We start from the raw sequence: 52443 nt of genomic DNA on the forward strand, positions 1-52443 counted from the left end.
TTGCTCAGTAGCGTCCGAAGCCCGTCGGTCGGGTACGTCATATCGAAGAACTGCGTCGCATCCCGATAGACAGGAGCGGCGTCGTCCGGCGAATGTGCGACAGTTGCCAGGCTTGCGGCGAACTGGTCCTCCTGTAGCGTGCCGTCGAGGACGTCTCCCCGGGGAGTACATGCTTCAAACAGACTCGGATAGTCTGAGCTACTCATGAATCAACCCCCTGTTGCCCCGGTTTGGAGACGATGATGAACTCCCCACGATCGCTATTGTTGATGAGTGCGTGAGCGATTTCTTTCGACTCAGCGATGTCGATCTTGATTGGCTCGCCCACCTCTGCATCGAACTTATCGAGTTCAGGTCCGGACAGATTCACTCGTCCAGACCTCCCCGTGTTTTTCCCTATTTGTTTACGAGTCATCCGGATGTTTTGTCTGGCTTACCGAAACAACATAACCTTTACTTAGACTAAGTCGGCTGAGTGACCCTATTGGACATCGACGGATAGGTGTTCAGGGCGCAAATTGGAGGGTAAACTTCCTTGGACTGGAACCTGCTGCGCAGAGATTCAACTGACTAGCAGATGAGTAAGAATAACCAAAATGGAAGGTAGCAGATGTTTACATCGTTCTTTTCGACAACTAGTGACCCGTTTTCTCGCACCTCTTTCGGGAGGCTATCCGTGATGATGAAGCGGTATGGTGCTTCGTAATCGAGGTCACGGAGATCCTCACTATCGTCCTCAGTATGCTGCCCGACACCGGGGTCAAACTCCGTCGCGATTTGTTCTGCCGACTCAGTATGTGGATGGTAAGAGAGAATGAACGGCAGCACTTTCCCCTCTCGATGGAGAACATAATCAACTAATCCGGCGTCAGTTGGACAGTACTCGACTTCGTATGCTTTCACCGCGAACGACAGACGCATCGCGTGGTCGAACGCCACAGTTCGAGCCAATTTGTACTCGAAGTCGAAATTGAGATCGTTCTGCTGACTGTATTCCTCGAATCCGAAGTGTTCCTGGCGCTGTGAGAGTAGCACAACGTGTCGAGGATTGCGAAGATAGAGTCGCGTTCGTCGGTGGCGTCGCAACGAATAGTCGTGAGACTCAGTTACTGCGATTCCATCGTCGAGGATGCCGAGGTAGCTATCGACCGTTCGTCTATCGACGCCGATTCGGTTGCTTATCTCCGTGTATTGGAGCTCCTCACCCCCCTGACTAGCAGCAATCGAACTCAGCCGATGAAGGTTCTCGGGGTTCTGAATAGAGCCGTATTTTGCTAGTCCCTTGTAGAGGTATAGGAGAAAGTGCGAACGGACAATCTCGTTTCTGATGGAGGAGTCGTCAGTCTGGTGTAACGTACCACCTTTTCTCAGGTAATCACGCGCAGCGTCATGGAAATCGTCGCGTTCGGATGGATTGAAGAACTCGAAATATAGCGAATTGAGGGAGTCGATCGCGGAATCAATGCTAGTGTCGGATGATTTCAGGTTGAGTCCCCTCCGAACATCTTTGATTGGATGCGGGCCAGCAATCCGATCAGACCGGAGGGATTCAAGCTCTTCCCTAAACTCGTGGTTGAAATCAACGCTCAGCCCTCCCTCTTCTTCTGGATGCCCGATGGTGTCAACAAATTTCATCGGGAGTACTCCCCAGGGTCTTTCGACGTGATCAATCTTATCGGCCTTCGTTAGTTCACGGAGGTTGACCTGCTCCTTGACGATTCCTGTCAGGAATAGATAGGTGTCCTCATTTACGAACTCTAAGAGGGTCTCTTTCTCATTCTCGTCAAGGTTCAGAATATCGACATCGTCTATGAGAATGTACTTCGTTCCATGTCGAGGAGCAATATGAGAGTAGAAGTAGTCAATTACCTGCTTCAATCGTTCAATTCCCTCACCCGGGCGTTCTAAATGGTATTGGGATGCCTCAAGGGGGAGGTAGAGTATCTGACGTGGTGAGATAGATGAGACTATGTCGAATTCAGGGTCTTTTGGAGGAAATTCGGTAGTCCCTATTAACGCCGCCACGAGTTGATACAGGAGCGTTGTCTTGCCAATCCCTGTCGACCCATAGATTGGATAAACTAAGTTGTCAGTCCCTTTTTCATCGTGCTTGTGTACCGCTTCCAGAATCTTATGGAAATCTGAACGGGGTGTGAGATCTACAGCCTCCTCCAAATCTTGACCTACTCCCTCGCTCCACCATTCGTTATGACGCTCGGCGTCGGCGATGAAATCCTCAGCTCGGGATTCCTCAGTCATGTTGTCTATGATTATTCGGCCAATCATAAGTATTACTCCATCTTGATGTCGCTATCTGAGAGAGTACTCTCGTTCGCTCACGGCATATTAGGTGAGTAGAATAGATGGGGACAAGGTGGCTGATATTGATTACAAGTCCAAATATCTCCCAATATGCCTGCGTGGGCCTGCTTGAGGGAATAATCACCTCCAATATCTCGTTTCACCTATTTCAAAAATAGCGTATTCCGACTTACGCTAGTGGAAAGATATTTGTCGACGGTTGCCCATGTCGTTGGTAGATGCCGACGCAGGCCGACATCGAGGATGGGAAAAGAATCGACATCACGGTCCAGGTGGTGGCTGAACTGGACCGGCCAACGAGTAAAATGGCCAAGCGGCTCAAAGTCCGCGACACTGCGGGTAACGAGTTCCCGCTCGCAATCTGGAACAATAACACGCTGAGCGACTTCGCTTGGGAGTCGGGGCGCTGGTACGAACTTGAGCACGCAAAAGGAAACGAGTTCCGGGGTGAGAAGAGTCTGAACGGGTCTTCACGACTACGCGCTGAAGTCGTCGGATCACCCTTGGATGACACCGACAACAGCAGCGCGTCAGAGAAGAGGTCCGGGGATCAGCTATTCGACACGCTTCAGGATAATCTTCCGTACCTCTCGCTGTTCCCCTTCGATCGCCACTTCGAGACGCTATCTGTCTACGAGTACCGCATCGAAGCCGACGACGCGTTCGAGGACAGTCCGATGGACGCGACGTACAATCTCGCAGCGTATCTCCGCTCGTCCAGTAACGCGGCCGTCACGCACGCGGGCGTGATGTCGCTCATATCTACCGAGCCGCTGGAGGCGTACCTGCCTGACCCGTTTACACTCACGGGTGAAACTCGGGTCACCCTCCGAGCTGACGACACGGCTGACAACGAGACGATGGTTCGTCTCCTCCAGCAGCTGATGAAGAAGAGCATCAGAACCGACGAGTACGAGACGGGGCGGGTGGATCGTATCCGCACGAAGGAACCCGTTATCAGTGGGCCAGAGGGACTCTTCGAGGCGTGTCTCGCATATCGGCTTAGTATTGAGGTGCTTCCCTCCGGTGACGCCTACGTCGGGGTTGAGGCTAGCCACCACGCCCGCAGCCAGGCGACCGTCGACGAGTACATGAACCGAGTGAGCGCGACGGTCGACGAACTCGTCGACACGCACGTCGAACACGACCCAGAAACCTACTCGACGCCCGGGAGCGGGCGACTCAAGGGCGTCTCAGACAAGCGGTTCACAGACCCGATTCCGGACTTCGGAAACCAGTCGCTCGCGGACTGGTACGAGCGAAAGGACCGCGTCTCGGACGAGATGCTGGAACAACTTCGTTCGGAGAACCCGCGGCTCGTCGAAGTGCAATACAACCCCAACAGCGACGAGACGAGTGTCCACGTCCCGCAACTTCTCCGCGTCTCCCCGCGCAAAGAAGTCGTCAAGCAGTTGGCTCCGCGTTTCCATCGGGAGTGGGATCGTCGCGCGAAGATGCTCCCTGAAGAGCGATTCCAGAAGGCGACGCAGTTCATTACAGGCCTGGATGAACTCCCGGCAGTCGAGACAAGCATCGACCCGACGCCCGTCGGGCCGAGTATTTCGTTCATGTCCACGGAGGTCGACCGCGCGGACAATCTCCGGTTCGGTAACGACCGCACCGCTGACCTCCCCGGCTCCGGGCTGAGTCGATACGGCGTCTACCGTCGTCCGTCCTCGTTCAAACTCCACTACCTCGTCCCGGAACGGTATGCAGACGACTTCGTCGAGTTCCGAGGTCGGATCGAGAAGCAACTCGAGGACATCAACTGCTCGCCGGACGAAACGTCCTACAGCGAGTACGTGTTGGGTCGTGAAATCGAGTACAGTAACGCAGCCGCTGCCATCAGCGATGTCGACGCTGTTCTCGCTGCTGTCCCATCGCCGACGAACGACTTCATTCAGGACGGTACCATCGACGACCCGTACGGGGAGTTCAAGAAGGCGCTCGGCAAGCAGACGATTCCGTCGCAGATGGTCCGAGTGGACAACCTCGACAACAAATGGGTCGTCCGCAACACCGCGCTCGGTATCGTTGCTGGCGCTGGCGGTGTCCCTTGGCGTGTCGACCAGATGCCCGGTGATGCCGACTGCTTCGTCGGCCTCGACGCGACCCGTGACCCGGATACCGGACAGTTCCTCGGCGCGAGCGCGAACGTCGTGCTCGCAGACGGGACCGTGTTTGTCTCGAAGACGCAATCTCTCCAGTCCGGAGAGACGTTCGACGAGGACGCCGTTGTCGACGTACTCAAAGATGTTCACAGAGAGTTCGTCCGGGCCGAGGGCGAAGCACCCAACAGTATCGTCGTTCACCGCGACGGTCGACTGTTCGAAGATGTCGACGCCATCCTGGCCCCGTTCGACGGGACGGGAATCGACATCGACATCCTCGACATCCGGAAGAGCGGGGCGCCCCGTGCGGCGTTCCGACGTAACGAACAGTTCCGCGTCGACCACAAGGGGCGCATCTTCATCGCGCAGAACGACGACTACGGCTTCCTCACGACCACGGGCCGACCCGAATTCGACGATAGCGATGGACTCGGAACCCCGCGAACGCTCCGCATCGTCCGGCGAGCGGGTGAGACACCGATGCAGACGCTAATGGAACAAGTATACTGGCTCAGCGAGAGCCACGTCGGGAGCGCCCAGCGGAGCACACGGCTTCCGATAACGACCTACTACGCGGACCGGTGTGCCGAGGCTGCACGGAAGGGGTACCTCGTCAACGGCGAGATCATCAGAGGAGTACCGTACATCTGACCGCGTCCAGACGAGCAACCAACACGACAACAGGGGAGTCAATTCAAATGGGGAACTTCGACGAACATCTCAACGCGGGGAAGGCCGCCGGACTACTTGCTGCCGTAGTCGTTGGCTTCCTCGTTCTTGACCGCGGTGGAGGCATCGGAGAAACAATCATCGTCGCCGCCGGCGTCGGCGGCGTCCTCGTGGTAGGATCGCTACTACCGGACATCGATCATCAGGCGTCAAAACCACGGCAAGCTGCTGGCAGTCTGGGGGCACTCACGGTCGTCGGGGGCGTTATCGGACTCGTCGTGTTCGCACCAGATAGCGTCGCGCTACTCGGTGGACTCGTGAACACACTGGGTGTCGGTGGGAGTCCGTCTACTCTGGGTATCGGTGTTCTCGTGATCGGTGCGGTCGTCCTCCTCGCCACCGGTGGTGACACGTTCGATTCACTGACCACGCATCGTGGGTTCACGCATTCCCTGGCGTTTGTCGCCCTCGTTGGCGTCACGGCTCTGGTCGCTACCCAACAGCTCGCCAGTCTTGGTGGCGTCCTTGGTGTCTTCGAGGGACAGAACGGTGTATTAGTAGCCGGTGCAGCTGCTGCCGGAGTTCTCGTTCATCTCGCGGTGGACAGCTAGTGGCACCACCGTGACTGATACCGCGTCACCAGAAATCAAGGACCAAACCAAATGAAATTCGATATACCACTCAACACGGACGAATCGGACGCCAGCCACGTGGAGATATTCAAGAGCTGGCGGTCGTTCTCCGACGTCTTCGAGGGTGCAAAGCGGATGCGCGTGGTCACCTACTGTGATTCGCCCGAGTTCATCCTCGACCTCTTCGAGGATCTGGAGAACTTAGAACGGCTGGAGGTCGTTGTCGGAGACGTCGACGACTATCGCGAGCGACTCATCGATAAGCCAGACCTCGCGGACCGACTGGAACAGCTGCGCCGAGACGACAAACTGGTCATCTACCTCTGTGAGAACAAGGAGGTTCACTCGAAACTCTACTTGATCGAATACCCGGAGGAGGACCACGCAGGCGAGGAAGCCGATGAGGACGACCAGATGACACTCGGTGGAGAAGCGACCACAGAATCGGACTCGTCAGCGGAGGCCAGTGCAGCACCGGCGAAGGTCGTCATCGGGTCACCGAACCTATCCCGCAATGCCTGGTCGAACCAGACGAACGTCGGGGTCGTGTACGACACGACGGTAGAGAGCGACCTCTACGCACAGTTCGAAGACCTGTATCAGGATCACAGAGACTCCTATAACAAGGGGGGTCCTTTCCTCGAGGACCTCTCCGAACAGCTTGAGCAGTCGAATGACGACCGCGAAGAGGTAATCAAACTGTACACGGAGGGGCGCGTTGGGACACAAGACGAACTCGGAGAGGTCCATGGCCGCCTCGCTGACCACATCGATGCTGAAGTTGAGACGGTAGATCTCGCGCTCGATGGCGGAACAAGCTCCGAAGACGAACGCAGTCAATCAGCGGATGACGCCGCGGGAACCGATGAGTCAGCAGGGGACGGTGATCCCGACATGGCTGATGCGCCACAGGATCGTATCACGCTGTCACTCAGGGGGTACGACGAGTCGACGGTGAGTACACTGTCTCAGATGACCGATTTCGACGCGACGGTGTCGAACGATACGCTGACCACAACCCCAGACGCTTTCCAGCGGTACGCCCAGCAGGTCTTCGACGTGCCGACGATGCACCTGAACGAAGACAGGGATCAGCTCAAGTTCCACTACGACGGCACGGTCTACCGCGTCACGCAACCACCGAAGAGTCCGGAGAAGGTAGACGAGGCGCTTGAAGAGATTGAGAACTACTTCGCGACCGTCGACGACTACGGGAATTCCAATAATTCTACGGCGGTCAAGGCGCACATGTACGAAGCGCTCCTCTGGTTCTTCTGGGCGCCCTTCGCGAACCGACAAGCAGTCTTCTACCGACAGCACGGCATCAACCTCGACAAAGCGCTCCCCTACCTCTACATCTTCGGAGAATCGAACGGTGGGAAAGGCACCTTCTGCCGCTTCGCCCTGTCACTAATCAGTGGAAACCGCGTGGAGGCTCCGGTCGACGCTGACGAGATTGGCAAACGGAAAGTCCGGAATCTCAGATCGGCACACACTTCGTTCCCGGTCGTTGTCGACGACATCACCAAGCAGAAAGTGAACTCGTTAGATACGCTCCGGAACTACTGGAGCGGGTGGACCGGGGAAACGTCCTTCCCGATGTTCGCGTTCATATCCAACGACAAGCGGCCAGGAGAGTGGTTCCGGAACCGAGCCAAGATACTCCGATTCGACGTCAACTTCATGACCTCCCATCAGGGTGAGGCAGAAGTGAATCGCCTCATCGACACGGAGAATCCAATCTACCAGTGGTTCGGACATAAATACCTGAACCGTGACCTCGTACTGGGAGAAGACTCAGATGCACTCCGTGAAGTCAGAGCCGCGATGCTGGATCTCTACGAATTTGCTGACCGCCCCGTACCGGACTACTTCCCGACCGAACCGGCCGAGCAAGCGTACGATACCGGTCGGGAGCGCTGGCGTAACCTCATCGACCGCGAGGATGTCGAGATTAGCAAAGACGGGGATACACTTCAGGTGACGTTTCCGGAGTCGATGAGCTTCGAGCTACATGAGTACAAACGCGACCCACCGATGACGGTTCGAATTGAGAAGCGAGGCCTCGATTTGATCATCAAGACGCCGGACGAATTTTTCGACTGGCTTGGTGAGACGACTGCCGACGATCCTAGGGAAGGATTCCTATCTCGAGCCCGAAACCTATTGAAGAGATAACAAGAAATTCGCATAGATTAGCGCACTGTACATGAGGCGCTCCTGTAGCTCAGTGCTGTTGGGTACTTGGATTAATTGTCGTTCGGCTATGTAGCCGGAGATTCTCGTCCAAGGGGGGAATAGGATAGCCACGATCGAAATGTGATTTCAATAGAGAGGGCCAATTTCTATTTTAGCGTGTTCGGAATGGCTCTAGTCCAAATTCTTAAACCCTTCCAGAACAGACGTTATCGCATGGGAACTGAAGACCAAGGGGAGGAGAACCGGACGTACCCGATCCACATAGGGAATACGACGATTCGGTTCGACGACCCCGTTCAGACCGCAGAGACGATTATGATCGAAGCAGGAACCGACGGGGATAAAACTGACCAGAAGTGGCTCTACGCTCTGGAAGGAAAAAACAAGCCCAAAGACACTCAGTTCGAGGACTCCGATAATGTCGACCTCAGTGACGAGAATCGGAAGTTCTTCCGAATTGTCCCGAAGGGGAGCGGTCGGTCGTGAGTGAGGACGAAACTTCCACCGGCGAGATGGTTAGACCTTCCCCGCCAGCCAAACTCGCAGAAGAGAACCTGAAGCCTTCGTTTCAGAAGGCGCTTTCGGCCCTCCGAGAAAGACACACACCAGCAGTCCCGGTCGGAAGACACGAAGGAGAAATTGCGGTCTGGCTTGGAGAGTTTGACTTCACCGTATATCAACACTCCTACACGCCAGAGCAAGCGGAGGTGTACATTTTCCTCCCTGAGAATTTCGTCAACAGTGATCCTCACTGGGTTGTGACCGTTCCGCCAGTCGAACGTGCCAATCGAGAGGGGTGGGAAGACAATAATCCTGACCGTCGTGACCAAGACAAGTATCTTCAGAACGACTTGGGAGTCGATCAGGGAGTCACCTTCAGTCTCCGGTGGTCACATTTGAATTTTAAGCCAGAAAAGCCGGAGCACGCTGTGCGTGCAATCGAAGTGATCGACGCAGGCTTCGAAACGGGATAGCATGTCAGGAGCGTACCGTGCCCGTGCAGTTGGTGACAGGTCGTCACCCAGTCAGGCGGCAGAATTCCAGTTTGCGCTCAGTGAAGAGACATGGGAGACACTTGATGGATTCCTGAAGCCGCCAGAAGGTCACCACCTGCATGGTTTACCCGAGCGAGGAGCAATCGGAATCATCACCCCGAGCACGGGAGACAGAAGGACGACGTACCTGTTACAGAAGGTCGTCGAACCGAGCCGGGGAGACGTCTACTTCGACGGCCAGCTAAAGTTCCACCCAGACTATACGCTACGGGCAATTAACGAGGCTGCAGAAGTGCCAGGAGCGGGCCTGATCTTCATCCATACCCATCCAGGAAGCGGTGCGACTCCGTCTGGCCCCGACAAAATAGCTGACAAAGAAGAACTGTACGACATCGGTCTGAATCTCGGCTCGGAGGTCCCACTCGCAGCGGGTATCGTGGCAGATCGTCCTAACCCCGAGACTGGCCAACGTGAATGGTCAGTTCGAGCCTATGAGTTCGTCTATCCAAACTCATCAACAGCAAAAGGGGCAAGCCGTACTGGAGAGGAAACAGGTGAATTCACGCACACAACAGCGGTCCGCGTTGTAGGCGAACGAATCAGAAAGCTCCCAACGATCAGGGATGCTACGGGGCCGGCTGGAACGGGCGGAGCGATCGACTCAGAGGCTCAGGATTCGACGGTAGAGCTCTGGGGAGAACGCGGCCAACAGACGCTTGCAGGCTTCCGCGTTGGAGTCGTGGGCCTCGGCGGTGTCGGTTCACTCCTCGCCGAACAATTAGCACGACTCGGCGTAGGAGAAACGGTCTTCGTCGACTTTGACTACCTCGAACGTGCGAACCTCAATCGATCTTACGGCGCTACATCTGATGATGTCGGTAAGCCGAAAGTCGAGGTGGCAAAGGAGATCGCAGAGCGGTCGGCAACGAACCCACAATTCACCGCACAGGCAGAATACGGAAGTGCAGTAGAGGAAGACGAGGAGCACGCCTGCCTTCCGCAACTGCTCGACTGCGATATCATCATCAACGCCGCCGACACGCATTGGGTTCGGTATCTTCTCGATGAGGTTTCGTATGCTCATCTTATCCCCGTTCTTGACGGAGGTACCGAGCTCATCCCGAATGATGATAAAGATGAACTCGATATCGGGTCTAGATCGCTTATCTCTGCTACTGGACCAGGGCATCCATGTCTTGAGTGCACTGGCCACTGGTTCCACGGATATCAGGAAGAGGGCGTGATTCACGATAGAGAGCCAGATGCCGCCCGTGGAGCTGGATACGTTCAAGGCATGGATGGCGGTGAAGAACTGGCAGATGATGGCGAAGGTGATGAGCGGGCGCCCTCCGTAGCCACGAACAACGGGCTCGTGGCATCACTCTTGGCCCTCCGTTTCCAAGCGCTTGCAGTCGGCATCACCTCACGAGCACTTGTTGGCAGTCAGGAGTATGATGCTCTCTTTGGTACGGTTGACTGGCAAGAAGATAGCAATAATCAAAAACGGATCTCATGCAAGGAGGACTGCGATCGGAAAGAAGCACTCGCACGGGGAGATCACTATGAGTTGCCGACTGAGCCCGATCCGACGTTCCACAAGATTCTTGAAGAACACAGGGAGGGCAATCAGCAACAAAAGACCACCCCAGATGCTAAGGAGAAAGCCGAGAGAAGCGTATTTCAGCGCATTACCGTATATATCGCTCGTCTTGTGAACCGAGGTCCGAAGGGTCGGACTCAGTAAATCTTCTTTTGAATTCGTCTAAGTCGGAGATAAGAACATCTCGGAGTGGCTAGTCAGAAGGTATAAGCCAGAGGGTTCCAATACTGAGTGTATGACCAGCACGCGAGACGAGGGAAACCCTACCTATAGCCAACCCGGACAGGGAACAATCACCCACTGAGACATGGCGGGCGACCTTGGAGTACGTCTGCTTGTTCTCCGGTGCGACGCGCTAGTCGACGCTACGACGATAGCCATCGAGGACCTCGTCGATTACTTCGATGCGGATCTCATCTACATTGTCGAAGAAAAGCTGGACATGCGAACGGTGAGCACTGTCGAACGGACTGCTTCATGTCCGGTAATTCACACACGGCGTAGCGCTGTTCACACCGAGACTGTTGACGGGATCACCGTGTCTATCGTCAACTCGCTCGACTTCATTGGTGGGGCCTCCACCGCCAGCGGACAAGAAATCCCAGAGGATGTCGACTACGTCATCTGTGATGAGATCCAGACGAGCGCCGACTCGGTCACATTGGACGTCTCACTCGATGGTCTCGAGCATATCGCCCGTTTCCAGCACCGAACCGACCGAGAAGTAACGTTCCTCACCGGGACCATGGAGGCCAGTTACGATTTCGTGTGGAAGGCTGACGTCGAAGACGAGAGCGTTCGCCTTCCCGTCCGTGGCGTTGCTCCAACCCGTCGGCAAGGGGCACCCGAACTCGCCTGTATTTCGCTTGATGCGGGCGGCCGCATCGCTGTGTCTACGACCCCAGCAGATAAATTCGGCCTCCGAGCGCTCTCGGGTGTGGGTAAGGGAACCGCCCCGAAGCTCTCTCGGAATGGGTATGAGACGCGTGACGACGTCGCAGCCGCGACGGAACGCAATCTTCGTGAGGTTCGAGGTATCGGTGAGTCGAAAGCGCAGAGCATTCGCCAGAGCGCCCACGCGTTATCCGAAGGATGCGTCATCCGTCTCACAGACGAGGCCGTCCCCGCAGCAGACTACAGTCCGCTGTTCATTGATATCGAGACTGACGGCCTCAACCCGAGTATCATCTGGCTCGTCGGAGTCTACGACCCTGAAACAGACGAGTACGTGGACTTCATCGATACAGAACCGTCGCGAGACAATCCAGGGAAAGCCACCCGAGAGTTTGTTGCGTGGCTAGCCAGCGAGTACGATCGCACGTCCCTCATCGCGTGGAACGGTCACAACTTCGACTTCAAACATCTCAGCCGATTCATCCGAGGACACGCACCGGAGTACGCAGACTACTGGTCGGACTCCGTGTTCGAATACGACCTGTTCGACTGGGCCGTGCGAAAAGACAACGCCATCCTCCCCGGTCGGACGAACCGGGTCGAAGACGTTGCTGAGGCTCTCGGACATGGGCGCGACTCGGCTGCTGCTGCCGTGGATGGAAAATCACTGGCGAAGAGCATTCAGCGGCTTCTCGTATCGCCAGAGCGCGGTCGTGACGTAGACTGGGACACTGCTCGAGCTTACTGTGAGGCAGACGTCCGTGAGTTGGCTGCAGTCTACGAATCCATCGCTGAGGCAACGCCCGGCCACAAGCTTGCTAGTGCTCCTGCTGATGAAAAAACCACACAAACCGGACTCATGGACTTCTAACAATGCACGACGACCACGATACCGACCACAGCCAAACAGACCTCACAACCAGCCCGAAGGACCACACCAACAACGGTGACATCGATTTAGAGACGGATATCCTCCAACTCACCGGCGAGGAGCTCGAGAGTACCTATCCAAATAACCGCTACTTCGGCCAAGTTCACGAGAAATTCAAGATTCCCGCTCGTGAGGAACAGACTGTTCCAGCAGGGGACGTGCTTCCGCCCCAGATTGCTCGAAGCCTTGAATTCGACCCGTGGTGCCACCAAGCAGGTGCTCTCCAGGCGCTCGACCGCGGAGACAACGTGTGCGTCGCGACTAGTACATCCTCGGGGAAAACGCTGGTTTACGGGCTTCATATTGCTCGTCAGTACCTTGAGAATCCGGAGACACGGTCGCTTATCGTATATCCGACGAAGGCTCTCAGTCGCGACCAGGAGAAAGAACTCAACGACTTCCTTCGAAACACGCTTTCACTGGATATCAGTGTCGGTGTCTACGATGGTGACACGAAGAGCGAGGAAAAGTCTCGCATCCGCGAGGAGTGCAACGTCGTAATCACGAACTTCGTTGGCCTGAACCAGTATCTGGAGAGTCACCACCTGTGGGCAGACTTCCATTCGAACTGCTCGCTAGTTGTTATCGACGAAGCTCATATGTGGACCGGCCTCGGCGGAATGCACGTCGCGTGGATACTCCGACGCGCCCAACGAATCATCGACTACTACGGCGGCGATCCGCAGTATGTCCTCACGACGGCGACTATCGGAAACCCCGCAGAACACGCTCTCGCACTCACCGGTGAGCCTGCAGTGGTTGTTGATGAGGATGGATCACCGAGAGGTGTCCGTCACCTCGTCTTTTGGGACCCGCCGATGAGTGGTGACGACGGTCTGAGTGACGACATCGACTCCCCGGCGCTGTCGAAGCGACCGGCGACCGTCGAGGCTCCGGAAGTATGGGCTCATATGTGCCAAAGCAACGTCCAGTCGCTCTTGTTCTGTGATTCGCGGAAGCTCACCGAACTGTCTGTCAACCGTGCGAAGCGGTTCATCAGTGACCGAGAGAATCGATATCAAGCTAGGCCGGACCTCGCGTCGTACCACGCCGGACACGGAAAACAGTCGCGTCGGGGGACGGAGTATCAACTCAAAGAAGGTCACCTCGACGGCGTCTCGACGACAAGCGCCTTGGAGGTCGGTATCAATATTGGCGGCGTCGATGGGACCGTCCTTATGGGATATCCGGGGTCGCGGCAGTCGTTCTGGCAACGAATAGGTCGATCAGGCAGAGGAACGCGAGATGCGCTTTCTGTGTTCGTCCCGAGCCACTCCACGCTCGACCAGTACATTCTCCAGCACCCAGAGTACGTCCTCGAAGAGGACCACGAGAGCGCCGTCGTCGACCTCGACAACAACCCCGTGTACCTCCAGCAACTCAACTGCGCCGCGCAGGAACTCCCCCTCACACGCGATGACGCGAAGGATTTCGGAGGCGAGGAACGACTGGAACGTGCTGTCGAGTACGGCCGACGTAAGGGCGACCTCGAAGGATCACTTGACAGCGGCGTGATGTACGCCCATCGCGACCGCCCGCAGGACGCAATCAGCCTGTACTCCTCCGGGGGAAACACCTTCGACATCCGACTAGCTGGCGATGGATCGATTGATCACCAACCGATCGGCCGTGACCGGGCCTACAGAGACTACCACGAAGGTGCAACTGTTCTCCACCAGGGCGAGCAGTACCAGGTTGTCGAACTCCGAGAGGACATCCCACAGCCGTACATCTCGCTCGAAAAAGCGAATGTGAGCTATTACACTCAGTCTCAAGGCCAGGTCAATATCTACGACACGGTCGTCGAGGACTCGCGCGAGGTCGGGCCGTTCACGCTCAACTGGGGGTATGGAACGGTATCTGTCCACTATAGCACGTACCTCAAGCGAGAAATCGGAAGTGGAGATGTACTAGAAATTGGCAATGAAACCGGTGTCCCGCCTCTAGAGATGCGAACTCAGCTGTGTTGGGCTGAAACTCCCAACGATATTGAACGCGCGATGCTGAACAAACACTCGGAGTACCACAACCCGGAGTGTATTAATCTCCCACCTAGGCTTCATGGGTACCTCGGTGGCATCCACGCCGTCGAGCACGCTATGATCGCCGTCGCACCACTGGAGCTGAAAGTTGATGGCGGCGATATCGGGGGTTTAGCGACGAACCGGCTCCCCGGCAATCCAGAAAAGAGTGGCTGGTTCATCTACGACGGAATCGAAGGTGGTCTCGGGTTCTCGCGATCGATTTACGAACACTTTGAAAACGTCGCCCAGCGTGCGCACGATCTTATCGTTGACTGCTCATGTGGCCGCGACGAAGGATGCCCGGCCTGCACCATGGACGACCGCTGCGGGAACGACAACCGTCCGCTGTACTCTCCTGCAGCTACAGACATCCTCGAACATCTGCTCGGTAATCGGGAAGAGAACGATCTCAACGATCATCTTCCGGAGGTAGATAGCGACGTGACTCTCGTCGACGAACAGCGGCCACCTGCCTCAATCTCGTGATTACCGTTACCTCACCCTGAATAACACCATCATGTCCAGCTACGATCCCGACAACTCCACGCCGCCACGAATCGACAGCCAAAGTACGGGTCAGCCGCCAATAGCCGAACAACATCGTCGGATCATTACCCCTGCCCGAATTGGGGAGTATATCGGATTTGAGCAGTGCCCACGATATTTCAAGCATACTGTTCAAGACATCAAATCCTCTCTCCATCATGATGGTGACGAGTTCGAAGAGGCCTTCCAACCGCTGAATATACTGCTAACAAAGGCTGGAGAGGAGTTTGAAGAGCGGGTTCGCGATGAGATATTGTCTTCAGAGGATGCTTTGACTGACTTATCTAGAGATGCTGAGCACTTTGCCCCAGATGATGATGCAATCATTGAAGCTCTCAAATCTGCTTGCGATAGCCCTGCGGCACCAACCGAACCAACGATATTGTACCAAGCCAGCTTCGTTGACCGTATCGGGGGATGGCAAGTTGCTGGTGATGCCGACCTCATTCTCATCTGGTCAACTGACCACGGGGCAAAAGCCCGAGTTATTGACGTTAAGAGCGCACAGGAAGAGAAATCGTATCATCAAATCCAGGCGGCCACCTATGTTGATCTACTAAGACGCTTAGTTGAGAGTTCTGGCATACTTGAGAGCGATCGAATTGAATGTAGTGGTGGAATTATTACCCGCGAATCCGCGTATATACCACCTTCCCCAGAAGTTGTCCCGAGCTTTGATGTAGATCCTCGAATCACTGACGTCAGACGGTTATTGGCCTCGGATGGAGACCTTGCCTCCATCGCAGAAGAACCATTTGAGGATGTACCTTACCAGCTGAATGATAAGTGTGCCAATTGTGCGTACAACGAGAGCTGTCTGACCGACGCTTATGAAGACGGTCACCTTAGACTGCTGGGGTTATCGCCTGCACAGCAGGCTACCCTCCGGGAAGACTACGGGATCGAGACAGTCGACGAACTCGCCAATCTTGCTAAACCCCCGGAGCCAGAGGATTGGTATCCGACGGAGTATAGCGGTGTTTCCTGGGAAAAGGAGACCTATCACCAATTGAAGAGTACGCCTGGAATCGGGGAGCAATTACCCACACTACTGTATCGGGCGAAGGCGATGGCGGATTATCTGGACCCTGAAGGAGGCGAGATAATTGACCGCCCCGTTCCGTGGGTTCCGGGTACGGGGCGCTGCCCAATACCAGAGGACGAACCTCCTGAGGGTACGAATATCTCCCACGACTGGCTTCACGGATCGATGGTTCGGGTCTACCTGAATGTCCAGGTGGATCACCTCCGGGACCGTTTGCTTCAGTTGAGCGCACGAGTCTCTGCGACAGCTAGTGAGGCGGAGTCTCAGCGTATCTCTGTTGTCTCAGAGGGTGCCCCGGATGCGACACAGGAAGCCCATTCTGTTGAACGGAATCTGCTTGAGACTTTCATAACCCGTCTTTACAAAGCGATTAGGAAGGTCGGGGGAGAGATTGAGTTCTCAGGAGTTGAGCAGACTGACCCTCCTCTTCACTTTTACCTCTATACTGGAATGGAACGGACCGCGTTAGATGACGCATTCGACCGCCATACAACCCCCATCGTCAATTCGTTCCAGTCCGTAGTTGAAGGACCTCCCGGCCACGACCGGCCGATGGTGTCGCGCCTTCGTCCTACCGTAGCAACTCATACTGCAGTTCCGACTCCCTCTCCTGGGATCCTCCCTGCGTACGATCATCTGTTCCCTGTTCGGGATGATGTTTACCGAAAGTCGAAAAGCAGCGAGGAATGGTCATACACACCGGTGGGCGCAGATGAAGACGGCCCCATACACCTGCGATCTGTATTCAGTTATCGGCTATTTGATTATCGAGTAACCGGTGACGCGCGATCGAGTTCAGGAATCGCACTCAATCCACGGGAGCGTGACTTCATCGACGGTATCCCCACCAGGGTTCGGTACGGGGCAGAGATTCCGCTCGGATACCTCTGGTCTGCTGTAGGCCGTATCGATGATGAATGGGTGGAGGAAGTAAAATCTCGATATGACGCTCCCGAGCAAGAACTGGATCGGTTCCGGTATCACGATGTTAATACCAAGACGAGGGAAATCGATACGGAGGATATTCTAGCTCTTGGGCGACACTTCTGCGATGTGCTTGAACACGTTGAGCGCTCTCTGAACAGCCGAGATGCCGTGCTCAATAAGGAACCGTATTCGATGGACCGATTACCCACGGATGCATATTCTGCTCCGTCCCTTGCGACAGCTTGCAGACGGTATTTGTGGATTGAGCATACGGCCCAGCGGAAAGAGGAATACGACCACTACCGGAAGCTCCCGACTCAGCGAATGCTCTCTGGGAAGTCGATTCCTGTTACGATCAACAATGTAGAGGAGAAAAACAGCCGCACTCTCCATGTTGAGGGAGTGATTCGGTTTGACCAGCCCTTCCGCCTGAACGAGGAAGAAATCCGCCGAGCTTGTCGTCAAAAGGGGAGCGATGGGTCATCCAGTGGGTCATGGATGGTTGCAAACCCCTATGATTTCGGTCGACTAGGGACCGAGACAATACAGCCATACGAGATTGAGTCTGGTGTCCAAGTCACTCTCGACACTCTGGATTTGGATAGCAGATCTATCTCTTTCGACGCACACAACTTCTATGGTGTTTCCGACGAGTTCGGACGAAGCCATGATAAATGGACTACTGAGGAACGTTATGACACTCCAGATAGCACCTCTACCCACCTTGAGAGTGGCGAGCAGGTCATCTTAGACCCTCAGACGGATGACATCACAGCTGGGCGGGCAAAGACGGCCTTAGACTATGCTGACACAAACGAACTCCACAGGGTGCTTGAACAAATTCGGTTCGGTGACAAGGTATCTCCGAAGGCCAGTAGCATTTCTCAATCTGGAATTGATGAGTTTGTGAATTGGCTTTCTGATTCCTTTGGCCCAGATTCACTTCCAAGCGATGAACAACGGGCGTTCATCACGGAAGCAGAATCACAAATTGTTGGCTTACAGGGCCCCCCCGGCACAGGAAAGACTGCCGGTGCGTTCGCACCAGGGCTGTGCGCTCGAATGTATGCTGCGGCAGCCGATGACGCTTATTTCGCTGGGCTGGTCACGGCTCCTTCAAACACGGCGATTGATGAGTTGCTGGAGGATGTGGCAGAGACGCTCGCGGCAGCAAGCGGTGATTCTAGTGAAACGCCCTCTAAAATATCGACTAATCTGGAGAACGCTCACTTGATTCGCATCGCTGATGATGCACCTGAAGATGCCCCAGACAACGTCACCTACATAGACTACAATGACTCAGATGACGACCACCAGTTGGAGCAGCTTCGAACGTGGATCACGGCTGGGGGGAGCACCTCTAATGAAACTGGTTCTGGAGGTCAGGCAACTTTGGGCAGCTTTGGAGCTTCCATAGAGGACAGTGGTGACACCGACAACCCCGTACAAACGCTTGTATTCGCTACACCGGCGCGTGCATGGCGTCTGGTGAGTAAGCTGTGTCCTGGTTCTGAGGATGAAGATACTGCCGATCAAGAGTATTGGGACGTGATCGCTGCTGATGAGGCATCCATGTTGACACTTCCTAACTTCCTCTTAGCGGGGAGTGCGCTTGCACCGGGAGGACAGGTGTTGGTCGGGGGTGATCATCGTCAACTCCCGCCTGTACAGAAACACGATTGGCCTGAAGAGGCCAGAAGAGATATTCGAGCAACTGTCCCATACCTCTCAGCTCTTGATTATGTCCGTCTCCTACGTGGCGAGGACGATGTATTAGAACAAGAGCGACAAGATGAGTGGGTACACGAACACAACGCCACACCAGATTCGACTGATATCCCGTTCTACCGATTATCCCGAACCTATCGGTTTGGGACAGTGACAGCCGATCTGGCCCGCCAGACAGTATACCGTGCTGATGGTATAGAATACCAATCTGGACGTGAGTCAGCACCCAGTGCTGTCGTTGATGGTGATTTACCGGCTCCAGTGAGTGCTGTTTTATCGGATGCAGCGGTGACACTGGTCACGTACAATAGCGACGAGGATTACCAACAGTGGAATCCGATTGAGGCTTCACTGGCATCGCGATTCGTCGAAGCTCGAAGCAAAAACGCTTCGGCTGGAGTTGTGACACCTCATAACGCACAACGAAGTAGGGTAACTGCCCTTCTTGAAAGTGAAGTTTCTGAAGGTGAAGACCCATCAGGGGTCACAGTAGAGACAGTCAACCGTTTCCAAGGAGGGGAGCAGGATTTGATGGTGGTGAGTGCCACTGTTTCTGATTCTCAGTACATCTCTAAAGAGAGCGACTTTCTGTTGAGTGAAAACCGAGTCAATGTCTCGTTGACTCGCCATCGGGAGAAGCTGGTCATCATCGCTCCTGAATCTCTCCTCGGGTACATCCCAGCTGATCCAAGCCTCTATGACGAGACCTTGATTTGGAAAGAAATCGCCCGAGGGAGTGGTGAAGCACCCACCGGCTTTACGAAACATCCTGTCTGGGAGGGGGACCTCAGTGAGATACTCGATGGAGAACTGCCAGCCTCTATCGGTGATGATCCTGTTGTCCGAGTTTTCAATTATGAACCTGCAGAGCAATCGGTTCAGAGCGAAAACTCCAATTCATGAATGTGGATTTTCGCCACTCAGCGGTCGAAATAAGATGAGACTACTTCTCCCAATGCACGAGTGCTGGCGTGACTCGTTTGGTTGACTCAGTTTTCGTAGACCTCGTCGATCGCTTTGACGAACTCACCGACGTGTTGTGTCCCGACGAGCACGGACTGGGCGTTCGCCCGCTCGATCCAGACGCCCTGATTCCCACTGACGTTGTAGGCGATCTTTCCCGGTACCCAGCGAATGCCCCAGCCCCCGAACTCGCGAAGTGGATCGTACTGTCTCGACTCGTATCGGTTGATCTCCGTCCACGAGATTCGGCGAAAAGAGCGGTGAAGTGGCCACAACCTGAGGTAGAGTCCGTCAGCTCTGACTTCGGTCTCGAGGCGCAGACTGTAAAGGAACAACGCAATAACGCCGACAATTATGAGTCCGATCCAAGAGACTGGCCCGAGAACAAGCATGAGCAGTGCGATTCCGCTGAGAGGTGCCCAGAGCCACCGCTGGCGAAACCGTTGTACTTCTCGGTACGTCGGCTCTCGATCCATCTTGTCCTCTGATGTTGGTGCTGCTCACCGATGGACCTATCGACGACGTGGACCAGCCACGCCCGCTCGTCCGCCCCTCGGGGCGTGACCGGTCACAGTAGTTGAGACTGCTTCTCTCGATGCATACAGTTCTCGGACCGCCTCGCTGCCTTGGGCAAGCCGCCTCCTTCAGTATTTACGTAGGTTTCACTCCTAACACTCTTTACAGCGGATGGCGTACCTCCATTCAACGATGTCTATCGACCGAGACACCTTCGAGAACACGAGCGAGGAAGAACTCGCTGACCTCTCCGTCCCTGACCAGGTTCTCGGGTTTCTCGATGCTAACGAGGATCGGGCGTTCAAGGCTCGTGAAATCGCATCCCAGGTCGGCGTTGATGAGGGAGCAGTCAGCACCGCGCTCTCACGGTTGAAAGACCGTGGTCTGGTCGAACACAAGGCGACATATTGGGCGATAACCGACGATACCGAGCGACTCGAAGGATACAGCGGCTACAAGCGAGCGACTGCCCTGTTCAACGAACAACTCGGCAAGGAGAATACGGAATCCTGGCGCGAGCACGCTCCCGGTGAGCCACATCCGAGCGTGGAGAACAAGCAGTGACTGACGATGAAACCAGACCGATATTCGAGCGAGGCGACGTCATCTACGGTGCTGACCCGTTCAAAGGTGACGATGACGCTCGCCCCTGGCTCATTCTCTCGAATCACGAAGGACGGCCGTTTCACGGCGAGCAGTACATCGCGCTGACCCTGACGTCGAAATCATGGATAGACGGCCTCATCGAGATTCCTGAGGAAAGTTGGCTCCGTGGCGGGACGCCAGACGAGAGCCGGATCGTCCCTTGGGGTGTGCAATCGATCGGCCACGAGGACATCGATTTCTGGCAGGGCCGTCTGGCGGAAGATCTCGTCGCTGGTGCGACCTCCGCGTTCGTCGACGAACTAAGGTAGCCACATTCGAGCACTCACACTTCACGCGGTACGGCTTCTCCTGACCGGAGTCTCAACTTCCAAACTGCTTACAGAAGTTGAGACTGGCCGTCTCAATGCATACCGTCGTCGCAGTCCAGTTCAAGATGCGTTGGAATCGTTAGTTCGGCTAAAATCGTGTGTTTTGGGTCCTATAACCCGTGTAACCGAAACATCACCTAGGAGTATCGATAAGAAACAACTAAATGAAGTCGACCACATCGGGAATCGATTCCCTCTTTTGGAGCTCACAGATGAATATAGGAGTGACGCATACGTTGATAGTGGTTCACACCGTTATACTCTAGCAGACCTGCTGAACAGCCTTGGCTTCGCGAAAGGTAAATCATCAATTCAGCGTACCCATGCCAGTCGATCCCGTCTGTGGGATGGAAATCCCACCCGAATCTGCCGAAGCGACGACCGAGTACGAAGGCGAGTCGTTCCACTTCTGCTCGAACGACTGCCAAGCGTTGTTCGATAGCGCTCCCGAGAAGTACGTCGAGACGCCTCACCCTCACCTCATCGAGACAGGCGGTGCCATCATCCCTCGTCTGCCATACGGCCGTGCGAAAGGTGAATTCGACATCGACATCGCAGACCCCACGTCGCTACAGGAGGGCGACAGCGTCAGTTTCTCGAAGGAGATTACGGACGAGGACGTCCGAAAGTTCGCCGAGGCGACCAGCGACACGAACGCCCTCCACCTCAACGACGCGTTCGCGGAGAAGACACGGTTCGGCCACCGGATCGTCCACGGGACACTCGTCTCGGGACTGATTAGCGCGGCCTTGGCGTGCTTTCCCGGGCTCACAATCTATATCTCGCAGAATCTTGAGTTTCAACAGCCTGTGGACATCGGCGAGACACTGACGGCTCGATGTAAAATCGTCGATGATCTCGACGATGCCCGGTATCGCCTCACGACTCGAATCGAGAACGACGCCGACGAAATCGTGTTGGACGGAACAGCGACGGTTCTGATCGATCCGATCCCGGAGTGATACCAGCACGTTCGACACCAGTGATGGCCATGCACCCATTTACAGCTCCTCTCGAATTGCAGCGTCGAACGCTCGAACGAAGCGCAGATGCCGTCGAGACGATACGTTTCCTTCCGGAACGACTCGACGACCTCGCCTCTGTCGAGGTCGGGCAGACGCCAAGTGAGGTCATCTATTCGGAGAACAAACTCGACCTTTTGCACTACGAACCCCTGACTGACGACCGGCACGACGCGCCCCTACTCGTCGTCTACGCGCTGATCAATCGCCCCTATATCCTCGATCTCCAGCCCGACAAGAGCGTCGTGCGACGCTTCCTCGAGGATGGCTTCGACGTCTATCTCATCGATTGGGGGGAACCGTCCCGACTCGACGCGTCGCTAACGCTGGGCGACTACGTGAATCGATACATCGACAACTGCGTCGACATCGTCCGAGAGCGAACTGGAACTGACGAGATCAACGTCCTCGGCTACTGCATGGGCGGGACACTGAGCACGATATACGCGGCGCTCCATCCCGAGAAGGTTAGCAATCTCGGCCTCATGGCGACGGGGCTGTGTTTCGACGATACAGGTGGTATTCTCGAACAGTGGGGGAGCGAGGAGTACTTCGACCCGGGAGCGATCACCGAGACCTACGGGAACGTGCCGGCGGAGTTTCTCGCGGCTGGTTTCGCCCAGATGAATCCCGTCGATACCTACTTCGGGAAGTACACGATCCTGTTCGACAATCTCGACGACAAGACGGCCGTCGAGAACTTCGGCCGGATGGAACGCTGGGTGCGTGACGGGGTCGACGTCGCGGGCGAGGCCTACCGCCAGTTCATCGAGGACATCTACCAGGCGAATGCTCTCTACCGGAACGAACTGGTACTGGATGGCGACCCCGTCGACATCGAGAACCTCACGATACCGGTCTTACAGATCATCGGCTCGTTCGATCACCTCATCCCACCGGGGGCCAGCAAACCATTCACGGACGTGATCCCGAGCGAGGACACCGACATCTACGAGTTCCCGACTGGGCACGTCGGAATGGCCGTCTCGGGCAAGGCCCACGCGGAACTGTGGCCCCGCGTGGCGACGTGGTTCCGGGAACGGTCGGTGACTTCGACCCACGGATCAGATACGACCGGCGCGAGCGATGTTCCAGAGAGACCCGACCAGGAACAGTCGTTACAGAAACTCGATGGCATCGGACCGGCGTACGAGGAGCGTCTCCACGACGCCGGAATTTCTACGGTGAGTATGCTCGCAGGCTCGGATCCGGCCGCGCTCGCCGAGCGACTGGGTATCAGTGGTTCAAGAGTGTCGTCGTGGGTCGAGCAAGCCCAACAGCTCTCCAGCTAGTTCGCTCATCGCGCTGTTTCCCGGACAGTTACCTCGGTGATATCTCCGACGGATCCCTATGTGACGATGATTCCACCGTCGATTTCCATGTATGGGTGTCCGTAGCCACAGTAGGTCAGACAACTCAGCGTGTAATCGCCCCGTTGCGTCGCTCCTAGCTGACGAACGATGGGTCTGGTGGCATTTTGCGGAAGTGCAACTGGGTGCATCATCATTCCGCCACCCATGTGGACCTGTCCGGAGGGCATAATCGCGAGGCTATGATCTGGGTACTGCTCGTTCGCTTCTTCCAGCAGTTCGTGGAAGTCGCCGTCTGACGGGGCTGGGATGCGCTCCTCGTTTCGCTCTTCGAGTGCCTCGTGGTCAGGGACAGCTTCACGGATCGATGCTGGAAGGGACTGGACGGCTTCACTCGCGAGCGTGTTGAACGAAACGACACGGAGAACGTCGTTCCGTTGCAGGCTGATGCGGTCCTGTTCCTCGCCGGAGTCGTCGACGATGATGAATCCCCAGTGATACGCGCCGACGTAGATCGTTCGATCGACGCCTCCGCTGCTTCCCGGGAGATTGCCGACGCAGCCCGCGAGACCTGCGAGCCCGGCTCCGAGCGTAGTGAGGAACTCGCGTCGCTGTACTGTCGGGGACATGATCGTGACTTACTGCGACTCCTCGCGGGTGAGTTTCGCACGCCGTTCTTCGAACTCCTCGTCTGAGAGATCGCCGCGTGCGTACGCTACTCGGAGCTCTTCGAGTGCCCTGTCAGTGGTCAACGACGACCCGATACCACCGACGAGGCCGCGATAGAGGAGATAGCCGATGCCGACGAGGACGACGAGCCAGACGAGCATCATCCCGATGCCCCACAGCGGCGAGAGGCCACCGGCCGTGCCGCCACCCCACCACCAGCCCATCATCCCCATCATCGGGGCGGCGAAGACCATCATCAGCATCGGAAACAGGACGATCACAGCGAGGACGATCAGGACAATCCGGAGCAGGCCGTCGGAAGAGCGCTCTGTCGACATGGTGTACCACTAGAGACCTTCGTCAACGACGGGGATAAAATTGGTCGGCTGGCAGTACTGCGCCGGGAAATGCCTGAAGATGGGAGACAGACACGATGTTGATCCGTGTCTTTATCCAGGCGAATCCACTCAACAGCAGTCGTTTTTGTCGGGTGACCACTCGCACGCGTCGCCCGTCGTCAGGTCGTGGTCGTCGATGTACACGGAGAGGCACGCGTAGTTACAGAAGTATGCGGGAGAGCCGCAGTCGTCGGTGCAATCGCGAACACAGATCGGATCGTGATCGAAGATGCGCGACCCGCAGTAGGCACACGTCTCGTCATCTTCGGGACGTTCGACAGTCGTCGCCATCGCACAATTAGAATTCGATCGCCCCGATCATCGGCTCACCCACACACTTCGGGCAGACGTCGGTGTCGTATTCCACCATACAGTGCCGATGGCAGGTAATTCCACAGTGCTCGCAGACGAACACCTCGTCGTCGCTGGCACACTGTGACTCACAGATGTAGCACCGAACCATGGTTGCTAGAACGTACGGTGGCAGCCGCCATAAATCGCCGTGCTCACCGCTCTCTTCTGATTATACGTGCTCAGTCTGGCTGATCCTCTCCTAACCGCTCTTGTCGTCGCTGAAACTCATCGTCGTCGATATCGCCGCGTGCGTATCGTCGCTGGAGGGTTTACATCGCGGAATCATCTCCCTGTGAAGACACGTCCCTCCGACCCAGGGCCCAGTAGAGGAGCCCACCGACTAGCCCCAGCATTCCGAGTGCCCCGCCGACGAACGGCAGCCCGCCACCCCAGCCGTCGTTCCGCCCGTTCATCATTCCGGGCCCACGACCCATTCCTGGACCCATCATTCCATCACCAGGAGTCCCATTACTGCCCGCGCTCGACCCGTACGCGACAGCGCCTCGCTCGACGATCGTGTCGCTGTCCGGCACGTCGCCGTCTGGAATCGGGCTCTCTTCGGCCGGACCGCCAGGGCTGCCAACGACGATGCGACCGACCATCCCTATCGACTTGTGCGGGATGCAGTAGTAGTCGTACGTGCCCGGTTCCTCGAAGGTGTGCTCGAATCCCCCAGACGAAATGACCCCACTATCGAATGCAGTGGCGGCATCAGGAATCCGGCTCCCGTAGGCCGTCGCTGAGTGTGCTCCGGCCGCAATCTCGAACCTGACGGTCGTGCCGGGCTCGACGTGGAGTCCAATCGGGTCGAAGTAGTTGTTCCCCATCCTGACGACGGGCTGCTCCTGGGCAGTGGCTGTCCGGGTGAGTCCCGCTGTCGCGACCGTGCCGGCCCCGAGCGCTCCCAGAAACTGGCGTCTACTGTAATTCGTCATCTGTGTCATTTGGTTTTCGTCATCCGCGTATGATGCTGGCCAGCCGTTCCGTGAGTCCGGCCGATTGCTGGTCTGCGTCTTCGATAGCCGCCTCCAGCTCGTCTCGCTCGACGATGCCGATGAACTCGGCGGTCCGGTCCCCGTCCGCGTACACCAGCGTCGTCGGCGTCTTTCGAACGCCGTACTCCTCGGCCGTCTCCAGATCGGTCTGGATATCGACCTCCCGGAAGTCGACGTCCGGGTACGCCGCCTCGATACCCTCGTTTTTCTCCCGTTGCGTTGCGCACGCCCCGCAGGTTTCCTGCGTGAAGAGGATTACTTCGGTCATAGTGGTTAGTATGGTTTTGTTCTTTTAGCACATTTCTATTAATCATCGAAAGCTGTGTCCGTCTTGGATTTCAGATTCGAAGGATGGGTACGTGGGTGACCAGGCGTTGGTGGTCGCCCCGACTACTCCGAGCGTTCGAGCCTGTCTCGACGCGCCTCGAACTCTTCGTCGGTCAGGTCGCCGCGTGCGTACGCCATCCGCAGTTCTTCCATTGCGGGATTCTGAGCTGACTGCGAGTCCGTCACGCGGCGGAAGACGAGGTATCCCCCGCCCAGAATGACGAGGAGGAAGACCAGCTGGACGAGCATTCCGACGAGCGGCCACCAGCCACTGGTCGTCCCGTATCCGCCCATCATTCCGCCGTAGCCCATCATCCCACCGAAGCCCATCCCCATCGTGAGGAGGGGCAGGATGATGATCGCCCCGAGGATGAGGAGGACGATGGTCGTCGTGTCGAGCTTGTTCGACGAGGACATCGGCTCTCAGGCCTCCGACGGTGATTCGAGGTCTTCGGCGATGCTCGCGAGGACGCGCTCGAATCTGTCGTGAACCTCGGTCGCAATCGAGTCGAGCGCCTCGTTGTCGGCCATCCCGACGAGCTGTTGGGGGTCGACGGCGCTCACCATGATTTCGCCATCGTCGGTTTCGTAGACGATGACGTTACATGGCAGGAGCGCACCGAGTTCGATCTCCTCGGTCAATCCCTCGTGCGCGAGGGGTGGGTTGCATGCCCCCAGGATGCGGTATTGTCGGAACTCCTCGCCGAGTTTCTCCTCGAGCGTCGCCTGCACGTCGATGTCGCAGAGCACGCCGAAGCCTTCGTCTTTGAGCGCGTCGATGGTCGTCTCGACGACGTCGTCGAACTCGGCGGACACTGCCGTTTGTATTGTGTACGTCATGCAATAGGGTACTCCGTTTGTGGACTTAGTAGTGGGGTTCCGATTCGGTCATCGCAGGGTGGTTCACCATGCCGGAACCGATACCGCATGGCTCACCCAGCACGTTCTAACTGTTCGCGCCGCCGTTCGAACTCGTCGTCCGAGAGTTCGCCACGCGCGTAGCGCTCTCGAAGGACGGACAGCGGTCGTTCGTCGGATCGGTCACCGTCACGTCCCGTGAGCGCGAACACGAGGTAGAGCGGGACGGCGATGAGCAATCCCATCCAGAGGAGCCCCCAGAGACCCATCGCGCCACCGAAGAGCCCCCAGCCGCCGCCCATCATGCCACCACCGTAGCTCCCGCCGCCGTGGGCCGCAGCGGATCCGGTCGTCGCGACCAGTAGCGGGACGGCGAGTATCGCGAGTCGCCGAGCAGTGCGTCCGAGGTTAGTGATGAATTGCGTCATGATCGTGGGTTGGGTGGTGTGTTTCAGTGTTTATTCGATGCGTTCGGGACGGTCAGGGGCCGTCAGCAGTGGCCCTGCCCGTACATTCCGCCGTCGTAGTCGTCGTCGGCCATGTCCTGGGCCATCTCGTCGACGGTCACACCCATGTGCGACTCCATCCACTCGACGCTACCGGGGCCCATGTGGTCGGTCATGTGCGCCTCCATCCAGGCCGCCCAGTCGTCGGCGGTCCCATCGTACGGGGGCGCGTCGTCAGCGGTCGTGTCGGTTCCGTGTGCGCTGACCACGGGCGCGACGAACGCGAGTCCGACGATAGCGAGCACCACGAGCAGCCAGCCGCCGAGTTTGTAGTTGGTCATTGTCTTTCTCCTCGGTTACTCGTAGGACCGGTCGGGAGTTATCACGATGGGTGTGAATCCGCGCAGGAGAACGTTCGAGAACGTGTATAGGGCGTTCTAATCGTTTTTCAGGAATGGAATCGTTCATACCCGCTGAAATCGGTGGGGTGGACTATCCCTCCGTACGCTCAGGTGGCGACCGAAGGGTCGAGAAGGCTGAGACGACGCGCTTTGGAATGTTAACCACAACTGCAGAAAAGGTCCCTCCCCAACTAGGTCGTGTAACGATTCATCGAATCGCGGCAGCAGCGTACAGCTTCGAATTATCGCAGCAATCTCGTCAACTATGCTATTTCAGGGACTCCTCACACAACTCGAACACGCGCTCGCACCGGTTCGCCACGTCATGAAACCGATCCTTTCGGATCCACTCGTGATGGGTATCTGGGCACTCTTCGTGCTCGGGTCCGTCGGTACCCTCTGGTGGGACATCCGAGAGCGCAATCAGGCGCTGCCGTCGCTGATGAAAGGGGTGTGGACGCTCGTCGTCCTTTACTCCGGGCCGTTCGGGCTGGCCGTCTACTGGTACTCCGGGCGGACCCAGATCAGCAACGACTCGCTGTGGTGGCGGGGATTCCGCTCGACCGCCCACTGCTACTCCGGCTGTGGTGCCGGTGAAGTCCTCGGATTCGTCCTCCTCGCGGGGCTCCTCGCACTCGGGAGTTCGCTCGTCATCACGGCAGGAACGTTCGCGCTCGCATATCTGTTCGGGTACGCGCTCACCGTTGGGCCACTGATGCAAGAGGGGGTCAGCTTCGGGGAGGCGATGCTCGACGCCCTCTACAGCGAGACGCCGAGCATCACCATCATGGAGATCGCGGCTATCGGGACGGATCTGCTTATCGCCAGTCAGGCCCACATCTCCGACCTGCTATTCTGGGGTGCACTGGTGTTCTCGCTCTCGGTCGGGTTCGTGTTCGCGTACCCGGTCAACGCCACACTCGTCTACTTTGGCGTCAAGGAGGGCATGAAGAACTCCGCCGAGATGGGGCAGAGTCAGTCGAGCGGACAGGTACAGGCCGCCGATTAGTGACGTTAGGACCGCTCGGCGTCCACATCTAGCCCCCGATACGCCTGTCTCAGCTCCGTGCGTGGCGCCGATAGGCGTCGTACACAGCTGGGAGACCAAGCGGGAACGCGAGGAGCCCGAACGTCGCGAGCGTGTGTTTCGCGTATGATGACTCTCGATACGCGAGGTACGTAGCACCCACGCCGACGACTGCCACCGCGTATGCAAGGTTGCTCCAGAGCGGGTCGTACGTCGAGCAGTAGCCCCAGCAGACGAGTGTGTACGAAGGGGCGTTCCACGTCGGCGGCTGGAGCTTGGGCCAGAAGAACCGACAGTAGGTGGTAAAGGCGAGCATCACCGTCACGGGCAGCGCTGTGAGCCACGTACTCGGCCGAACCGAGAGTCGTGACTCGTATCGGTGGTAGCCGTGCAACAGCACCAGCGGGAGTGTGAAGACGACCAGCCATAGGCCGACAGTGTAGGTGACCGGCCAGTGTTCGATCCGGGGTTGCGTGTAGGCGACTCTGAACGAGTCGGGGAGTGTCGCCCACGGAAAGGACGGATCGGGAACCGGATTCGTGAAAAAGGACAGTCCCATTAGGAGGACGCCGGCGAGGAGTGCGTACGCACCGATCGCCGTTATTCGTGCGAGTGAGGCGGGCAACGGCTGGTGGCCCGAATCTCCACTGTCACTGTCATCGAATGGATCGGGATGGAGGGCATCCGCTCTCATACACTGAGTTACGTTGGAATGATTGATTGCAGTTGTTCTTTCAAATCAGAAGCGCTGGCTCTGAGCGGTTAGATTCCCTAACCCAGACATCCCTCTCGACTACGAATGAGGTCGGCTTTGTCAGGTCTGGAGTTATCGAGCGAGGCGACTTCTGAGAGTTGCCAGCAATCCGGGCTGCGCTCTCGTCGTCTGTTCACCATCACGGGACTCGGATTCTTCGGTCCTCTCCTCCTCTTCGTCGAGCCTCGCCGCTTCGTAGTCCGCAATTATGTGAGCGACGTGGCGATTGCACATGAGCGTTGATACGACGTCTAGCTACAAAACTGTTCGACAGGCGCTCGCAGGTGCTAACTCTGCGTCTGTTTCAGGTCGTCACTCGGGTAGATCCGGTAGGTCCGTCCCTGGCGCTCACGGTATAGTAAGCCGCGTTTCTCGAGGGCGCTGACCGTCTGGCTCACCTTGCTCTTCGAGAAGTCCGATCGGTCCCTGAGTTCGATCTGCGTGATGCCTGGCGAGGAGAGAACCGGTTCGAGGATACGCCGTTCGTCGTCGGGTAAGAGGTCCAGCACGCGGGGCCGAGGCTGGGTTTCTGGATTGATGGTGTCGTTCGAATGGGCGGTGTTGATCGACGGTTCGGAGTCGGACCCGGAGCTAGGGCTCCCCTGGTCGACATCCTCTGATGCACTACTCCGTTGCCGATCGACTGCCTCCGTGCTGGTGACGTCGTCGCGAATCAGCAGATACCCTCCACCGAGAACAGCCGACACGAGGATGGTCCCGAGGACGTACCAGAGCGGATTCGTGCCGTGAACTGCTCCCATCGACGTCCCCATCATCGACCCCATCTGCTCGAACGCCTGCTGTTGCTGGTATGCTTGCCAGCTGAGCACCCCACCGATGACAACGACAGCAGCGACAAGGAGCCCGACGACTGCATCGGCTCGCCGTCGATTCATCCATCCCACCTCGATTTCCTGTGATATTCGTTCATGCCGGTGAATTGGCCGGATGGTACTGTACCAGTTGTGATTGGACTCGAAGGACCCCAGACGCCGCGCACGCTCTTCGGAGTCGAGACGCGGTGCTCAGTGATGCTCATGGCTCTGTGAAGACCCCGTCCCTCCAACCTCTGGATGCTGGTGGGCGAACTCGTTGGGATGGTTCTCGAACGAGCGCTCGCACCGCTTCGAGCAGAAGAAGTACGTTTCACCGTCGTGGGTGAGACTCGGCCCGCTATCGTCAGTTCGCATTCCGCAGACCGGGTCCCGGTACTGACCAGGCGCACCGAGTCCGCGTCGGTAGACGTAGAGAAGGAACCCAGAGAGGGCGAACGCGATGATGTTGAGGTAGAACGTGTAGTTGAGTTCGAAGTACGTCTGTTCGGACGCCGTCTGCCCGCCGGCGAGGTTCGGAACGATGCCGAGGGCGTTGAACAGTTCCTCCATGAGGAAGCCCGTGAACGCCATTGTCACGAAGAAGACGCCGAGGATGTACAGCATCACGGTCCAGCCGTAGTACTTCCGGTAGACGTTCAGGACGGGGATGGTGATGAGGTCGGCGTAGACGAACGCGATGACGCCGGCGAAGCTGATGCCGCCACCCCACAGGGCGACGGCGAACGGGACGTTGCCCATGCTCCCGACGAAGCTGATGACGGCGATCGCGACGCCCATGATGGCGTTCTCGGCGCTCACCAGGAGTCCCTCTCCCTGGAGGAAGAGTGCGTTCCACACCCACTGCGGGACAAACACGATGACGAACCCCGAGATCAGAAAGCCCGCGATCACGTCCTTCCAGATCATCGACCACTCCTTGCGGTACTGATTGCCCACTTTGTACCAGCCGCCCCACGAGAGGAGTTCGTCACGCCAGCCGCCGCTGCTGGCGGCCTCCTGTTCGTAGGTTTCCATACACCCGGCCGAACAGAACTTCAGCGTCTCGCCACCATCGGTCGTCAGCGAGTACTCGTCTTTCCCTTCCATTCCACAGGTCGGGTCCTCGGTGACACCGTGTTCTTGATCACGTTGATTCAGCTCCTGTCGAACTTCGTCGAAGAGGTTCTCAGGGAGAGTCAAGTGGACAAGCAGCGCCATCACCGCGATGAGGATAACGCCACCGAGGAGTTCCGCGACGAGGAACTCCCAGCCCAGCAGAATGAGGATCATCAGGCCGAGTTCGACGATGAGGTTCGTCGAGGCGAACATGAACGCGAGGACGTTCACCGCGTGCGCCCCCTTCTTGAACAGGCCCTTCCCGATGGCGACCGCGCCGAAGCTACAGCCGCTACTCGCCGCACCGAACACTGTTGCTTTCGTCAGACCGCTCAGGTTCTCCTCTCCGAGGACCTGCGCCATCCGCTCTTTCGAGACGTAGACCTGGACGAGACTCGTGATCATCAGCCCCATGATGATTGCCCAGGCTGCCGTCCAGAGGAAGCCGACACCGATCCGCAACGACTCGAGGATTCCATCAAGCAGGGCGGCTTGCATACGTACTCAATCGTAAGCATCTATCTTGTTATTTTTTCTTAAGAATATGGTGCCGTGGCAACTCGAAAACTTACATTCGAAAGTAGAATAAGAAGGGAGTTTTGGGTGCCCGCTCTAGTATGGGAGTTCAAGAATCCTAGACCGCGCGCTTTGGTCCTCTGTTCGAAGATCGCTGCGCTCTCCATGGATGATCAGAGTTACGGACAGAGCTCCCATCTCCGACTTTTATCATACGGAAATCCGGTGAGGCTCCGACTGAAGTGCTACTCTTTCGAATTGTAAGAGAAAGTCGATTGAATGAGTCAAGCGTATCTCTACATATGAGCACGACTACCACCTCCCAAGACGCGTACAGTACGGAAGCCCCGGCTAAAGCGATGCAGCTTGACGCGCTGGCACTCGCGGGCGCTGCCGCAGTTGTCTCCGCTGTCGTCATGCTCTTGCTCGGCGTGTTCGGTGCGATCGGTGTCTACGAGGGCGCGGTGACGATGATGGAACAGTGGCACCTGTTCTTCGAGCCAACGGTCGTCGGGACCGTGGCCGGCATGGTCGAAGCCGCCGTGGTCAGCTTCGTCATCGCGTACCCCTTCGCGTGGCTGTACAACGTCTTCGCGCGATAATACGAGGAGACAATCCATGTACGTCACCGACAAAGCCGAAATCATCATCGACGCCAACCCCGAGGAGATCTGGGAGTACGTGACCGACCCGGTTCACTGGACGGCGTCGAATCCCGAAGAACACTACGGACTCGAATACGACACGCCCGACAACCGCCCCCGTGAAGGGGCGACGTTCCATCAGGCCGAAGAGGTCGCCGGGATGTTCGCCGACCTCCACGGCCGATTCCAGTACATCGACCACCCCAACGTGGCGGTCTGGACGGGAACGGCGTACTATCCGCTCCTCCGCGGACTCGTCACCGTTCGGATCCCCGAGGGCGGTACGATACGACTCGTAGAGACGGACGACGGAACCCGGATGTCGCACGCCGTCTGGATGGACTTCTCGAACAACCGCCGCGGCCGGCTGCTGAAGTGGTTGTTCACGACCGCTCTCGATGGAAAGGCCAAGCTCTACGACCACACCAACAAGGAGCTCGTCTTCTTCAAAGACCGCATCGAGTCAGCCGTTCGGGAATCGTCCAAACCGACGGGGGAACGTCCCTAGCACAATCAATCGGCCTTACCACTACAACCATGTACACCGACATCCTCATCCCAACCGGTGGAAGTGATCACGTCAAGCCCGCAATTCGGTACGGCCTGAGTCTCGCTCGACGATACGATGCGACTGTCCACGCCCTCCACGTCATCGATAGTTCCCCCATCGAACGAAAGCTCGAACTGACCGCCATCGAGACGGATCTGGAGACACTCACGGACACGTGGTACGATGCCGGCGATGCCGCTACCCAGGAAATCGCCACTCAAGCCTCAGAACAGGGACTGGACGCGGTAACGGAAATTCGGCGTGGCATTCCAGCACGGGAGATTGCGTCCTATATCACTGATGCTGGCATCGACCTCGTCTGCATGGGAACTCGAGGACATACAGGACTCGACCGATTCCTGTTGGGGAGCGTCACGGCCAGAGTCGTCCGTACTGTTGACGTGCCCGTCCTCAGCGTCAAATCGAGGCCGACTGAAGAGATGTCGGATTCCGAGCTTCTAGAAGACTTCGAGAATATCCTCGTTCCGACCGATGGGAGCAAACAAGCACAGGAAGCGGTCAAGCATGCGCTCGATTTAGCTCGGACGTATGAGGCAACACTCCATGTGCTCTATGTCGTCGATAGAGGTGCGTACGCGTCTCGTCCGGGGTGGACGTGGGACGAACTACAGCAGGTGCTGGAGCAAAGCGGAGAGAAAATACTCGAAAACGTCCGGTCCCAGGCCGATGCCGACGGAGTTTCAACGGTCACCGAGATTCACCACGGCGTTCCTCATCAATCAATACTGGACTACTGCGAACAGCACTCCATCGACTTCGTCGTTTTGGGAACGCACGGTCGATCCGGCCTTTCACGACAGCTGGTTGGGAGTGTGACTGAACGGGTTCTCCGGAGTTCGGATGTGCCGGTTTTGACCGTTCGAGGAGCGTAGACACGTCCGAGCTACCGGCGGAGAGATATGAGTAGAACCAGAAAGCCGAGCCCGATAGCGACCGATTCGATGATGTGGACGACGGCGAGATCGAGGCCTCCGAACTCGAAAAGCACTCCCTCGATGAATACACCGATAGTGATGATACCGAATCCAATTGCGGCATTTCGCATATAGTCCGTCCCCGTTCGTCGGTAGGCCTCGAAACTGTAGTACGTGATCAGGACGCCGAGGCCGAGGACGATCAAGCGGACGGCGAGCAGGATTGCCGTTGTCGTATCAACCATCTATTCACTCCCCCACCCTCTGTGAATCACGACCGTACAATGCATACAGGATGGTGAGCATGCCGATCGCGACGATCGCTGTCGCCACTGTCCCTGCATTGTGGAACGTCAGCCCGACCACGTCGAATAAGATACCCTCGATGATCGCTCCGAAACTGATGATGGCGAAGCCGATCGCGAGATACAGCATCGATTGACTGTTGCTTCGACGGTACCCTCTGTAGGCCTGAAACGCGATGATGAACCCGAGCGCCATCGTGACGAGCTTTGCGATGACGAGGCCGATGTGCATGGTTAGTCGTTCCTCATTGTGTCCCAGAGACGGGCGAACCGGTCAGGCGCATCTTCTCTGAGTTCGATACGGACGTCGAACCCTGATTCCAAGAGTTCGACCTCGACGCGGTCCAGCTGAGCTTCGTATTCACTGTAGTGGTGACCATCGGGATCGATGTGTGTTCGCTCGACGAGTAGATCGTACTCCAGTAGCGTATTGACGCGCCTGGAGACTGTCGAAACGGACATGTCGCATTCGTCGCTGAGTTCCTTGGCTGACATCTGGTTTCGGCGAGTCGCCTCGAGGATCGCGCGTGCATAGTCGTCGTCGAGGATGGCGAGGATCCCCGAGACATCTCGCTCCTCACTCACAGTCGACGTTTCTTCGGAACAGTATATAAAGAAACGGCGATTTGCTGACCCAGCAAATCTGCTTGCCGGACTATATCTTCCGGGTGTGTAGGTCCACTTGCAAGGTGACCGATGCTATGACCGACTCACTCACGCGACGACGGATGCTCCAGTTGACTGGCGGCGCGGCGGTCGTGGGGCTCGCCGGATGTACCGGAACGCAGAACGGCGACGGTGGAGGAGCGAATGCAACGCCGACTGAGGCTCCTCACGATGATGCCGGCACCGAGTCGGGACACAGCGACGAAGAAAGCGGTCACGACGAAGCAGTCGGTGCACCAAGCGACGCCGCCGACGTTCGGATGATCACCGAAGACGGTGGGTACCACTTCGAACCGCACGTCGTGCGCGTCAACGTCGGCGGGACTGTCACCTGGACGAACGAGAGCGGCAGTCACTCGACGACCGCCTACCACCCGGACAACGACCAACCCCAACTCGTCCCGGACGGGGCGACGGCTTGGGACAGCGGCATCGTCTCGGACGAGGGCGCGACGTTCGAACACACCTTCGAGACTGAGGGCGTCTACCACTACTACTGCACGCCCCACGAATCGCTTGGAATGATCGGCACCGTCATCGTCGGTGAACCGGACCCCCACGAACAGGTCGCCCTTGAGGAACCACCCGCCGACAAGCCCGAGCGCGTCCGCGAGAAGCTCACCGAACTGAACGAGATGGTACGGACGGCCCTCGGCGACGACCACTAACGACCCCATCGGTCAGTTGCCGGGCTGTCTGTCACTGTCCGAAATTTGGGCTGACTAATCCCGGTCGTGATTCTACTCCTCGGGTCAGGCAAATACGTTGTACCCGACGTGTGCGAGGGAGAGGACCAGATATCCGAGTATCAGTAGTGCCCCCGTTCGTCGAGAGAGCGACGGGAATCCAATTGCCGCGGTTCCGTGAATCCGTTCTCCGAGCGCGTAGACGAATCGTCCGGCGAGGAGTGCGAACGGGAGGTGCACAAACACCAACGGCAGGAACAGCGAATCGAATCTGACAGTCGTCTCCAATTGTGTCAAGTACTCGAGTTTGAGCAGTATCTCCAGTCCGGCGACAGTGAGTCCTGACGCGATAGTGGCGAACAATCCTTCAGTCTTCGAGAGGAGTCGTCCTCGCCAGTAACTCCAGGCGTAGAACGTGAGAATCAACGGGAGGAATCGAATGAACGCCTCCTCCACGAACCCAACCAGTAGTGTCCACGTCGTACTCGTCGTTGCCGGAAGAAGAGCGAGTTCGGCCAGAAAGGCGAGCCAGACGCCTAGCCCCGTCACGACGGCACTTAACACGGAGATGCCAACGAGTGATGGATAGTGACGCGTCATAGCTCACTCGGGGACATACCTGATACTTAGAGGCAATCGGGATAGACGTACCCGTTTCGACGCGGGGCCACACCCGGAGAGCATTTATTGCTGTGTGCCTGGTAGTCAGTAGCACGAAGCTGGATCGTCCCAGTTCGACACAGTACCATGGCTTCCAACGACCGCACCGCGACTGGTCTCCCGTCCGATAGGGAGAGCGATGTCGTCGGTCGTATCGAGGACGAACTCCTGTCACGGCGAGGATTCCTGACTGGACTCGGTATCGGAAGTGTCGGAGGCGCTGGTGCTATTCTTGGCCTCACACGTTCCCGCAGAGGGGTTCAATCGCTGGCGACACTCGCAGGTGGTGCGACGCTTCCTGCGGAGGTACAGTATTATCTCCCGGCAGTCGATCCGTCTCACGGCGGTCTCATTATTCCTGTCACGTTTTCGTTTTCGACTGGGGATGGAGAGTTGTTCGTCGACCTCGAGAATCTCGAGGTTCGTCACGACCTCCAGCTCGCGCTCCGTGAGGCAGCCGAAACGGCGACCAGAGTCACAGAGGGGAGCCTCGCAGACACAGCTGTCCATGTGACGTTCGAGACGCCGTCCAGCGACGTCCTCACACTCCGGGGGAAAAGCTGGGAGGCGGGGCTCACCGTCGCGTTGATTGCGGGTCTCCGTCGGCAGTCCCTCTCTCGGAAGACACTCATCACGGGCGTCGTCGACGGCGAAGGGACACTGCTGCCAGTCGGGGGAATCGAAGGGAAAGCCCGGGCAGCACGAGCGTTCGGAGCGACGGAACTGATCGTCCCCGATGGCGGTTCTTCTGACGTGTCGGTTCGGGGGATTCGTGTCGTCACGGCCGCGTCGATCGAGGATGCACTCGAGCGTATTCTGTGACCGTCGTTATTAGTTCAGGGTAACGCAGGCAACGATTCGAGGTACTGTGCGACAGCTTTCGATGAGGCGTCTAACTCGCTGGCGATGTCACGAGCACGGAGATACGTCGGCTCGGAGCTGGCCGTCTCGACGAGATACGCGCACACCGTTTGGCGGGAAAACTGGACATCGGTCGGGGAAGTGGCGGTCAGCGGAGGCGACCGAGGAGCTTGTAGTCGTGGTCGGGGGTGTATCGGCGGAACAGCAGGCTGTTCGACAGCACTGACACGCTGGAGAACGCCATCGCGCCGGCCGCCAGCACCGGCTGGAGCAGTCCCAGCGAGGCGAGCGGAATCATCGCGGTGTTGTAGCCCAGCGCCCAGACGAGGTTCTGCTTGATCTTCGCCAGCGTCGCGTCCGAGATGCGGATGGCCTTCACCACGTCGACCGGGTCGTCGCGCATCAGGGTGACGTCCGCGGCCTCGATGGCGACGTCGGTCCCGGAGCCGATGGCCGTCCCGACGTACGCGACGGCGAGCGCGGGGGCGTCGTTGACCCCGTCGCCCACCATCATCGCCTTCCGGCCCTCGTCCTGAATGGCCTCGACGGCGTCGGACTTGTCCTCGGGGAGGACCTCCGCGCGGACGTTCTCCGGGTCGATGCCCACCTGCTCGGCCACCGCACGAGCGGTGCGCTCGTTGTCCCCCGTGATCATCATCACGTCGACGCCGCGCTCCTGCAGTTGGCTCACGGCGTCCTTCGCGCTCTCCTTGACCGTGTCGGCGTCCGCGACCACCCCCACGAGTTCACCCTCGTAGGCGACGAGCATCGCCGTCTTCCCCTCCTCTTCGAGGCGTTCCATGGTATCCTGGGCGGGGATGGGATCGATCCCGTTGTCCCGGAGCAGCTTCCGGTTGCCGACCAGGACTTCGCTGTCGCCAACCATCGCTTTGATGCCGTGACCGGGAACGTTCTCGAACTCGTCGGGGTCGGCCACGTCGATACCGCGGTTCTCCGCACCGTCGACGATGGCGCGGGCGAGCGGGTGCTCGCTCCCGCTCTCGGCGGTGGCTGCGAGGCGCAGCACGTCCTCCTCGCTAAGCCGGTCACGCGCCGTTAGCTGACCTCCGTCAGCGGCCGGCTCTCCACCGTCCGCGACGGGCTGGCCGTCACCGTCAAAGACGACGACGTCGGTCAGTTCCATTTCGCCCTTGGTGAGCGTCCCTGTTTTGTCGAAGACGACCGTGTCCACGTCCTTCGCGCGTTCGAGGATGTCACCGCCCTTGAACAGGACGCCGTGCTGCGCGCCGAGCGTCGTCCCGACCATCGTCGCGGCGGGCGTCGCCAGCCCCAGCGCACAGGGACAGGCGATGAGGACTGCGGAGGCGAATACGATGACGGCGAACTCGAAGACCGAGACGCCGCCGCCAGCGACTGCGGGGCCACCAGCGACGAGACCCCACAGCGGGAGCCAGTCGACGAACCCGGCGAGCGCTTCGGGAAACAGGAACCAGACGACGCCCCACAGCACGGCGTTCGCGATGACTGCGGGCACGAAGTACGCGCTGATGCGGTCGGCGAGGTTCTGGATGTCGGGCTGGCGGGACTGGGCCTCCTTGACCGTCTGGACGATCTGCTGTAGCGCCGTGTCCTTCCCGACCTTCGTCGCTTCAACCACGAGGACGCCGTTCTCGTTGATGGTCGAACCGACGACCTCGTCGCCCTCGCTCTTCTCGACGGGAACGGATTCGCCGGTCACCATCGATTCGTCGACCGCGCTCTGACCGTCGACGACGACGCCGTCGGTCGGAATCTGCTCGCCGGGCCGGACCTTCATCCGGTCGCCCACCTCGACGTCTTCGAGCGGGATCTCCTCCTCGTTGCCCGCCTCGTCGATGATGGTGGCCGTCTCGGCCTCCATCTCCAGGAGCTTGCGCAGCGCCTCGCCGGCCTGTCCCTTCGAACGGGCTTCGAGGTAGTTCCCGAGCGTGATGAACACGAGGATGAGCGCCGCCGTGTCGAAGTACAGCCCGCCGGCAATTGTGCCGAGCAGCACCGCGACAGAGTAGACGTACGCGGTGGTCGAGCCCAACGCGATGAGCACGTCCATGTTGGCGCGGCCGTTCTTGACGAGTGCCTTGTAGGAGTTCTTGTAGAACGGCCAGCCGAGCACCAGCTGAACCGGCGTCGCCAGCAGGAACTCCACCCAGCCGAACTCGATACCGAGAATCGTCTCCGGAAGGACGCCCCCGCCGAGCAGGAACTTCTCGACGAGGAAGAACAGCAACGGTGCCGACAGCGCCGCGCCGAACAGCGTCAGCCGCAGCTGTCGCCGGATCTCTTCCTGTCGAGCGGCTTCCCTGGCGTCACCACCCGAGCTGTCTTCGCCCTCACTATCCTCTCGCACGGGCGAGTAGCCGGCGCCCTCGATGGCGTCGTAGAACTCCGCGAGCTCCGCCTCAGCCGGGTTGAACGTGACCTGTGCCTCGTCAGTGGCGAAGTTCACGTCGGCGGTGACGACGCCGGGCGTCCGTTCGAGGGCGTCCTGCACCGTCTCCGAGCAGTTCGCACACGACATGTCGGTGATAGCGATCGTCACCGAGTCGGTCACGGGTGAATATCCCGCGTTCTCGATGGCGTCGTAGATTTCTCCCAGCGAAACCTCGTCGGGATCGTACTCGACCGAGCCCTCGTCGGTCGCGAAGTTGATGTTCGCCTCCGAGACGCCGTCGAGCGACCCGAGCGCGTCGGCGATGGTTTGCGAACAGTTCGCGCAACTCATCCCCTGGATATCGATGTGGCTTGTCCGCTGACTCATTGACTAGTACTACGGACCCCTTATTCAATCGATTTGCCCTTTCAGGTGTTCAGCGCGTCCGGTGTGATACCTTCGAATGCAAAGCGATCTGGGAGGAAACCTTTGCTCAATCCGCGCCCTGTTGCAGTTGATCGTATTTCTCCTCGAATCGGGCCTCGCACGACGGACAACAGAACTGGTATAGCTCCCCACCGATTCGGGTCGCCGTTCCCTCGCTGTCGACCGTATTTCCACACTGGGCACAGGTGAGTGCGAACTCCGTCCCGCCCAGGTCGGGCGACCAGTCGGCGGCTGCCAGAAGCGTTACCCCGAAGTCGTCGACCGTTCCCTCCTCGAGGGTGTCGGAGAGCCAGCTCGCGATGTCGTTGTCTGGAACTCTGGCGAAGACGACGAGGTCTGCTTCGGCCGTCGTAAACACGTGCTCGACCGCACCCTCCTCCAGAAGGGACTCTTTGCCTGACGGTACCTCTGGACCAGTCGAGGCAACCTTGAGCGTAATCAGCACTGGAATCCCGGACCGGAGTTGCGAACGGTCGACGTCGAGTGTGAATCGATTGATGACGCCCATGTCCTGTAATCTCGCGACCCGATCTGACACGGCCGGTGCCGAGAGGCCGACGACATCTGCGATGTCGCTGTACGGTCGTCGAGCGTTCGCCATCAGTAGCTGCAGGATTTCGAGATCAGTTTCGTCGAGGTCGCGCATGGTGGAACAACACGGGCAGTGGACTAAAGCATCACGGGGAGAAATGCCTTCAATCCCAAAGTTTGACGAACCAATACCCGGCCATTCAAAGGGATAATTCGCATAAGAGAGGGGTGCGTACATACTACTGTATGACGACAACCATCACTGTTGAGGGAATGACCTGCGGCCACTGTGAACAGACGGTCGAAGAGGCGCTTCGGGATGTCTCCGGCGTGACTGGCGCCACCGCCGATCGGGACGCCGAGCAGGCGAGCGTCGAGGGCGACGCAGACACCACGGCGCTCGTGCAGGCCGTCGAGGACGCCGGATACACCGCCCACGCCTGAGACGTTCACGGACGAGCACCCCGCCGTTCTCTTCCAAGTCTGTTCCCCCACTCGGTAGTCTCGTGGCCCGGACAGAATAATGGGGGACGGTACCAACATTCAACCCATGAGTAACCATTCAACCCACGACCATTCCGAGGCATCTCCGCCGGAGGCTCAATCCGAGGAGACCGTCTACTGCTGCCGTATTTGCCAGTTAGAAGCAGACGGCGGACGGCGAGCGACCGCTGACTCATCCGAACATACAGGCCACGGTCGGCCCAGCGAGAGCGCCCCAGAGTCTGAACAGACAGACGAACACGCTCACCACGAGCACGAGACCGCGTCCGGGCACAGTCACGCCAAACGTGAACACGGTCACATTGAGGAGGGCGAGCACGACCACGACACCCACGATCACGGTGGGCACGGCCACGAAGGTGGACACGAGGATCACAAGGCCCACACCGACCATTCGGGGCACGAACAGATGTTTCGGCGGCGGTTCTGGGTGTCGCTCGTCCTCTCGATCCCGGTCATCTTCTTCAGCGAATTCATCCAGGGCGTCTTCGGCTACACGGCACCGACGTTCCCCGGGAGCGTCTGGATCACGCCCGTCCTCTCGGTGATCGTCTTCGCGTACGGTGGTCTGCCGTTCCTCTCGATGGCCCGGACGGAACTCCAAAACCGCGAGCCGGGGATGATGATGCTCATCTCGCTGGCGATCACCGTCGCGTTCGTCTACTCGATCGCCAGCCTGTTCCTCGAGGGGACGACGCCGTTCTTCTGGGAACTGGTCACGCTGATCGACATCATGCTGCTGGGCCACTGGATGGAGATGCGCTCGGTCCGGCAGGCCTCGGGCGCGCTCGACGAACTGGCGAAACTGATGCCTGACACCGCCGAGCGCGTTACCGAGAGTGGGGATACTGAGGAAGTCCCGGTCACCGAACTCTCAGAGGACGACGTGGTGCTCGTCCGTCCCGGTGCTTCCGTTCCCGCAGACGGCGAAGTTGCCGAGGGCGAGTCCTCGGTCGACGAGTCGATGATTACGGGCGAGTCCCGGCCCGTGGACAAAGAGCCTGGATCCGAAGTGGTCGCTGGCACGGTCAACCAGGACGGGAGCCTACGGGTTCGGGTGACGAAGACCGGCGACGAGACGACCCTCGCAGGCATCATGCGCTTGGTCGACGAGGCCCAGAAGTCGAAGTCCCGCACGCAGTTGCTCGCCGACCGCGCAGCTGGGTGGCTGTTCTACATCGCACTCGGGGTCGCCGCAATCACGGCCGTCGCGTGGGTCGTCGCGGTCGGATTCAACATCGGCGTCCTCGAACGCGTCGTCACGGTTCTCGTTATTGCCTGTCCCCACGCACTCGGCCTCGCGGTCCCGCTCGTCGTCGCGATCAACACCTCCACCGCGGCCCAGAACGGGATGCTCATCCGCGACCGGATCGCGATGGAGGAGGCACGGAACCTCGATACGGTGATGTTCGACAAGACCGGGACGCTCACGAAGGGCGAGCAGGGTGTCGTCGGCATCCAGACTGCAGGTGAGTGGGACGAAGAGCGAGCGTTCGAGATCGCCGCCGGTGTCGAGGGCGACTCCGAGCACATGATCGCGCGTGCCATCCGGACCGCCGCCGAGGAACGCGGTGTCCAGCGAGCCAGTGTTTCGAACTTCGAGAACCTCCGTGGCCTCGGTGTCCGGGCCGTCGTCGACGGCGACACGGTCCACCTCGGCGGGCCAAACCTGATCGAGAAACTCGGAATCGACCGGTCCGACGAGATCGTCTCCTTCGCCGATGAGGCGGGATCGAACGCTCAAACCGTCATCTACCTCATCCGGGACGAATCCGAGGTCGTGGCGGCGTTCGCACTCGCCGACGTGATTCGTGAGGAGAGCCGCCGGGCCATCGAAGCGCTCCACGGGATGGGCATCGAGGTGGCGATGCTGACGGGCGACTCCGAGGACGTTGCACGCGCGGTCTCCGAAGAACTCGGCATCGACCAGTACTTCGCCGAAGTGCTGCCCGAGGAGAAAGACACCAAGGTAGAGCAGCTCCAGTCGGAAGGGAAACTCGTTGCGATGGTCGGAGATGGCGTCAATGACGCCCCCGCCCTGACGAGAGCCGATGTCGGTATCGCCATCGGATCGGGTACCGACGTCGCGATCGAGTCGGGCGACATCATCCTCGTCGACAACAACCCGCTCGATGTCGTTCGCCTCGTCCGTCTGTCGAAGGCGAGCTACCGGAAGATGCAGGAGAACCTCGTGTGGGCGACCGGCTACAACGTCGTCGCGCTCCCACTCGCCGCCGGGATACTTGCACCCATCGGCATCCTGCTGTCGCCAGCGATTGGTGCGGTGTTCATGTCGTTGTCGACGATTATCGTCGCGATCAACGCCCGCCGACTCAGAGGGGTCGATCTCTCTGCATGACAACCCTGATCGTCGGAGGCTACGGGTCGGTCGGCCACACGATAGCAGAGGAACTAGCCACCTCATCCGAAGGACCGGATTCTGTGGTCGTCGCTGGCCGTGACGGAACGAAGGCGAAAGCCGTCGCGGCCGAGTACGGTGAACACGTCTCCGGTGTTGCATTCGACCTCCAAGAGATGGATGCGTACGGCCGTGTCCTCGAAGACGTCGATCAGGTCGTGATGTGTGTGGACCAGTCAGGAACGGTGTTCGTCGAGGCCTGTCTGGAGCGAGGCATCGACTACATCGACGTCACGGCCTCCGACGAGTTCTTCCGCAAGGTCGAACAGCTCGACGACAACGCCCATGATGGCGGCGCGACAGCGGTACTGAGCGTCGGGCTCGCGCCCGGCGTCACGAACCTGCTTGCGAAACGCATGGCTAACCAGCTGTCTACTGTTTCGGAGATCCGAATCGGGGTGCTCCTCGGTCTCGGGGAAGCGTTTGGGGCTGCGGCGAGTCGGTGGACGCTCGAGCGAATCGGTCGAGAGTTCACGATACCTGCTGGGGCTGGTAGCCGTTCAGTCCGTGGCTTTGCCATACCGGAGGCTATTGAATTTCCACGGTACGGTCGCCGCCGGGCCTACAGCTTCGACTTCGCGGACCAGCACGTCCTCCATCGAACGCTCGATGTGCCAGCGAAAACGTTCCTGTGTTTCGACTCGCGGGCGATCACGTCGGCGGCGTACGGCCTCTCGCGGCTCGGCTTGTACCGCCATGCCGTCGACGCGATCGGACTCGACCGATTGACGGAACTTGTCTCGACGCTCTCGGTCGGCGGGGATGGCTTCGCCGTGACGGTCGAGGTCGATGGCCAGCAAGATTCGACCGCGAAGACACTGATGACCGCAATCGATGGCCGAGAACAGAGTCGAGTGACCGGCATCGTCGCGGCAACCGTGGCGATGACCATTCACAATACGACGGTTCCCGACGGGGTTCACCACGTCCACGAGATTCTGGATGCCGAACCGATTCTCGACGTCCTGCGAGAACGGGGATACCGTCTCACGAACAGCGAGCGAGTTCGCGGAACGAGCGAGACACTCACTCCAACACTTTGAGGCGAGACCGATGATGACACAGCCAGTTTCCGTGGGTGGACGCACAATCGCGCCGGGGGAGAAGGAGGCATTCCGTTTCGCCTGTAGTGAGACGTATCACGGAGACACGCTCGAGATTCCGGTCACTGTGATCAATGGGACGTCGGACGGCCCGTGTGTCTTCCTGACTGCGGCCGTCCACGGCGACGAACTCAACGGCGTCAAGATCATCCAGGAGGTCGCAGCTCGCTACGAGCCCGAGGACCTCCACGGGGCGCTCGTCTGCCTTCACGTGTTGAACGTGCCAGGCTTTCTCGCTCAGCAGCGGTACATCCCCATCTACGACGAGGACCTTAATCGGTCGTTCCCCGGGAACGCCCGGAGCACGATGGCCAAACGGCTCGCGAACACGATCTACGAAGAGTTCATCTCGAAGTGCGATCTCGGACTCGACTTCCACACGTCGACGCGCAATCGGACGACGATGTACCACGTCCGCGCCGACATGCGCGACCCGGACGTTGAACGGCTCGCTCGGGCGTTCGGCACGAGCGTCATCCTCGACGGCGAGGGCTCACGTGGGACGCTCCGGAGTGTGGCCTGTCGGGATGGTATTCCGACGGTCACGGTCGAGATGGGACGCGCCCACCGGTTCCAGACGGCGCACCTCGACCGGGCACTCCACTGCGTCGCGAGCGTTCTCGCCGAACACGAGGTGCTCCCTGACCACCCAGTCTCCTGGCCCGGGTGGACCCGCGTGGTCGCCCGCGACGGTGAGAAGACGTGGCTTCGCGCCGAGACCGGCGGGCTCGTCGAGATGGAGTGGGGTCCTCACCCGCTCGTTGAGGAAGACGAGCCGCTGTTCACGATTTCAGACCACTTCAAGAACGACATCGAGACGATTCGAGCACCGTCGACTGGCCTCGTCGTCGGCGTTCTCGAAAATGCAGTAGCGTACCCGGGCCACCCGCTGTGTCACTTCGTGAGCGTCGACGAGGAAACTGCCGACATCATCCGGGACGACATCGAGCGAGGCGTTTTCGACGTCTACCGCGAGGGCGGATTCCAGTGGCCCGAACCGCGCTGGTACGCAGAACACGGCCAACAACCGAACGGTGAACACGGTGGTGATTCTCATGACACGACGTAAACTCACAGTCGATAGGCCCGGTGGAAACGAGCAAACAACGACCGAGTTCGATGTGATCGGTGAAAGCCCGGTTGATCCGTCGTTCCTTCGAATCGAGCACGCGACAGCGAGCATCGAAATTCAATCAGAGCCGCAAGCCTTCTTCGACGCGTTCACCCGGTTTGCGCAGTACGATCAGTGGGCACCCGAGGTACAGGGCTCTGCTCACTGGCTGACCGTCGAGGAAGCGGGACCGGGGTCGAAGTTCATCGCCTACGACAAGCCGGGGACTACTCACCTCGCACACTACGGCGAAGTCGTCGATGTAGATCGCCCCACTTACTTCGCGTGGCGAGCACCGTTCAGCGAGTGGCAGCGAGCCTATCTCGGGACGATACTCGATATCGACGAGACGAAACAGGAGACAACGACGGTCACCGAGACGTTATACTTTGACGTAAGAGAGGAGCACCTCCCCGTTCTCGCCGGCTTCACCGACACGGCGAGTCTCCATCAGGAACGCATCGAAACGTTCCTCGAGACGCGACTCACGGGCCTCGATGCACTCCTCCAGGAAGACGACATCCCGGAGGACGAACGGTCGTTCCTCTTCACAGAAGACCGTATGGTGGCCGCAGATTGGGCCGGCCGGATTTCGGACGGCGAGTGGGTTCGCGTGCTTTACGCTGACGGTGAGGTTGACTTCGACGCCCCCGCAAACGAGGTGTTCAACGCCTTCTCCCGATTCGCACGCTACGCTGACTGGACGCGCGATATTCACGTCGGCTGCGAGTGGCTCGACGTGAAGGAAGGCGGCGTTGGCTCTCGATTCCTCATCTGGGAAAAACCCGGTGACCGTCACGTGATGCACTACGGGGTGGTGACCGAATGTGAGCAGAATCGGCGGTTCACCTGGCGGGCACCATTCGCTGAATGGGGGAAGGTCTTCCTTGGGACCTCGCTCCAGCTAACGCCACGTGCAGACGGCGGAACGACGGCGTACCACGTCCTCTACGTCGATCTTCCAGTCGAGTATCTCCCGGTCTTCGGTGGCTTCGGCACGCTTCCGGGATTCGACATCGAGTTCGAGACCTTCCACATCTACGAGGAAGCCGATGGATTCCAACGGCTCATGGAAAACGACGAGTTCACCGAGGAGGACACCTCGTACCTGTTCGACGAAGATCGCCAGTACGCCCATGACTGGCCCATGCAGGAGGGGCGTCCGTGGCCCGACCAGGCGCTCACGCTCGAACCGGACCGAACGATCTCCTACGAGGAGCTGCTCGTCGAGCTGTCGGAAGTCTTCGCCGACGCACTCCCATCGCCGAAGTTCACGCGCGAGTATCGCGACCTGAAGCGGCTCTGGGCCCACGCCGACCAGGAGGACGAACAATGATCGGACGGGTTCGTGAGGGAGTGCGAACGACCACTCGGTTCGTAGAGATCCTTCGATATACGCTCGCAGAAGCGCTTCGCTATAGATTCAGTACGGAACCGTTACCAGAACACGTCCATCGACTCGTCGTCCGATTGGGGCCAACGTTCATCAAACTCGGTCAGATCGCTTCGACGCGGCCCGATCTCGTTCCGCCCGATGTCTCAAAGCGACTGGAAGACTTACAGGAGAACGTCCCCGCGTTTCCCCACCACGAAGCACGAGCAGTCATCGAATCCGAACTCGACGCGCCACCAGAGGAGCTATTCCAGGAGTTCCCCACCGACCCCATTGCATCGGCATCGTTGAGTCAGGTGTACTTCGCGACGTTAGATGACGGGACTGATGTCGCCGTGAAGGTCCAGCGGCCAGATATTCGCCCGCGTATGGAGCGGGACCTCCGCATCGTCCGGACGCTCGCCCGGCTGGGGTCCGTACTCGGAGTGACGCCACGACAGCTTCCCGTGACTCGGATCGTCGACGAGTTCGCCTCGTGGACGTTGAAAGAACTCGACTTCGAGGTCGAAGGCCACAACCTCGAAGAGTTCAGACGGAATTTCGCAGACTGGGACGATGTGACGTTCCCGGCGGTCGCCTGGAGTCACACGACGAAGCGCGTCCTGACGATGGAGAAGGTCTCGGGAATGCGACTTGGAGAGGTACCGGATGCCGTGAGCGAGCAACGTCGGCATACGCTCGCCCAGCGCCTTTCAGAACTGCTCATCAAGATGTTCGTCTCGGATGGCTTCTTCCACGCCGACCTCCACCCAGGGAACATCTTCTTCCAGCGGAACGGAAGCATCGCGATCCTCGACGTCGGGATGGTCGGTCGGATGACGACGGCCCAACGAGATCGATTCCTCGCGTACTGGATCGCCATCACACGTCGGCAGCGCGACCGAGCCTTCCACCACCTCACCGAGATGGCCGACTCGACCGACCAAGCGGACCTCGACGCCTACCGCGACCAGTACGACGTACTCCTCGATCGCTTCTACGACAAGGATCTCTCCGAGCGAAGTCTCGCACAGACCTACCTGGAGATCGTCTACGCTGGCGCCGAACACGGGGTTGTCTTCCCTTCTGAGATGGTGCTACAGGCGAAGGCGGTCGTGACGGCCGAATCGCTGACGCTCGTCCTCGCACCCGACTACCGCTTCAGCGAAGAGATCCGTCCAATCGTCGCCGAGGAACTCGCCAAGCAGGCGACGCCCCGGGCCACAATGGACCGGGCGTGGGGTGAGCTCGTCGACTGGATCCTTCTCGGGCAGGGGGTCGGTGGAGAAGCGCCATCGGCAGCCGATCCTGAAGAGGCGGCGTTTCGCAGGGAAGCGATTCAGGCGCTCGCCGACGTCTGGACGGACGACATAGATGCATTGCTGCAGGACATTCAGGACGACGTGCCAGAGTATACATCCGCAGAGTACTGGCGTGACCACCCGGAGCACTACGTCCTTCTCGAGACGGCACTCGGGTTACTGCGGACGTTCGCGACGGAACTCGCGCGCCTCGAAGAACGCAGCGACATCCAGAGCGAAACCGACGCCGTACCCCTGCTCGCGGTCGACGATGCAGATGATATTGAAGAGAAGCTCCTGACCGGTGAACTCTCCCAGATGATCGATACGTTGCAGGACGACACGGACCAGTACACATCAGCGGAGTTCTGGGACCAGAACCACGAATCGCGTGCGGCGCTCATTTCGGGATTGACGGCACTCCGATTGCTCCTCTCACGACTGAACCAGAGCGTCGACACGGCGTACGCCTCGGAATCACGGGACAAGAGTACACCTGAGACAACAATGGAGGACATCGATGACTGAGCCCCATCATCCGATATTTGCACGACTGTACGACCCGGTGATGCGACCGGCAGAACGAACTGTATTCACCGAGCACCGGCGATATCTCGCGAGTGGAATCTCCGGTGCAATCTTGGACCTCGGTGCGGGGACGGGTGCGATGTTCCCCTATTTCAGCGAGGCCACGACAGGCGGTACGGAAGTCACGCTTTCCGCGATTGAACCGGATCCGCATATGCGGCGACAGGCGATCGAGCGAGCGCGAGATCTCCAACTCGATATCACGGTCGAGGACGCCGGTGCTGAAGCATTGCCGTTCGCAGACGAGTCGTTCGACGTGGTGATTGCATCGCTCGTGTTCTGTACGATTCCCGATGTCGAGGCCGCGCTCTCAGAGGTCGCACGGGTGCTGAAGCCCGGCGGTGAGTTCCGATTCCTCGAACACGTTCGGGGCGACGGGACGGTTGGGATTGCCCACGATGTGCTCGCACCAGCGTGGCACACCGTGGCCGGCGGTTGTCATCTGAATCGAGAGACGGACGAGGTGTTTCGGACTGACGATCGGTTCGAACTCGTCGATTACACGAGAGTGGACGACGACTTCATCGGAGTCGTACCGTTGGTCCGAGGGACGCTCCAACGCGACAGTGAGACGTCGTTACTTGCGCGAGTCGTGCAGCAGTATCGAGACAAGTGATGATTATCGGGGCAGCTGATCAGACGAGATCAGGAACAGAATTGCGAAGACGAGAGCGACCCCCATGACTACCAATGAATAGGTGATATCGACACCGGCAAGCAGCGCTGCTCCGATGAGTGATGCCCCCGCAAGGAGCGCATAGCCGAGCGAGCGGGACTCCTGTTGTTGCGTCCGAGCGAAGGTTCGTGTCCGTTCCTCGGCTCGTGCATCCAGCTCTCGTTCGAGCTTCGTCGGGAGTCGAAGCAGGGCCCAGAGCGACGCCTCGAGCTCACCTCGCATCTCGGCGAGCTTCATCCGGGCCGCTCGTTCCATGAAGCCGTGCTCACGGAGGAACGTCTGTGCAGCAGCGAGGAAGTCGAACTCCGGATCAAGCTGTCTGAGAACACCCTCGCTAATCGAGCCGACCCGGAGAACGAGCATGATGTCGGGAGGAATGCGAAACGGGAACTCGTGGAGCATCCCGGTCACTTCGCTGATGATCCGCTGCCAATCCACAGTTTCGCTGCCCTCCAAATCCTCGATGACTAATTCGAGGACGTGTCCGACGGCAGCCCGATCAGCGTCAGGATCGAGCGCGCCGAGCGCGATGAGCTCGTCAATGATTCCGTCCACGTCCCGATTGACAGCGGCGAGGTAGAGGTTCACGACGCTGTTCTGCATGGCGGGCGTGAATCTCCCGCTCATCCCAAAGTCGTAGAAGACGATACGGCCCTCCTCGTCGACAGCGAGGTTGCCGGGATGCGGATCGCCGTGATACACGCCGTGTTCGAGGCCCATCGTGAAGTACGCGTTCGCGACGTCTCGGGCGACCTCGGTGGGATCGTGGCCCTCTGATTCGAGTTCGTCGACGTCGGTGACCTTCGTCCCCTCGACGTAGGCCATCGTGAGCACACGTTCCGAAGAAACATCCTCGTAGACTCGTGGGATGACGACCGTGTCGTTCCCGTCACTCTCGAAGTTGGCCCGGATCTCGTCCATCATCCGGGCTTCCCGCTCGAAGTCGAGTTCCTCCAGAATGATGCGCTCGAAGTCGTCGGCCATGTTTCGGAGGGAAAACTGGAGGCGCTCGGGCGCAAGCAGCATCACCAGCGGGATGAGTCGGCGGATGATGCGCAGGTCGGTCTCGATGAGGTCTTTGATGCCCGGTCGTCGAACCTTCACGACGACCTGATCGCCTTGATACGTCGCCCGATACACCTGCGCCAGTGACCCACCAGCGATCGGTTCCGGATCGAAGTCGTCGTAGGAGTGATAGCCGACATCGTCGGCGAGTGCGGGGATCATCTCGCGATATGGGCCCGTCGGAACCGCATCCTGCAGCGTGACGAACTCTTCGGCGTACACCTGCGGGACGACGTCGGGACGAGTGGAGAGGACCTGTCCGATTTTCACGAATGTCGGGCCGAGATCCAGCATGGCGTCCCGAAGCCGGCGAGCACGTTGTTCGTGTGTTTCTTGAGAGAGCGAACGGGAGCGTCCAAAGAGCAAAAACCGACGGCGGTCGCGAAGGAATAGTATCACAAACGGGACAAGTTTGCCCAGAATCCGGAAGAGTCGAAGAGAAAATCGAACCATCAGAGTTACTGCCGAATTCGCCCGTCGTTCCCTAATAGATACGTGTTGGCGGTGTTCCGAAATCACCATTCGGGTGGGTGTCAAACCACTCTGGTGAATGTCTATCGATCCGGTTTGTGGGATGGAACTCTCAGCTGGCGACGCCGCCACAACGGTTCAGTACGGTGGGAAGACGTACTATTTCTGTAGCGATGAATGCCGAGAGCGGTTCGAGGATCGGCCAACAATATATACGGAGTAGTCTACCCGCTGATCAGGCGCGAGGACAGGCCGAGGAGCGGTCTGACAATCGACGCCAGAGGCAGTACTGTTTCGTCCCCTGATACCACTAAGACTCTCTACATCGAAATCGAAACCATGAGCGCACGTGACGACGCTACGCGGTATCTTCTCAATAGACAAGCCGAGATCGACAGTGCGAAACTCATCTCGGCATGAACGAATGGCACGAGACGCCGCTGGTTTATCGGCGAAAAGCAAACACTGAGCACGACGATCACCGGCAGTACTCGGTGTTCATGACGAATAGAGGGAGTGGACACCTCACGGAGTACGGCTATCGATGGGAGATCGAGAGTGGCTACCGATCGATAAAGCGGTTTATGGCGGCGACAACGTCGAAGAATTTCGGGCTTCGATTCTTCTACTTCGCGTTCGCGTGTCTGCTCTACTCGATCTGGCGAGCGGTCGATCTGCTCGTGCAGGTCGAGTTGACCGGCGAGTATGAGCACTCACCGGTGATTACAGCGGACAACACGCTGACGCTGCTGAAGAAGGAGACTGGAATCGGGTAGAGAGACACTCTGTTCGGGTTAGCGTGCCGTTTGAGTGGCTACACTATTGGAAGTCTCGAAAATCGACCCATACGATTGGAAGTATGACAAGAATGGCTGCCTGGAGTGTGATCTGAGGCAGTTTCCCAGATCGAATCGGTCAAATTCGTGCATCACAGCCCCGCTAAACCCACTGTAGTCTCAACTTCCAAGACAGCCACAATAGTTGAGACTGGTTCTCTCAATGCATAGGCCGCAGGCACGGTTTGCTCACTGACAACGGGTACTATTTCGACCGCTTGAACTCAAACCGTGCCCCGCCATTGCTTCCGTCTGTC

51 protein-coding genes and 2 pseudogenes (1 of these 53 only partly in view) are annotated in these 52443 nt (G+C 58.5%); 28 read left to right on the forward strand and 25 right to left on the reverse strand.

Features of this window, described 5'->3' with window-relative positions; translation table 11 throughout:
* The 3 genes from ACSG06_RS20040 to ACSG06_RS20050 form a co-directional block, all read right to left on the reverse strand.
* Nucleotides 1-206, reverse strand: the 5' end (the start) of a protein-coding gene (locus ACSG06_RS20040; RefSeq protein ID WP_440992069.1) for an ATP-binding protein. The gene continues 3094 nt to the left of window position 1, outside the view; only the first 206 of its 3300 coding nucleotides appear in the window; it begins with the start codon at nt 204-206; its stop codon lies beyond the left edge, outside the window.
* Nucleotides 203-415: a hypothetical protein gene (locus ACSG06_RS20045; protein WP_440992070.1), complete on the reverse strand. Its 213-nt coding sequence runs from the start codon at nt 413-415 to the stop codon at nt 203-205. The genes ACSG06_RS20040 and ACSG06_RS20045 overlap by 4 nt, the downstream gene beginning before the upstream one ends.
* 155 nt (nt 416-570) lie before the next feature.
* Complete coding sequence (locus ACSG06_RS20050; RefSeq protein ID WP_440992071.1) at nt 571-2259, reverse strand: DUF8612 domain-containing protein; 1689 nt, start codon at nt 2257-2259, stop codon at nt 571-573.
* A gap of 281 nt (nt 2260-2540) precedes the next feature.
* Between ACSG06_RS20050 and ACSG06_RS20055 the strand changes: the two genes are divergently transcribed.
* The 9 genes from ACSG06_RS20055 (at nt 2541) to ACSG06_RS20095 (ending at nt 19526) form a co-directional block, all read left to right on the forward strand.
* The gene (locus ACSG06_RS20055) at nt 2541-5084 is read left to right on the forward strand and encodes a Piwi domain-containing protein (RefSeq protein ID WP_440992072.1); all 2544 of its coding nucleotides are present in this window, start codon (nt 2541-2543) and stop codon (nt 5082-5084) included.
* A 47-nt stretch (nt 5085-5131) separates the two neighbouring features.
* On the forward strand, nt 5132-5713 hold the full coding sequence (locus tag ACSG06_RS20060) for a metal-dependent hydrolase (protein WP_260644154.1): 582 nt from the start codon (nt 5132-5134) through the stop codon (nt 5711-5713).
* Nucleotides 5714-5764: 51 nt separating this feature from the next.
* A complete protein-coding gene (locus ACSG06_RS20065; protein WP_440992073.1) occupies nt 5765-7912 on the forward strand; it encodes an Aq_aa27 family P-loop NTPase in 2148 nt (715 codons plus the stop codon).
* Between the two features lie 234 nt (nt 7913-8146).
* Nucleotides 8147-8419, forward strand: a complete 273-nt coding sequence (locus ACSG06_RS20070) for a hypothetical protein (protein WP_440992074.1) — start codon at nt 8147-8149, stop codon at nt 8417-8419.
* Nucleotides 8416-8907: a hypothetical protein gene (locus tag ACSG06_RS20075; protein ID WP_440992075.1), complete on the forward strand. Its 492-nt coding sequence runs from the start codon at nt 8416-8418 to the stop codon at nt 8905-8907. The genes ACSG06_RS20070 and ACSG06_RS20075 overlap by 4 nt, the downstream gene beginning before the upstream one ends.
* Before the next feature lies 1 nt (nt 8908).
* Nucleotides 8909-10672 (forward strand): HesA/MoeB/ThiF family protein, encoded by a 1764-nt coding sequence (locus ACSG06_RS20080; RefSeq protein ID WP_440992076.1) that lies wholly within the window; start codon nt 8909-8911, stop codon nt 10670-10672.
* A gap of 163 nt (nt 10673-10835) precedes the next feature.
* Nucleotides 10836-12293, forward strand: coding sequence for a ribonuclease H-like domain-containing protein (locus tag ACSG06_RS20085; RefSeq protein ID WP_440992077.1), 1458 nt, complete (start codon nt 10836-10838; stop codon nt 12291-12293).
* A 2-nt stretch (nt 12294-12295) separates the two neighbouring features.
* Nucleotides 12296-14863 (forward strand): DEAD/DEAH box helicase, encoded by a 2568-nt coding sequence (locus tag ACSG06_RS20090; RefSeq protein ID WP_440992078.1) that lies wholly within the window; start codon nt 12296-12298, stop codon nt 14861-14863.
* A gap of 31 nt (nt 14864-14894) precedes the next feature.
* Nucleotides 14895-19526 (forward strand): AAA domain-containing protein, encoded by a 4632-nt coding sequence (locus ACSG06_RS20095; RefSeq protein ID WP_440992079.1) that lies wholly within the window; start codon nt 14895-14897, stop codon nt 19524-19526.
* An 86-nt stretch (nt 19527-19612) separates the two neighbouring features.
* On the opposite strand, the gene ACSG06_RS20100 is transcribed toward ACSG06_RS20095, so the two are convergent.
* A complete protein-coding gene (locus ACSG06_RS20100; RefSeq protein WP_440992080.1) occupies nt 19613-20062 on the reverse strand; it encodes a DUF6141 family protein in 450 nt (149 codons plus the stop codon).
* 232 nt (nt 20063-20294) lie between these two features.
* Between ACSG06_RS20100 and ACSG06_RS20105 the strand changes: the two genes are divergently transcribed.
* The 4 genes from ACSG06_RS20105 to phaC all read left to right on the forward strand — a co-directional run bounded on the left by ACSG06_RS20105 (nt 20295) and on the right by phaC (nt 23390).
* Entirely contained in the window at nt 20295-20666 is a 372-nt protein-coding gene (locus tag ACSG06_RS20105; protein ID WP_440992081.1) for a MarR family transcriptional regulator, read from the forward strand.
* Nucleotides 20663-21016: a type II toxin-antitoxin system PemK/MazF family toxin gene (locus tag ACSG06_RS20110; protein WP_440992082.1), complete on the forward strand. Its 354-nt coding sequence runs from the start codon at nt 20663-20665 to the stop codon at nt 21014-21016. Before ACSG06_RS20105 ends, ACSG06_RS20110 begins: the two co-directional genes overlap by 4 nt.
* Before the next feature lie 383 nt (nt 21017-21399).
* Nucleotides 21400-22038 carry a MaoC/PaaZ C-terminal domain-containing protein gene (locus tag ACSG06_RS20115; RefSeq protein WP_440992083.1) on the forward strand — a complete coding sequence of 213 codons (639 nt, stop codon included), beginning with the start codon at nt 21400-21402 and terminating at the stop codon, nt 22036-22038.
* 23 nt (nt 22039-22061) lie between these two features.
* Nucleotides 22062-23390, forward strand: a complete 1329-nt coding sequence (gene phaC / locus ACSG06_RS20120; protein WP_440992084.1) for a class III poly(R)-hydroxyalkanoic acid synthase subunit PhaC — start codon at nt 22062-22064, stop codon at nt 23388-23390.
* A 56-nt stretch (nt 23391-23446) separates the two neighbouring features.
* On the opposite strand, the gene ACSG06_RS20125 is transcribed toward phaC, so the two are convergent.
* The 10 genes and pseudogenes from ACSG06_RS20125 to ACSG06_RS20170 form a co-directional block, all read right to left on the reverse strand.
* On the reverse strand, nt 23447-24037 hold the full coding sequence (locus ACSG06_RS20125; protein WP_440992085.1) for a hypothetical protein: 591 nt from the start codon (nt 24035-24037) through the stop codon (nt 23447-23449).
* A 9-nt stretch (nt 24038-24046) separates the two neighbouring features.
* Entirely contained in the window at nt 24047-24415 is a 369-nt protein-coding gene (locus ACSG06_RS20130) for an SHOCT domain-containing protein (protein ID WP_440992086.1), read from the reverse strand.
* A gap of 129 nt (nt 24416-24544) precedes the next feature.
* Nucleotides 24545-24766 carry a hypothetical protein gene (locus ACSG06_RS20135; RefSeq protein WP_440992087.1) on the reverse strand — a complete coding sequence of 74 codons (222 nt, stop codon included), beginning with the start codon at nt 24764-24766 and terminating at the stop codon, nt 24545-24547.
* A 242-nt stretch (nt 24767-25008) separates the two neighbouring features.
* Nucleotides 25009-25092 (reverse strand): annotated as a pseudogene (locus tag ACSG06_RS20140) (plastocyanin/azurin family copper-binding protein); the annotation flags it as partial.
* A gap of 6 nt (nt 25093-25098) precedes the next feature.
* A complete protein-coding gene (locus ACSG06_RS20145) occupies nt 25099-25773 on the reverse strand; it encodes a plastocyanin/azurin family copper-binding protein (protein ID WP_440992088.1) in 675 nt (224 codons plus the stop codon).
* Nucleotides 25774-25783: 10 nt separating this feature from the next.
* Nucleotides 25784-26092, reverse strand: coding sequence for a thioredoxin family protein (locus tag ACSG06_RS20150; RefSeq protein ID WP_440992089.1), 309 nt, complete (start codon nt 26090-26092; stop codon nt 25784-25786).
* A gap of 122 nt (nt 26093-26214) precedes the next feature.
* Nucleotides 26215-26568 (reverse strand): SHOCT domain-containing protein, encoded by a 354-nt coding sequence (locus ACSG06_RS20155; protein ID WP_440992090.1) that lies wholly within the window; start codon nt 26566-26568, stop codon nt 26215-26217.
* A gap of 6 nt (nt 26569-26574) precedes the next feature.
* Nucleotides 26575-26991 carry a DUF302 domain-containing protein gene (locus tag ACSG06_RS20160; protein WP_276274312.1) on the reverse strand — a complete coding sequence of 139 codons (417 nt, stop codon included), beginning with the start codon at nt 26989-26991 and terminating at the stop codon, nt 26575-26577.
* 92 nt (nt 26992-27083) lie between these two features.
* Nucleotides 27084-27437, reverse strand: a complete 354-nt coding sequence (locus ACSG06_RS20165; RefSeq protein WP_276274313.1) for an SHOCT domain-containing protein — start codon at nt 27435-27437, stop codon at nt 27084-27086.
* 62 nt (nt 27438-27499) lie between these two features.
* Nucleotides 27500-27796 carry a hypothetical protein gene (locus ACSG06_RS20170; protein ID WP_276274314.1) on the reverse strand — a complete coding sequence of 99 codons (297 nt, stop codon included), beginning with the start codon at nt 27794-27796 and terminating at the stop codon, nt 27500-27502.
* Between the two features lie 325 nt (nt 27797-28121).
* On the opposite strand from ACSG06_RS20170, the gene ACSG06_RS20175 reads away from it, so the two are divergent.
* Nucleotides 28122-28865 carry a DUF4396 domain-containing protein gene (locus ACSG06_RS20175; RefSeq protein WP_440992091.1) on the forward strand — a complete coding sequence of 248 codons (744 nt, stop codon included), beginning with the start codon at nt 28122-28124 and terminating at the stop codon, nt 28863-28865.
* A gap of 49 nt (nt 28866-28914) precedes the next feature.
* On the opposite strand, the gene ACSG06_RS20180 is transcribed toward ACSG06_RS20175, so the two are convergent.
* The 3 genes from ACSG06_RS20180 to ACSG06_RS20190 form a co-directional block, all read right to left on the reverse strand.
* A complete protein-coding gene (locus ACSG06_RS20180) occupies nt 28915-29577 on the reverse strand; it encodes a hypothetical protein (RefSeq protein ID WP_276274316.1) in 663 nt (220 codons plus the stop codon).
* Nucleotides 29578-29924: 347 nt separating this feature from the next.
* Nucleotides 29925-30533 carry a helix-turn-helix transcriptional regulator gene (locus ACSG06_RS20185; protein WP_440992092.1) on the reverse strand — a complete coding sequence of 203 codons (609 nt, stop codon included), beginning with the start codon at nt 30531-30533 and terminating at the stop codon, nt 29925-29927.
* 129 nt (nt 30534-30662) lie between these two features.
* Nucleotides 30663-32066 carry a permease gene (locus tag ACSG06_RS20190; RefSeq protein ID WP_276274318.1) on the reverse strand — a complete coding sequence of 468 codons (1404 nt, stop codon included), beginning with the start codon at nt 32064-32066 and terminating at the stop codon, nt 30663-30665.
* 377 nt (nt 32067-32443) lie between these two features.
* Here ACSG06_RS20190 and ACSG06_RS20195 point away from each other — a divergent pair, with 377 nt between their 5' ends.
* From ACSG06_RS20195 to ACSG06_RS20205, 3 genes are read left to right on the forward strand one after another with little or no spacing between them, the layout of a single operon-like run.
* The gene (locus ACSG06_RS20195; protein ID WP_276274319.1) at nt 32444-32686 is read left to right on the forward strand and encodes a hypothetical protein; all 243 of its coding nucleotides are present in this window, start codon (nt 32444-32446) and stop codon (nt 32684-32686) included.
* Between the two features lie 16 nt (nt 32687-32702).
* Complete coding sequence (locus ACSG06_RS20200) at nt 32703-33236, forward strand: SRPBCC family protein (protein WP_440992093.1); 534 nt, start codon at nt 32703-32705, stop codon at nt 33234-33236.
* A gap of 29 nt (nt 33237-33265) precedes the next feature.
* Nucleotides 33266-34171 carry a universal stress protein gene (locus ACSG06_RS20205; protein ID WP_440992094.1) on the forward strand — a complete coding sequence of 302 codons (906 nt, stop codon included), beginning with the start codon at nt 33266-33268 and terminating at the stop codon, nt 34169-34171.
* An 11-nt stretch (nt 34172-34182) separates the two neighbouring features.
* On the opposite strand, the gene ACSG06_RS20210 is transcribed toward ACSG06_RS20205, so the two are convergent.
* Genes ACSG06_RS20210 through ACSG06_RS20220 form a run of 3 tightly spaced genes read right to left on the reverse strand, consistent with a single transcriptional unit; the run spans nt 34183 to nt 35103 of the window.
* A complete protein-coding gene (locus ACSG06_RS20210; RefSeq protein ID WP_276274322.1) occupies nt 34183-34458 on the reverse strand; it encodes a DUF7521 family protein in 276 nt (91 codons plus the stop codon).
* Between the two features lie 4 nt (nt 34459-34462).
* Nucleotides 34463-34750: a DUF7521 family protein gene (locus tag ACSG06_RS20215; RefSeq protein ID WP_276274323.1), complete on the reverse strand. Its 288-nt coding sequence runs from the start codon at nt 34748-34750 to the stop codon at nt 34463-34465.
* A 2-nt stretch (nt 34751-34752) separates the two neighbouring features.
* Nucleotides 34753-35103 carry an ArsR/SmtB family transcription factor gene (locus tag ACSG06_RS20220; RefSeq protein ID WP_276274324.1) on the reverse strand — a complete coding sequence of 117 codons (351 nt, stop codon included), beginning with the start codon at nt 35101-35103 and terminating at the stop codon, nt 34753-34755.
* Between the two features lie 116 nt (nt 35104-35219).
* Between ACSG06_RS20220 and ACSG06_RS20225 the strand changes: the two genes are divergently transcribed.
* Nucleotides 35220-35852 (forward strand): plastocyanin/azurin family copper-binding protein, encoded by a 633-nt coding sequence (locus ACSG06_RS20225; RefSeq protein ID WP_276274325.1) that lies wholly within the window; start codon nt 35220-35222, stop codon nt 35850-35852.
* Between the two features lie 84 nt (nt 35853-35936).
* Here the strand turns inward: ACSG06_RS20225 and ACSG06_RS20230 are convergent, their stop codons facing one another.
* Entirely contained in the window at nt 35937-36470 is a 534-nt protein-coding gene (locus ACSG06_RS20230; protein WP_276274326.1) for a hypothetical protein, read from the reverse strand.
* A 147-nt stretch (nt 36471-36617) separates the two neighbouring features.
* Here ACSG06_RS20230 and ACSG06_RS20235 point away from each other — a divergent pair, with 147 nt between their 5' ends.
* A complete protein-coding gene (locus ACSG06_RS20235; RefSeq protein WP_276274327.1) occupies nt 36618-37352 on the forward strand; it encodes a S16 family serine protease in 735 nt (244 codons plus the stop codon).
* A gap of 14 nt (nt 37353-37366) precedes the next feature.
* Here ACSG06_RS20235 and ACSG06_RS22050 read toward each other — a convergent pair whose 3' ends face one another.
* The 3 genes from ACSG06_RS22050 to ACSG06_RS20245 all read right to left on the reverse strand — a co-directional run bounded on the left by ACSG06_RS22050 (nt 37367) and on the right by ACSG06_RS20245 (nt 40855).
* The gene (locus ACSG06_RS22050) at nt 37367-37585 is read right to left on the reverse strand and encodes a DUF7123 family protein (protein WP_473092249.1); all 219 of its coding nucleotides are present in this window, start codon (nt 37583-37585) and stop codon (nt 37367-37369) included.
* The gene (locus tag ACSG06_RS20240; protein ID WP_440992095.1) at nt 37540-40149 is read right to left on the reverse strand and encodes a heavy metal translocating P-type ATPase; all 2610 of its coding nucleotides are present in this window, start codon (nt 40147-40149) and stop codon (nt 37540-37542) included. The genes ACSG06_RS22050 and ACSG06_RS20240 overlap by 46 nt, the downstream gene beginning before the upstream one ends.
* 106 nt (nt 40150-40255) lie before the next feature.
* The gene (locus ACSG06_RS20245) at nt 40256-40855 is read right to left on the reverse strand and encodes an AsnC family transcriptional regulator (RefSeq protein ID WP_440992096.1); all 600 of its coding nucleotides are present in this window, start codon (nt 40853-40855) and stop codon (nt 40256-40258) included.
* 131 nt (nt 40856-40986) lie between these two features.
* On the opposite strand from ACSG06_RS20245, the gene ACSG06_RS20250 reads away from it, so the two are divergent.
* From ACSG06_RS20250 to ACSG06_RS20280, 7 genes are all read left to right on the forward strand, one after another.
* Nucleotides 40987-41184, forward strand: a complete 198-nt coding sequence (locus tag ACSG06_RS20250) for a heavy-metal-associated domain-containing protein (RefSeq protein WP_276274330.1) — start codon at nt 40987-40989, stop codon at nt 41182-41184.
* A gap of 106 nt (nt 41185-41290) precedes the next feature.
* Entirely contained in the window at nt 41291-43603 is a 2313-nt protein-coding gene (locus tag ACSG06_RS20255) for a copper-translocating P-type ATPase (protein ID WP_440992097.1), read from the forward strand.
* Nucleotides 43600-44706 carry a saccharopine dehydrogenase family protein gene (locus ACSG06_RS20260; RefSeq protein ID WP_440992098.1) on the forward strand — a complete coding sequence of 369 codons (1107 nt, stop codon included), beginning with the start codon at nt 43600-43602 and terminating at the stop codon, nt 44704-44706. Before ACSG06_RS20255 ends, ACSG06_RS20260 begins: the two co-directional genes overlap by 4 nt.
* A 10-nt stretch (nt 44707-44716) precedes the next feature.
* Nucleotides 44717-45835, forward strand: a complete 1119-nt coding sequence (locus ACSG06_RS20265; RefSeq protein WP_440992099.1) for a succinylglutamate desuccinylase/aspartoacylase family protein — start codon at nt 44717-44719, stop codon at nt 45833-45835.
* Nucleotides 45822-47213 (forward strand): SRPBCC family protein, encoded by a 1392-nt coding sequence (locus ACSG06_RS20270; protein WP_440992100.1) that lies wholly within the window; start codon nt 45822-45824, stop codon nt 47211-47213. The genes ACSG06_RS20265 and ACSG06_RS20270 overlap by 14 nt, the downstream gene beginning before the upstream one ends.
* The gene (locus ACSG06_RS20275; protein WP_276274186.1) at nt 47210-49078 is read left to right on the forward strand and encodes an ABC1 kinase family protein; all 1869 of its coding nucleotides are present in this window, start codon (nt 47210-47212) and stop codon (nt 49076-49078) included. Before ACSG06_RS20270 ends, ACSG06_RS20275 begins: the two co-directional genes overlap by 4 nt.
* Nucleotides 49071-49754 carry a class I SAM-dependent methyltransferase gene (locus ACSG06_RS20280; protein ID WP_276274187.1) on the forward strand — a complete coding sequence of 228 codons (684 nt, stop codon included), beginning with the start codon at nt 49071-49073 and terminating at the stop codon, nt 49752-49754. Before ACSG06_RS20275 ends, ACSG06_RS20280 begins: the two co-directional genes overlap by 8 nt.
* A gap of 3 nt (nt 49755-49757) precedes the next feature.
* Here the strand turns inward: ACSG06_RS20280 and ACSG06_RS20285 are convergent, their stop codons facing one another.
* Nucleotides 49758-51173 (reverse strand): ABC1 kinase family protein, encoded by a 1416-nt coding sequence (locus ACSG06_RS20285; RefSeq protein ID WP_276274188.1) that lies wholly within the window; start codon nt 51171-51173, stop codon nt 49758-49760.
* Nucleotides 51174-51429: 256 nt separating this feature from the next.
* On the opposite strand from ACSG06_RS20285, the gene ACSG06_RS20290 reads away from it, so the two are divergent.
* Nucleotides 51430-51573 (forward strand): YHS domain-containing protein, encoded by a 144-nt coding sequence (locus tag ACSG06_RS20290; protein WP_440992101.1) that lies wholly within the window; start codon nt 51430-51432, stop codon nt 51571-51573.
* Between the two features lie 184 nt (nt 51574-51757).
* A pseudogene (locus ACSG06_RS20295) lies at nt 51758-52126 on the forward strand (transposase); the annotation flags it as partial.
* Nucleotides 52127-52443 lie beyond the last annotated feature (317 nt).

Origin of the sequence: Haloarchaeobius baliensis (assembly GCF_052060055.1) — an archaeon.
Taxonomy (GTDB): Archaea; Halobacteriota; Halobacteria; order Halobacteriales; family Natrialbaceae; genus Haloarchaeobius; species Haloarchaeobius baliensis.

What these genes read in the sequence shown, in the direction of transcription:
- ACSG06_RS20250 (WP_276274330.1), top strand. Translation starts at nt 40,987, where the DNA reads ATGACGACAACCATCACTGTTGAGGGAATGACCTGCGGCCACTGTGAA.
- ACSG06_RS20285 (WP_276274188.1), bottom strand. Translation starts at nt 51,173, where the DNA reads ATGCTGGATCTCGGCCCGACATTCGTGAAAATCGGACAGGTCCTCTCC.
- ACSG06_RS20215 (WP_276274323.1), bottom strand. Translation starts at nt 34,750, where the DNA reads ATGCACATCGGCCTCGTCATCGCAAAGCTCGTCACGATGGCGCTCGGG.
- ACSG06_RS20060 (WP_260644154.1), top strand. Translation starts at nt 5,132, where the DNA reads ATGGGGAACTTCGACGAACATCTCAACGCGGGGAAGGCCGCCGGACTA.
- ACSG06_RS20095 (WP_440992079.1), top strand. Translation starts at nt 14,895, where the DNA reads ATGTCCAGCTACGATCCCGACAACTCCACGCCGCCACGAATCGACAGC.
- ACSG06_RS20155 (WP_440992090.1), bottom strand. Translation starts at nt 26,568, where the DNA reads ATGTCCTCGTCGAACAAGCTCGACACGACGACCATCGTCCTCCTCATC.
- ACSG06_RS20105 (WP_440992081.1), top strand. Translation starts at nt 20,295, where the DNA reads ATGTCTATCGACCGAGACACCTTCGAGAACACGAGCGAGGAAGAACTC.
- ACSG06_RS20145 (WP_440992088.1), bottom strand. Translation starts at nt 25,773, where the DNA reads ATGACACAGATGACGAATTACAGTAGACGCCAGTTTCTGGGAGCGCTC.
- ACSG06_RS20125 (WP_440992085.1), bottom strand. Translation starts at nt 24,037, where the DNA reads ATGTCCCCGACAGTACAGCGACGCGAGTTCCTCACTACGCTCGGAGCC.
- ACSG06_RS20085 (WP_440992077.1), top strand. Translation starts at nt 10,836, where the DNA reads ATGGCGGGCGACCTTGGAGTACGTCTGCTTGTTCTCCGGTGCGACGCG.
- ACSG06_RS20055 (WP_440992072.1), top strand. Translation starts at nt 2,541, where the DNA reads ATGCCGACGCAGGCCGACATCGAGGATGGGAAAAGAATCGACATCACG.
- ACSG06_RS20165 (WP_276274313.1), bottom strand. Translation starts at nt 27,437, where the DNA reads ATGACGCAATTCATCACTAACCTCGGACGCACTGCTCGGCGACTCGCG.
- ACSG06_RS20240 (WP_440992095.1), bottom strand. Translation starts at nt 40,149, where the DNA reads ATGAGTCAGCGGACAAGCCACATCGATATCCAGGGGATGAGTTGCGCG.
- ACSG06_RS20245 (WP_440992096.1), bottom strand. Translation starts at nt 40,855, where the DNA reads ATGCGCGACCTCGACGAAACTGATCTCGAAATCCTGCAGCTACTGATG.
- ACSG06_RS20150 (WP_440992089.1), bottom strand. Translation starts at nt 26,092, where the DNA reads ATGACCGAAGTAATCCTCTTCACGCAGGAAACCTGCGGGGCGTGCGCA.
- ACSG06_RS20270 (WP_440992100.1), top strand. Translation starts at nt 45,822, where the DNA reads ATGACACGACGTAAACTCACAGTCGATAGGCCCGGTGGAAACGAGCAA.
- ACSG06_RS20050 (WP_440992071.1), bottom strand. Translation starts at nt 2,259, where the DNA reads ATGACTGAGGAATCCCGAGCTGAGGATTTCATCGCCGACGCCGAGCGT.
- ACSG06_RS20070 (WP_440992074.1), top strand. Translation starts at nt 8,147, where the DNA reads ATGGGAACTGAAGACCAAGGGGAGGAGAACCGGACGTACCCGATCCAC.
- ACSG06_RS20235 (WP_276274327.1), top strand. Translation starts at nt 36,618, where the DNA reads ATGGCTTCCAACGACCGCACCGCGACTGGTCTCCCGTCCGATAGGGAG.
- ACSG06_RS20100 (WP_440992080.1), bottom strand. Translation starts at nt 20,062, where the DNA reads ATGGATCGAGAGCCGACGTACCGAGAAGTACAACGGTTTCGCCAGCGG.
- ACSG06_RS20275 (WP_276274186.1), top strand. Translation starts at nt 47,210, where the DNA reads ATGATCGGACGGGTTCGTGAGGGAGTGCGAACGACCACTCGGTTCGTA.
- ACSG06_RS20260 (WP_440992098.1), top strand. Translation starts at nt 43,600, where the DNA reads ATGACAACCCTGATCGTCGGAGGCTACGGGTCGGTCGGCCACACGATA.
- ACSG06_RS20255 (WP_440992097.1), top strand. Translation starts at nt 41,291, where the DNA reads ATGAGTAACCATTCAACCCACGACCATTCCGAGGCATCTCCGCCGGAG.
- ACSG06_RS20190 (WP_276274318.1), bottom strand. Translation starts at nt 32,066, where the DNA reads ATGCAAGCCGCCCTGCTTGATGGAATCCTCGAGTCGTTGCGGATCGGT.
- ACSG06_RS20225 (WP_276274325.1), top strand. Translation starts at nt 35,220, where the DNA reads ATGACCGACTCACTCACGCGACGACGGATGCTCCAGTTGACTGGCGGC.
- ACSG06_RS20200 (WP_440992093.1), top strand. Translation starts at nt 32,703, where the DNA reads ATGTACGTCACCGACAAAGCCGAAATCATCATCGACGCCAACCCCGAG.
- ACSG06_RS20290 (WP_440992101.1), top strand. Translation starts at nt 51,430, where the DNA reads ATGTCTATCGATCCGGTTTGTGGGATGGAACTCTCAGCTGGCGACGCC.
- ACSG06_RS20280 (WP_276274187.1), top strand. Translation starts at nt 49,071, where the DNA reads ATGACTGAGCCCCATCATCCGATATTTGCACGACTGTACGACCCGGTG.
- ACSG06_RS20080 (WP_440992076.1), top strand. Translation starts at nt 8,909, where the DNA reads ATGTCAGGAGCGTACCGTGCCCGTGCAGTTGGTGACAGGTCGTCACCC.
- ACSG06_RS20170 (WP_276274314.1), bottom strand. Translation starts at nt 27,796, where the DNA reads ATGACCAACTACAAACTCGGCGGCTGGCTGCTCGTGGTGCTCGCTATC.
- ACSG06_RS20175 (WP_440992091.1), top strand. Translation starts at nt 28,122, where the DNA reads ATGCTATTTCAGGGACTCCTCACACAACTCGAACACGCGCTCGCACCG.
- ACSG06_RS20135 (WP_440992087.1), bottom strand. Translation starts at nt 24,766, where the DNA reads ATGGCGACGACTGTCGAACGTCCCGAAGATGACGAGACGTGTGCCTAC.
- ACSG06_RS20180 (WP_276274316.1), bottom strand. Translation starts at nt 29,577, where the DNA reads ATGAGAGCGGATGCCCTCCATCCCGATCCATTCGATGACAGTGACAGT.
- ACSG06_RS20160 (WP_276274312.1), bottom strand. Translation starts at nt 26,991, where the DNA reads ATGACGTACACAATACAAACGGCAGTGTCCGCCGAGTTCGACGACGTC.
- ACSG06_RS20210 (WP_276274322.1), bottom strand. Translation starts at nt 34,458, where the DNA reads ATGGTTGATACGACAACGGCAATCCTGCTCGCCGTCCGCTTGATCGTC.
- phaC (WP_440992084.1), top strand. Translation starts at nt 22,062, where the DNA reads ATGGCCATGCACCCATTTACAGCTCCTCTCGAATTGCAGCGTCGAACG.
- ACSG06_RS20205 (WP_440992094.1), top strand. Translation starts at nt 33,266, where the DNA reads ATGTACACCGACATCCTCATCCCAACCGGTGGAAGTGATCACGTCAAG.
- ACSG06_RS20195 (WP_276274319.1), top strand. Translation starts at nt 32,444, where the DNA reads ATGCAGCTTGACGCGCTGGCACTCGCGGGCGCTGCCGCAGTTGTCTCC.
- ACSG06_RS20045 (WP_440992070.1), bottom strand. Translation starts at nt 415, where the DNA reads ATGACTCGTAAACAAATAGGGAAAAACACGGGGAGGTCTGGACGAGTG.
- ACSG06_RS20115 (WP_440992083.1), top strand. Translation starts at nt 21,400, where the DNA reads ATGCCAGTCGATCCCGTCTGTGGGATGGAAATCCCACCCGAATCTGCC.
- ACSG06_RS20065 (WP_440992073.1), top strand. Translation starts at nt 5,765, where the DNA reads ATGAAATTCGATATACCACTCAACACGGACGAATCGGACGCCAGCCAC.
- ACSG06_RS20090 (WP_440992078.1), top strand. Translation starts at nt 12,296, where the DNA reads ATGCACGACGACCACGATACCGACCACAGCCAAACAGACCTCACAACC.
- ACSG06_RS20130 (WP_440992086.1), bottom strand. Translation starts at nt 24,415, where the DNA reads ATGTCGACAGAGCGCTCTTCCGACGGCCTGCTCCGGATTGTCCTGATC.
- ACSG06_RS20185 (WP_440992092.1), bottom strand. Translation starts at nt 30,533, where the DNA reads ATGAATCGACGGCGAGCCGATGCAGTCGTCGGGCTCCTTGTCGCTGCT.
- ACSG06_RS20230 (WP_276274326.1), bottom strand. Translation starts at nt 36,470, where the DNA reads ATGACGCGTCACTATCCATCACTCGTTGGCATCTCCGTGTTAAGTGCC.
- ACSG06_RS20265 (WP_440992099.1), top strand. Translation starts at nt 44,717, where the DNA reads ATGATGACACAGCCAGTTTCCGTGGGTGGACGCACAATCGCGCCGGGG.